The sequence below is a fragment of the Rhizobium lentis genome, assembly GCF_014200175.1.
Classification (GTDB): Bacteria; Pseudomonadota; Alphaproteobacteria; order Rhizobiales; family Rhizobiaceae; genus Rhizobium; species Rhizobium mulingense.
On the sequence record NZ_JACHBD010000003.1, the window covers coordinates 338943 to 395357 of the forward strand.

Below are 56415 nucleotides of genomic sequence, written 5' to 3' on the forward strand. Positions count from 1 at the left end.
GCCATTGCATCAAATGCCTGTGCTTCTATCATCCCGACGACCCGGCCGAATTGAAGAGCGAGCAGCAAGAGAAGCTGCGCACGCTGTTCGAAGCCGCACGCAAGGTCGGCCGCGAGCTGCTGGTCGAGATCATCGCCGGCAAGAACGGACCGCTTACCGACGATACGATCGCGACCGCGCTGGAAGAACTTTATGCGCTCGGCATCAAGCCGGACTGGTGGAAGCTGGAGCCGCAAGCCTCCGGCGAAGCCTGGAAGAAGATCGACGCGGTGATTGCCAAAAATGATCCATGGTGCCGCGGTATCGTGCTCCTGGGCCTCGAGGCGCCCGCCGAGGAACTGATCTCCTGCTTCGAGGCGACGCTGGCGGCTCCTTCGGTGAAGGGCTTCGCCGTCGGCCGGACGATCTTTGCCGATGCGGCGCGCGCCTGGCTTTCGGGCGCCATGAACGACGAGGAGGCGATTGCCGACATGGCCGGCCGCTTCCGGCAACTGACAGAGGCGTGGCTGAAGACACGCGGGCTTCAGTAGCAATAGAATTAAACCCCTCCCCAACCCCTCCCCACAAGGGGAGGGACTTAACTTGAGGCGCCGCCTCACGCCATCATCGAACATCCTTTGGATGAAACGTTGCGGCGGGAACGCAGAGAGGCGAACAGGTTAGCCCCTCCCCTTGTGGGGAGGGGTTGGGGAGGGAAAAAGATAAAGAGTTAAAACTCCGGGAGACCCCGATGGGCAAGACGATTCGGTTGACGATGGCGCAGGCCGTCGCGCATTTCCTTAAAAAGCAGATGACGGTTGTCGACGGCAAAAAGGTGCCGATCTTTGGCGGCGTCTGGGCGATCTTCGGTCACGGCAACGTCGCCGGCATAGGCGAGGCGCTTTATCAGGTGCGCGGGGAATTGACGACCTATCGCGCCCACAACGAACAGGGCATGGCGCATGCCGCGATCGCCTATGCCAAGGCGAATTTCCGCACGCGCTTCATGGCCTGCACGACCTCGATCGGTCCCGGCGCGCTGAACATGGTGACGGCCGCCGGTGTCGCACATGTCAACCGCATTCCCGTTCTTTTCCTGCCGGGCGACGTTTTCGCCAACCGCGCGCCGGATCCGGTGCTGCAGCAGATCGAGGATTTCGGTGACGGCACTGTTTCGGCCAATGACGCCTTCCGCCCGGTTTCGCGCTATTTCGACCGCATCACCCGGCCGGAGCAGATCATCTCGGCGCTGAAGCGTGCCATGCAGGTGCTGACCGATCCACTGGATTGCGGTCCGGTGACCTTGTCGCTCTGCCAGGATGTTCAGGCCGAAGCCTTCGATTATCCGGAAAGCCTGTTTGAGGAAAAGGTCTGGACGACCCGCCGGCCGCAACCGGATGCAGACGAGCTCACCAATGCCATCGCGCTGATCAAGGCATCGCAGAAGCCTGTGATCGTCGCAGGCGGCGGCGTGCTCTATTCACAGGCGACGAAGGAGCTTGCCGCCTTTGCCGAGGCCCATGCCATTCCCGTCGTCGTCACCCAGGCCGGCAAATCCTCGATCGACGAAACTCTGCCGCTGGCGCTCGGCTCGGTCGGCGTCACCGGCACATCGGCAGCGAATGCGATCGCCGAAGAGACGGACCTCGTCATCGCCGTCGGCACACGCTGCCAGGATTTCACCACCGGCTCCTGGGCGTTGTTCAAGAACGACAGCCTCAAGATGATCGGGCTCAATATCGCCGCCTACGACGCGGTGAAACATGACAGCCATCCTGTCGTCGCCGATGCCCGCGAAGGGCTGAAGGCGCTTTCGGCGGGCCTTTCCGGCTGGAAGGCGCCGGCGGCGCTGACCGAGAAGGCGGCTGCGGAAAAGAGAGTCTGGATGGAAGCTGCGGCGAAGGCCATGGCGACGACCAATGCCGCCCTGCCCTCCGATGCGCAGGTGATCGGCGCAGTGGTGCGCACGATCGGCGGCGACAATACGACGCTGCTTTGCGCCGCCGGCGGCTTGCCCGGCGAATTGCACAAGCTCTGGCCGGCGACGGCACCCGGCAGCTATCACATGGAATACGGCTTTTCCTGCATGGGTTACGAGATCGCCGGCGGCCTCGGCGCCAAGATGGCGCGTCCCGAACGGGATGTCGTCGTCATGGTCGGCGACGGCTCCTACATGATGATGAATTCCGAGATCGCAACCTCGGTGATGCTCGGCCTCAAGCTCAACATCGTCGTGCTCGACAATCGCGGCTATGGCTGCATCAACCGGCTGCAGATGGGAACCGGCGGCGCAAACTTCAACAATCTGCTCAAGGACTCCTATCACGAGGTGATGCCGGAGATTGATTTCCGCGCGCATGCCGAAAGCATGGGGGCCATCGCCGTCAAGGTCGGCTCGATCGCGGAGCTGGAGCAGGCGATTGCCAGTTCGAAGAAGAACGACCGTACCTCGGTCTTCGTCATCGACACCGATCCCTTGATCACTACTGAGGCCGGCGGCCACTGGTGGGATGTCGCGGTGCCCGAGGTCAGCCCACGCGAAGAGGTCAACAAAGCGCGCAAGGGCTATATCGAGGCACGCGCCGCCCAGCGCATCGGCTAAATCATTGCTGTCATTTTTCGGAGGAGCGGAACCGCTCCTCCGCATTATCTTTAAGGAGAATGTTGATGAAGGCCAAACTCGGCATGTCGCCCATCGCTTGGTGGAACGACGACCTTCCAGAACTCAGCGACGATGTGTCCCTGGAGGAATGCCTGCGGCAGTCGCGCAGCGCCGGCTTTACTGGCATGGAGCAAGGGCGCCGTTTCCCGAGCAACCCGGAAGAAATGCTGCCGATCCTGCGCGCCGCCGACGTGACGCTGTGCGGCGGCTGGTTCTCCGGCACGCTGGTCAATGAGGAGCTTGCGGTCAACAAAGACCGCATCGCGCCGATGATCGAACTGTTCAAGGCAGTCAACGCGCCCTGCATCGTTTACGGCGAAGTCGGACGCTCCATCCAGGGCGACCGCTCAAAACCGCTCGCGACCAAGCCGCGCCTCGCCGACGACGAGATGAAGGCCTATGCGCGCCGCGTCACAGAATTCGGCGAATGGTGCGCCGAGCAGGGCATGCCCCTCTCGTACCACCACCACATGGCGGCCGTCGTCGAAACCGAGCCGGAGCTCGATGCCTTCATGCGCAATTCGGGCGAAGGCATTCCGCTGCTGCTCGATGCCGGTCATCTGGCTTTTGCCGGCGGCGACGTGCTGCGCGCCATCGACAATCACCATGCCCGCATCAATCATGTCCACGTCAAGGACATTCGCCAATCCGTGGTCGATGGGCTCGACCGCAGCCGGCAGTCCTTCCTCGACGCAGTAGCGCTCGGCGCCTTCACTGTCCCGGGCGACGGTTCGCTCGATTTCGGCGCCATCGTCCAGCGGTTCGCCGACCACGGCTACGAGGGCTGGTTCGTCGTCGAGGCCGAACAGGATCCGCGCAAAGCGCCGCCGCAGAAGATGGCCGAGATCGGCCATGCGGAATTGATGCGGGTGATGGCGGCGGCTGGCTATACGGTGGAAACGGAAGGTTTTCCCAAGGGATAACGGAAAAGAAAACCCCTCCCCAACCCCTCCCCACAAGGGGGAGGGACTTACTTGAGGCACCGCCCTGCTCCAGACAGCGCCACCTTGCAAAAGGAACGTCGCAACATGAGCGAGACAGCGCCGCAGATTAAGGCCCTCCCCCCTTGTGGGGAGGGGTTTGGGGCGGGGATTTTGTAGCGTACGAGGAGAAACACCAATGCCAAACCTCAAGGTGAAACCGTCCGGCACGCATGGCCGCGTCACGCATGTCACCCCTGAAAATGCCGGCTGGACCTATGTCGGCTTCGATCTGCATCGCTTGAAGCCGGGCGAGACGGTTTCAGGAGAGACCGGCGATCGGGAAATCTGCCTCGTCTGGGTCACCGGCAAGGGCAAGGCATCGGCCGGCACCAGGGATTTCGGCACGCTCGGCGGCCGCATGAGCCCGTTCGAAGGCGCGCCGCATGCACTTTACATCCCGATGGAATCGACGTGGTCGGTGACGGCGGAGACCGATCTCGAGCTCGCCGTCTGCTCGGCGCCCGGCGGCGGCACCTACCAGGCGAAGGAAATTCCGCCCGGCACGCATCCACAGGTGACGCGCGGCAAGGGCACGAATGTGCGCTACGTTAACAATATCATGCCGGAGGACGACAGCTCGGCGCATTCGCTGCTCGTCGTCGAGGTGATCACGCCCGGCGGCCACACCTCCTCCTATCCGCCGCACAAGCACGACCAGGACGACCTGCCGAACGAGAGTTTTCTGGAAGAGACCTATTACCATCGCCTCAACCCGCCGCAGGGCTTCGGTTTCCAGCGCGTCTATACCGACGATCGTTCACTGGACGAAGCGATGGCGATCGAGGACGGCGACGTGACGCTGGTGCCGAAGGGCTACCATCCTTGCGCGGCAACGCACGGCTACGATCTCTACTACCTCAACGTCATGGCCGGACCGAAGCGCATCTGGAAATTCCACAATGCCGCCGAGCACGAATGGCTGCTGAAAGCATAAGCGCGCCTCCGATCGCTAAATAATCTGACAGCGGCAAGCCGCCGCTGATGGTTCACTGCCTCCATTCAACAAGAATGGAGGATCATCATGCACAGCTCGAATATCACCATAGCAGGCCGCAGCGTCCGTTCTTCGCATCACGGGCGCGGCCTGTTGCCTGCGGCAATTACGGCTGTCCGCTGGCTGGCACGCAAGGTCGGCGAAAGGCGCAACCGCAATGCGCTGATGGAACTTTCCGACGATCAGTTGAAGGATATCGGCCTTTCCCGGGGGCAGACGGAAAGCGACGTTCACGTCTATAGCCGCTACTGAACACAGGCATCAGTCGTGATACTGTCCACGGGTCGCCTTGTCGGCGGCCTGTCCGGCTGGGAATATAGGATGTCGCAGTTTTCAACAACATTGCTCCTGGAAACAAAGACCGTCACCATTCGTGACATCGTCTGCAATGGCGAATGCCGGCATAAGAGCGACGAGGAATGCGCCCACAAGACAAGCCTCGTCTACCCCTATCGCGGCATCTTCATGCGGCATGTCGGCCGCGCCGATACGGTGGCTGAGGCCAATCAGATGCTGTTCTTCAATGCCGGCCAGAGCTATCGGATCAGCCACCCGATCGAAGGCGGCGATGCCTGCATCGATCTGGCGGTTGACGAATCCATGCTCGAAGAGCTCGCGCCGAAGGACCAGGTGCAGCTGGGTGCGGCCTTTTCATTCCGCCGCCAGCGCCGCCGGATCGATCCGCGCGCGCAGGCGCTGGTCGCTCTGCTGCGTCACGGTCTCCGCCGCAACATCGCCGAAACGCTGGAGGCGGAAACATTGGCGCTGACGCTGGTGCGCCGTTCGCTCGGCGATCGCACATCGCATACGGCGGGCGCCAGCGCCGGCCGGCAGAAACTCGTCGACCGGGCAAAGCTGGTGCTTTCCTCCGATCTCGCGCGGCGCTGGACACTTTCGGAAATCGCCTCCGAGGTTGGCGTCTCGCCCGTTTATCTCACCCAGGTCTTCCAGCAGGTCGAGGCGACGCCACTTTACCGCTATCAGCTGCGGCTCAGGCTTGCCCGCGCACTCGATCTGCTCGGCCAGTGCGAGGATCTGACCGCGCTTCGCCTCGATCTCGGCTTTTCCAGCCACAGCCATTTCAGCGCGTCCTTCAAGCAGTCCTTCGGGCAGACGCCGGCCGAATTCCAGCGCTCGGCGCAATTGCGGCGCAGGTAAGTTCGACATCGATCGCTAAAGATTTCGACAGCGGCGATGCGGTCTTTGATGATCTTATGAAGACTGTCCCGATCCGGGACGATCAACCGGAGGATCATCCAATGAAGAAGTCGACCTGCGCTGCCTGCGACTGCGAACTCGGCACGGAGACGATTACCGTCAAGCTCGGCGGCAAGACCGTCGAGGTCTGCTGCCAGGAATGCGCCGCGGCGCTGAACGAAGCGGAAGCCGCGACATCGGCCGCTTCGGCAGACACGGAATAGAATATCCGGCAAGGCCGCGCACCGGCGCAGCTTTGCCATCTCAGGCAGGCAGAAGCCCGTAGCGCCAGCCGTGACGTTTCGCGTTTTGCGACAGAACCAGCACGGCCAGAACGACCATGCCGACTTCGGCGAAGACCGGCACCATCCAGATCCCCTGCTCGCCGAAAACGAAGGGCAGCAGGAAGGTAAGCGGCAAGGTGAAGAGATACGGCCGCGACAGCCCAAAGATCGCCGCGCGCGGCGCATCGCCGATCGACTGGAAATAGGACGACAGGATCAGCATCTGCCCGAAGAGAAAATAGGCGCCGATCGTCCAGGGCAGAATACGCCTAACCTCGGCGACAATGGCAGGATCGGCGACGAAGACGGCGCCGAGGCGGCCAGCCAAAAGTTCGACCGCGATCTCCACCAGGCTGCAATAGACGAGCGCCGAAAGCATGGCGATCTGCAAGCTGCGGCCGACGCGACGCCCGAGGCCGGCACCGTGATTGTTGCCGGCAATCGTCTGCAGGGCGACGCTGAGGCCAAGCAGCGGCAGATAGGTGAAGGTCATGATCCGCGTGATGATGCCGTAAGCGGCGACCGTCGCGACATAATCTGCCACGCTCCAGAGCGAGATATTGACGAGAATGGCGGCGGATGCCAGCGATATGCCGATGAAGCCGAGGCTCATCGGCGCGCCGAAGGCGGCGATGCCGCGCCACTCGGCAAGGGCCAATCCTCGAGAAGGTCTGAGTGCCGCCGCCCGGCGCCAGCGATAGGCAAGCACGGCAGCGAGACAGACGAATTGCGAGGCGATGGAGCCGGCGGCCGAACCGAGCACACCCCAATGCATAACGGCCATGAACAGCCAGTTGGCGAGGATGTTGAGCAGCGAGGCCGACAGCGTCACCAGCGTCATGAAACCGATCTTGCCTTCGCAGCGCAATCCGTCGAGATGCAGCGACAGAAAGAAGCTCACCGGCGCAAAGGCAATCATCGTGCCCATGAACAGCATGGCGCCATTGGCCACGGCGGGCGTGCCGGCACCGGTATCGATGATCTGGCGGCCGAGGGTCCAGTAGAGCATATTGAGGACCAGGGTGACGGCCAGCGCCAGCGTATGGGCGCCGGCAAATACCCTGCCCGCGCTCTGGCGATCGCCGGCCCCGAGCCGGCGAGCGAGGATGCTCGCCATGCCGTTCGAAACGAGCGATTGCAGGGCGATCAGCAGCATCAGGCCCGGGAAAATCAGGCTGACGGCGGAGAGCGCATCAGGGCCGACATAGGCGCCGAGGAAATAGGCGTCGACGACGGTGAAGAGGCCGTTGAGCGTGGTGATCGCGACGATCGGCACCGCCGTCCTGATGAAGACGCCCGGCAACCAGCCGGTGAGAAAAGCATTGCCCTGGGAAAGATCGGTCATGGAGAAATCCGTACAATATGGCGAGCTCCGATCCGGGGTGACATCATCCGGATTCAGATGGCCTCAAGAATCAAAAGTGATTTAGAGATCGAGCACCAAATGCGGCACGCCGTTCGAGGTTTTCCTCGGCGAGACGCCGTCGGCATCGATCTGCGCGCTCACACGCCGGCGAAAGGCTGAAAAGCTCTCGAAGGTCACGACATCGACCGCTTCGTCGAAATGGATGGTGATCCTGTGGAGTTCGCCTCCCGGCAGGGCCGACAGCGCCAGAACCTCGCCGGTGAACGGCTGATTGAGATAACGGCCGCGGATGTGCGCCCCGACAAAAAGGGGTGTCTTCGCAGCCGCATTGGGTTTCGCCGCCAGCGCCGCCAGCGTGTTCCAGTCGCGCGCGCCGTACTGGCGGGCGATCATTTCGAGCGCCGCACTGTGGGTCAGCGCGGTGCGGCGATCGTTCATCGCCTGGCGCAGGCGTTTGGCCTGGGCCTTCAATTCGTCAATGCCGGGATAGGTCGTCGTCATGGAGTGGGCCTTTGCAAAAGGCATGCTCTTCGACTGTGGATGGGAGCTCGCATTGCCGTCAGTCAGCATGCACCAAGGGGCCGTGACCATGATCGCGAAGACTTCACCATGGATTTTCATCCGCGAGCGGCCGGTGCCTCGAACCGGGAGTTTGTATGCGCGAATGCCGCCGACATGTCAAGGATGGCCGATATGCACCGGGAATGAACAAATTTGGAGCAACACTGCCAGAAATCGATGCGATTTTCCGGCAATCTCCCAAGAAGACTTCAAACTTAACGATGTTCTTCAGCAGCTATCAGTAATCTCGTGTTAATTTTCTCATATGATAGCGGAGGCTAAAAGGGCCTTTCAGATGCACCTCGACACAGAACACCCCAAGCCGGAACGTGCTTACAGGGAATTCAACCTCGGCAGGCCCGGCAACATCATCTTCGTCGGCCATCACCTCAGCACCGGAACGCAGGTGCGGTGCCTGATTCGGACGATCACGCTGGCCGGCGCGGTACTCGAGGTCAGCCCGGGCCTGGAGATGCCGAGCCATTTCTTTCTTGAAATCCTCGGCATTCACGACGAGATCGGCGCCACCATGGTCAAGCGCGAAGGCGAATTGGTGACGGTCAGCTTCAACATGCTGCTCAATCCGGAATTCCTGCACCACGTGCTGCGACTGAGCTTCGAAACCTGAAGCTTCTTTCAATCCGTGCCTTATCGCGGCGTGGCCTCGTCTCGCCTCTTCTTGAGGAGAGATACGCGATGATCGGGATGATCCAGAGAAGTCCGCGCCATTCCGGGCCATCGAGCGGATCGGCCATGGGATCGCGGCGCATGCGGCGTTTGCGAGTTTCGACTTCCTCGAAGAGAACGACCCAGTTGAGAAGCATTGCCTATCCTCCATCTATTGCTGGAGCACTTGAGCTAGGCCTTCACGCGCTGGCTATGTAGAGGCGCCGGGGAAAGGGGGTTTTCATCCATGAAAGATGCGAGCTGGGACGATCTGCAACTCTTCTTCCATGTTGCGACCGGCGGCGGGCTTTCGGCGGCGGCAACACGCACCGGCCTCAGCGCGCCGACGATCGGCCGGCGCATGCTGGCGCTCGAACGGGTGACCGGGCGGTCGCTGTTCAGCCGTGGGCCCACCGGTTACCTTCTGGCCAAGGACGGTCAGGAGCTCCTCGATCGCGTCCGGCGAATGCAGGATGCGGCGCAGGCGATCTCAGACTGGCGCGACGAGGTGCTGATGCTGCCGATCGTCTCGACGGCCGCCGACAGCTGGACCCTGCGCTTCATTGCCGACCATCTGGCCGGCGTCTGGACGCCGAAGGACAGTTTCCGCATGTGCTACAAGACGTGTGATGCGAGCGTCGACTTCACCTATCGCGAGGCGCATATCGCCATTCGCCATAGCCGGCCGGACAGCGGCAACGTCGCGATCCGCCGTTCGGTCAAAGTCGCCCATGCCGCTTACCAGGCGGCCGACTTTGCGCAGACCAATTGCAACTGGATTTCGCTTGGCACCGACACCGCGATTACCCCGGCGGACAAATGGACGTTCGAACAGCCGGATTATTGGATCACCAGCTGGACGAACACGCCGCATATGCTCTTTTACCTGATCCGGGGCGGAGCCGGCCGCGGCGTACTGCCCTGTTTCATCGGCGATCAGGAGCGCAAGCTCGTGCGCGCCGGGCCTGTCATCGACGATCTGACCTACGACATGTGGATCGTCGCGCATGACGATGAGCGGCAACGGCCGGAGGTCAGGATCGTCATCGACCGCCTGGGAGCCCTGTTTGCCGACCATGAAGATCTGTTTGCCGGGCAGAGGCCGTCGGAGTGAGGGGAACAAGAAGTGCGCGCCAGCCAGTCCGCGCTCTCTTAATGCCTTTGATCAGGCGGCGAGATGTCGCTCGATCTCGTCGATCGGCAGATTGGTATAGTCTTTCGCCAATTCCGCCGAAATCGCCGCCTGCGTCTCGGCGCTGAGCGCCGGCCGCAAGGTGCCGAGCGCCTTCGGCGGCGCAATGAGGACGATGCGGTGTGCATCCTTTGCCTGGGTCAGCTCGTCCATTCGTTCCGCCACATGTCTCAGGAATTGAGCTTCGGCCTGCTCCTGCCAGCTGGTCTCTTCGACAGCGCTGCGGCTGAACCCATCGGCGGCATGGCTGCGACCAGGCTTGTCGGCGCCGATCTCGCGATCGGGCTCGTTCGGCTGCGTCAGGGTTTCCAACACCTTGAGGTTCACCAGTTGGGCATCGCCGGCATTCTGCATGATCAGGGCCTTGGCTCCATTGCAGACTACGACCCATGTTTTCCCAGGAATTCTGAAGTCGGTCATCTTCAACTCCTCGCTGTCCTCATCGAAGCGCGCTGTGCTTCATCGATCAAGACAGAACGTCCGGCCGTTGAAAGAGTTCGAGAAATGGCGCCGGAAATCGATTGGAGCGGCGGTCCGGTTTCCAGGCCTCGCTGTTTTCTCGTCTTTCGCCGCCGCGGCGATTTGTGCAGGCGATGTTGTCCGGCAGCTGCGGCGCCGACCGCTGGCCGACGCATATCTCGCCCTCAGAAATCTCGGATGAAACGGGTGTCGGGCTGACGGCCCCGTCCCGATTGTGAACATCGGGGCGTCCCGCTTGGGAACAAAATTGAAAGTCGTTAAAATTGTCCCTTTATATTTGACGAATGCGCAAAACATTCATGTGACCTTGGCCGGAGCAAGATCAGCTTGCACCAGAGCAAGAACCCCAACTGTGCCCTGCCTGACGGAGAATGCAAGATGACTATGCTCCGCGCCACACACCTTGCCACGGTCAAATCCGCCATCTACGACCTGCGCTGGGAAGAATTCCACGTCAAGCGCCCCGCCCGTATCGTCGCCGTCCGGCCGTGCCTCACCGGCGTATCGATGCGAAGCGCCGAGATCATCGATATCTCGCAAGGCGGCGCCACTTTCATCGTGTCGACCACCGCCGGTCTGCCGAAACATTATTATCTCAACATTCTCGGCCTCGCCTATCGGATCGGCTGTGCCGAGGTCTACCGTCGCAAGGAACGCATCGGCGTGCGGTTCATCAACCTGATGGATCCCGAGGTTCTGCGCCGCGTGGTGCGCACCGACTTCCTTGTCGGCAACATGGAAGCGCTCGATGCACGGCGTGCGCCGATGTTCCACCCGCAGGCGTCGCCCATCGGTCAGCTGTTGAAATAATCTGGCTTGCCTTGGCCGTACCCCGGCCTATTGTTGCGTCAACCGTCAACATGTCCGGGAACTAGCCTTCGCATGTCCGCCTTTTCGCGCTTTACGCCCCTCATCAGCGCCCTGCCCTCCACGGTTCCCTTCGTGGGCCCCGAGGCCATCGAGCGCCAGCGCGGACGTGCCGTCTTGGCACGCATCGGCGCCAACGAGAACGGCTTCGGCCCGGCCCCTTCCGTGCTTGCGGCGATAAGCGAGGAGGCGGGCAATATCTGGAAATACAATGACCCGGAAAATTTCACGCTGAGGGAAGCGCTCGGCGCTCATCTCGGCACCTCCTCCGCCAATATCGCCATCGGCGGCGGCATCGACGAGTTGCTTGGCCAGATCGTCCGGCTGGTGATCGAAACCGGCGCGACGGTTGTCACCTCGCTCGGCGCCTATCCGACGTTCAATTTCCATGTCGCCGGCTTCGGCGGCCGGCTGGTGACCGTGCCCTATGTCGATGACCGCGAGGATCTCGACGGGCTGCTCGAGGCCGTCAGGCGCGAGAATGCGCCGCTCGTCTATTTCGCCAATCCCGACAATCCGATGGGAAGCTGGTGGGACGCCGACAGCATCGTCGCTTTCGCCCGGGCACTGCCCGAGACGACGCTGATGGTGCTCGACGAGGCCTATAGCGAGACGGGACCGGCAAATTCGCTGCCGTCGATCGCTTCGCTGATCGATCTGCCGAACATCGTGCGCACCCGCACCTTCTCCAAGGCCTATGGCCTTGCCGGCTCCCGCACCGGGTACGTTATCTCGACGCCCGGCACGGCGCAGGCCTTCGATAAGATCCGTAATCATTTCGGCATGAACCGGCTGGCGACGGCAGCCGCGCTCGCCGCCCTCGAGGACCAGGCCTATCTCACCGAGGTGGTCCGCAGGATCCATGCGGCGCGGGAGCGCATCGGCCGCATCGCCCGGGCAAACGGCCTTGAGCCGCTGCCCTCGGCGACGAATTTCGTGGCGATCGACGCCGGCCGCGACGGCGCTTATGCGCGGGCGATCGTCGACGGGCTGATGGAGCATGGCGTCTTCATCCGCATGCCCGGTGTGGCGCCGCTCAATCGCTGCATCCGCGTCAGCGTCGGGCCGGAGACCGACATGGCGCTGTTCGAGGAAGCGCTGCCGCAGGTGCTGAAGGCGATCGGCTGATCAAGCATGATGCTGAAACATGTGAGCGGTTTTCGTTCGACATCATGCTGATAATTAAACGAAGAACCGCGGCCGGTATCCGGCCGCGGTGCTCTTCTCCCGGCATCGGCGTTTCAAACGCCCCGCCCGCCCCTCTTTCGAGGTTGTTATTTCTGTCGAAGCGCCAGCAGGAGACGGTTTCAGTGAACCGTCATCCATTCGCGGGCAGCGCGCAACGCTTCCACGAGCTGCATCTTGTTCATGGTGGCGGCCACGTCGGCGCGAAGCTCGGCGGCGCGGTCGTTACCCTTGATCGCGGCAATGTTCAGCCATTTGTGGGCAGCGACGAGATCGACGGCGCAGCCGCGGCCGGTCGCATACATCAGACCCATTTCGCAGAAGACATCGGCGCTGTTGTCGCCACCCATGGTGGCCGTTTCAGCATTGTGCATTTCAAAGCGTGCCATCGGTTTTATCCCTGTTAGCCTGTTTATGACTTACCCTGTTTTACCTCCGGACCTTGCCGTCTATTGCGGCTTGCAGCCCTTCAGTTTCGGCGGGTTTGCCCCGCTCGTTTGATGGCTTCACTATGCCGAACCGCCTTCAAAAAACGCCTAAAATCCATGATTAATTTGAGACAAACAAAGTGCAAACACTTGGTAAAATTGGGTTTTTATTAAACATCGGATGCCTTGGAGCTTAAGGGTTTTCGTTCGAATTTTACGAAAGATTCAGATTCGAAAATAAACCGATCGTTCATCATGAAATCAGCAGACGACAGATTTAAGAGCCTCGACCTTTCGCTTTTTTCCAGCTTTCGGCGATCTCCGGCGATAGCGATCACCCTGTATTTACCTTTACGTTCGCGTCAGTTATTTTCGCGGCCGGTCAAAGGACATCAGGGAGGAAAAGATGATCCGCAGCTTCATTCTCGCCGGCGCCATCGCCGTGATCGCGGGTACCGCGCATGCCGAAGAGCCGATCGTTGGCAATTGGAAAACCGCCTCGGGCGAAACGGCGGTGATCGCGGCCTGCGGCGGCAGCTACTGCGTGACGCTAAAAACCGGCAAATACAGCGGTCGGAAGATCGGCAGGCTTGCCGGTACCGGCGGCAGCTACGCCGGCGAGATCACCGATCCGGCCGCCGACAAGACCTATAGCGGCTCGGGCAAGGTTTCCGGCAATTCGCTGCGGATGCAGGGCTGTGTCTTGAAAGTCCTCTGCAAGTCGCAGACCTGGACGCGGCTCTGATGCGATAAGGCCAGCACAGCAAATATCCAAAGCGGCCTAATCATGCCGGCCGAAATGCCGGCATGCCTCGGAGCTTTCTCAGCTCGCCAATCGTCACGACAATTCTTCAACCCTGCCCCGCAAGCTGAACGGTGGATGAACCGGCATCTCAGCACTCGTTCAGCCGTCTCATGGCAAAACTCATGTCATGGTTAGGTTGCGCATCGGGGCATGAGATGAACCTCTACATTCTGGCAAGACGTTTCAGCATCATCACGCTGTTCGCAGCAATCTTCGCGATCACATTTTCGGCGGTCGTTGTGCATGAGGGCGGCGGCGGCACGCAGTCGCATTTCGGTGCGAGCTATACCTGCCTGGAGAGAAACGGGACCTTCTGCGCGCCGACGGTGCGGTGAACGGTACAGACACGGAAGAAGATAAAAAATCGATTTCCGTCGGCGCACGTCGTTTGCTTGTCAAAAACAACTCTCTATAATGCGTCATGAACAAACGAATCTCCCCTTTGTCGCCCCTCGACATTTCCTCTCCGCCCCCTTTCCAGCCGCAGAGCTTCGATGATCCCGCCAAGGCCGTCGACACGCTGACCGAACTCTACGAGCGCAATACGGCCTTCCTGATCGAGAGCTTCACCGAGCTTGCCCAAGGCGCTCCGATCGCCTCGCGCTACCGCGCTTTCTATCCGCAGGTGAGCATCGAGACGACCAGCTTCGGGCATGTCGATTCGCGCCTCTCCTACGGCCACGTCACGGCGCCCGGCATCTACACGACGACGGTCACGCGGCCGAAGCTCTTCAAGCATTACCTGAAGGAGCAGCTGTCGCTGCTGATGAAGAGCCACAATGTTCCAGTGATCGTCTCGGAATCGACGACGCCGATTCCGCTGCACTTCGCCTTTGGCGAGGGCGCGCATGTGGAAGCAGCGACCTCCGCCTTCGTCGACGTCCCGATGCGCGATATCTTCGACACGCCGGACCTCAACACCACCGACGACGAGATCGCCAACGGCGAATATATCCCGCCGCCGGGCGAGCCCTCACCGCTTGCTCCGTTCACCGCCCAGCGTATCGATTATTCGCTCGCCCGGCTGTCGCATTATACGGCGACGCATGCCGAGCATTTCCAGAATTTCGTGCTATTCACGAACTACCAGTTCTATATTGACGAATTCTGCAGCTGGGCGCGCAAGCTGATGGCCGAGGGCGGCGACGGTTATACCGCCTTCGTCGAGCCCGGCAATATCGTCACCCTGCCCGGTTCGAGCGTGCCGGATACGGATGCGACACTTGCCCGCCTGCCGCAGATGCCGGCCTACCATCTGAAAAAGAAGGGCCATGCCGGGATCACCATGATCAATATCGGCGTCGGTCCCTCCAACGCCAAGACGATCACCGACCATGTCGCCGTGTTGCGCCCGCATGCCTGGTTGATGCTCGGCCACTGCGCCGGCCTGCGCAACAGTCAGCGGCTCGGCGATTATGTGCTTGCCCATGCCTATATGCGCGAGGACCATGTGCTCGACGACGACCTGCCGGTCTGGGTGCCGATCCCGGCGCTCGCCGAAGTGCAGGTGGCGCTGGAGGCGGCCGTCGCCGAAATCACCGGCTACGAGGGTTTCGAGTTGAAGCGCATCATGCGCACCGGCACCGTCGGCACGATCGACAACCGCAACTGGGAACTGCGCGACCAACGCGGGCCGGTGCAGCGGCTGTCGCAGGCACGCGCCATAGCGCTCGACATGGAATCGGCAACGATCGCCGCCAACGGGTTCCGCTTCCGCGTGCCTTACGGAACGCTGCTCTGCGTCTCCGACAAGCCGCTGCACGGCGAATTGAAGCTGCCGGGCATGGCTACCGCCTTCTACCGCACGCAGGTCAACCAGCATCTGCAGATCGGCATCCGCGCCGTGCAGAAACTGGCCGCCATGCCGAAGGAAGCCCTGCATTCGCGCAAGCTGCGCAGCTTCTTCGAGACAGCCTTCCAATAGAGATTTCCGTTTCTTCGACGGAAATCTCTTTGTCTTCACGCAATTCCGGCAAAAGCGCTTCGCGCTTTGCCTGGCAAAACCCACCGCGCATTTTTACCGGAATTGCTGTAGGCCGTTTCCTCATCGGCCTGCGACGACAGGCGCTGGGTGCTGCGCAACCACCTGCGGTCGGCCGGCAGCAAGATTCAGCCCTGCTATCAGCAGGGTGAAGGCGACGAAGGTGAAAGCGGTGCGCAGCAGAATCTTCAGCCCATCGCCTTCGTCGAACGCCTGGGGACGCTTGTCATGGCGGCGGGCCCAGATTTGGCTTGCGAGCGCGATTTCAAGAATACTCATTGCCGTTCTCCTCGACAGGTTTCGATGAAGCCTTGTCGAGTGCTGCCTTGCGATTTCGACAGCCGGCGGCGACAAAGATTTTTTCTGCCGCTGTCGAAATGTGTGAAGCTCGATCGTCCAGAGTCATTGAAACATCCCAAGGAGGCTGTCTGCGATGAAATATCTCTGTCAGGTCTGGTTCGACGGCGCGGTGCTCGACGCGATGACGAAAGAGGAGAAGGCCGAGTTCGACGCGAATTCCTTGAACTACGACAAGGACCTTGCCGAAAGCGGCCACATGATCGTCGCCCAGGCGCTGCAGCCGCCGACATCGGCGGTGACCGTGCGGGTGCGCAGCGGTGAAACATCGGTGACGGACGGTCCTTTCGCCGAGACGAAGGAGGCGCTCGGCGGTTTCATCCTGATCGAGGCCAAGGATCTCAACGAAGCGATCCGCATCGCCGCCGGCATCCCGCTTGCGAAGCTCGGTGCGATCGAGGTGCGGCCCATTCATTCCTTCGGAAAAGACGCGTGAGGAGACGGCGATGAAATATCTGTGCCAGGTCTGGTTCGAAACCGCGAAGATCAACGCAATTTCCGCCGAGGAAGGCGAAAAGCTGACGAAGGATTCGATCATCAACGATGATCGGCTGCGCGACAGTGGCCACCTGCTCGTCGCATTGGCGCTGCGCGAGCCGGCCACAGCCGTGACGGTCAGGGTTCGCAGCAACGAAGTGACGGCGACGGACGGCCCTTTCGCCGAGATCAAGGAACATCTCGGCGGCTTCGTGCTGATCGAGGCCAAGGATATGCAGGAAGCAACCGCGATCGCCGCGACCTTTCCCGTGGCGCGTTATGGCGCGATCGAGGTGCGACCGGCCTATTCGATCAAGGAGGAGTGCTGAGCGATGCGCTACATCTGCCTGATCTATAACAGCGCCGACACCGACGGCAGACTGACAGCTGACGAAGGCGTCGACCTCATCAAAGCGCATTTCGCCTTCGACGAGGAACTGCAACGCGACGGCTTCATGATCCATTCGGATGCGCTCGAAATGCCTGACCAGGCGAGCGTGCTGCGGGTTCGAAACAATAGGCTCTCCGTCACCGACGGCCCCTATGTCGAAACGAAGGAGCATCTGGCCGGCTTCTACGTCATCGAGGCGCCTGACATAGCGAAGGCGAAGGAGATCGCCGGGCGAATTCCGTCGGCCCGCTATGGCGCGGTCGAACTGAGACCGGTGCGAACGCTCACCCTCCCGAACTGAGGTGCCCCTTGGAAAGCGTCATCGAGGAGATCTACCGAAGCCAGTCTCGCCGGGTGCTGGCGACGCTGATCCGATTGCTCGGCGATTTCGACCGTGCGGAGGAAGCGCTGCACGATGCCTTTGCAGCGGCCGCACGAACATGGCCGGTCGACGGCATTCCCGACAACCCCTCCGGCTGGCTGGTGTCGACCGGCCGCTTCAAGGCGATTGACGCAATCCGCCGGCGAGCGCGTTTCGATGCCGCGCAGCAGCACATCGAGGACAGCCTCTACAGCGTCGACGCAACGGAGATGGGCGAGATGGAAGCGATCGAGGACGACATGCTGCGGCTGATCTTCACCTGCTGCCACCCTGCGATCCCGGCGGATGCGCAAACGGCGCTGGCGCTGCGGGAAATCTGCGGACTGACCACCGAAGAGATCGCCCATGCCTTCCTCATCCCGGCGCCGACGGTCGCCCAGCGGATCGTGCGCGCCAAAGGCAGGATACGGACCGCGAACATCCCTTATGAAGTGCCGGGCCGCGAGGCGCTACCCGAGCGGCTCGACCGGGTGCTGCATGTCATCTATCTCGTCTTCAACGAAGGCTATTCCGCCTCTTCAGGAGACGCGGTCGTTCGTGCCGACCTGACCGGAGAAGCAATCCGGCTGGCGCGGCTGCTGCTGGCGCTGCTGCCGCATCCTGATGTTTGCGGACTTCTGGCGCTGATGCTGCTGCAGGATTCCCGCCGCAGCGCGCGCAGCAGCGAGGAGGAAGCGCTGGTGCTGCTTGCCGATCAGAACCGCTCGCTCTGGGACCGCGCCAAGATCTTGGAAGGCCTGGCACTCCTGGCCAAGGCAATGCGGACAGACGAGATCAGCACCTATACGGTACAGGCGGCGATCGCCGCCGAACATGCGAAGGTGGCGACCGCCGAGCAAACCGACTGGCCGCGGATTGCCTTCTACTACGACCTGCTTCTGGCGGCCCAGCCCTCGCCGGTCGTCGAGCTCAACCGCGCCGTGGCGATTTCGATGGCCGAGGGGCCGGCAAAGGGGCTGGATCTGATCGATGCCATTCTGGGACGCCAGGAACTGCAGGCCTATCATCTTGCCCATTCGGCCCGTGCCGATTTCCTGCGGCGGCTCGGCCGGAGGGAGGAGGCGATTGCAGCCTACCAGACGGCCTTGTCGCTCTGCCGGCAGGAGCCGGAGCAGGCGTTTCTCCGAAAGCGGATTTCAGCGCTTGCCGCGGCGTCCGAGCGGCAGTGAGATCGCTGTGCCCGTCAGCGCCGAAACGATGATCAGCAGATGGGCATTGACGCTCGCCTGTGCCAGCACGGCGAGTGCCGCCCGCTCGCTCGACGCTCCGAGCGCAATGGCGCCGGCGGTGATGCCGGCCGGATAGGTGCCGACCCCGCCCGGCGCATGCACCGGCAGGACGGAGGAGAGTTCGCCGCCAAGCGCGCCGCCAAAGCTGGCCGCCATGGGAAACACGCCCATCAGGCCGAGCGCCCATGCGAGCACGATCACCTTCACCAGCCAGTTGACGATGGTCATCGCCCAGGCGCGCGCAAAGGCTGCGGCATCGAGCGGCAAGCCGTTTTCGATCTCGACGACCAATCTCTGCGCCTTTGCAGGCAGAAGCCTGGCGGCGACGCGCAACAGCGGCTTGCGCGCGGCGAAGGCTGCGACCGGCAGCAGCAGGAAGGCCGCCCAAAGCGACCATGCGACGAGAGCATCGGCTGCGGCGAGCGCAAAGCCAATGCCGGCGGCCGCCAGCAGAGCATGCAGGTCGAGCAGCCGCATGACTAGGAGTGCCGAGGTCCCGCGCGTCAGCGGAATGCCGAATTCAGTGCGCATCAACAGAGGAAAACTGGTCTCGCCGGTCCGGAAGGGTAGCATGATGTTCAGGAGATTGTGGATCTGCGTGACCCGGAACAGGGTCGCAAACCGGCCCGCGGTCTCCGTCGGAAAATAGTCGTAGATGCGCCAGGTCCGCAGGAAATAGGTACCCGTCAGAGCCACGAGCGCGCCGATCACGGGACCTGCCCCGACATCGGCCCATTGGCTGATGATGACGGGCCACCCCCAGAACCACTGCACGAAGAGCGCATAGGCTGCGACAATTACGACCGTCAGCGCCGTCATGCGATTGCGCATAAACCAGGACTGCTGGCTTTCAACGATCGAACTCTTCATGTAGTAGGCATTCCTCGCTTGGCGTCGGCATGGGCCTCGGTTCCGTCCCCGGCGTTTTAGGAGAAATGAAGGTTGCGCACAACGGCGGAGTTGATGACGGTGACGGGATCGCCTCAAGCCGGCGATCCGCGCGGCGGACCGACAGATGGCGAGGCCTTGCCGGCTTGACTTGGAGATCGATGTTGGAGCGCATTACCAAAAGCATCAAGAGCGCCAGCATTTTTCTGGCAGTCTATTTCCTGCTGAACATCCTGCTCCGCATCTCATTGCCTCATACGCTCGATCTCGACGAGGCAGAGCAATCATTCTACTCGCAATATCTTCTGGCCGGCTACGGCCCACAGCCGCCCTTTTATAACTGGATCCAGTACGCCATTGTCTCGGTGACCGGCATCACGATGTGGGCGCTCTCGGTTCCCAAAAACATCATCCTGTTCGGCTGCTATCTTTTCTACGGTCTGGCTGCCCGCGAGGTGCTGAAGAGCCGTTTGCTCCCGCCCATCGCCATGCTGAGCCTGATCACCCTGCCGCAGGTCGGCCTGATGGCGCAGCGCGAGCTCACCCATACCGTTGCCCTGCTGTTTGCGACCTCGCTCTTCCTCTTCGGCTTTTTCCGGACGCTGCGCCAGCCGACGACCGGCAGTTATCTCATCATCGGCATTGCCACCGGCATCGGTCTCATCTCCAAGTATAATTTCGCCATCCTGCCGTTTGCCGCCTTCGTCGCCGTGCTGCCGGACTGGAAGTGGCGCAACCGCCTGTTCGACTGGCGCCTGCTGCCGGCGGCCGTCATCGCCATTCTGATCGTTCTGCCGCATGCGCTCTGGCTGCCCGATAACCTCGTCAGCGCTTCGGCCCCGACGTTGGAGCGGATGACTGCCGAGCATGAGGCTGCAGCCGGCCTCCCCCGCATCGGACAGGGGCTGTTGTCCCTCGTCATCGCAGTGCTCGGCTTCATCGCGTTGCCGATCGTTCTCATCGCGGCTGCCTTCAGGCGGGATTTCTTCCGTGCGCTCTCTTCGTCCAGTCCGATGATCCGGGTGATCGAGCGGATGATGGTTGTCAGCCTGCTCGCCTTCGCCGGCATCGTCGTCTTTGCCGGCGCGAGCGACATCCATGAACGCTGGCTCGACCCGTGCCTGCTCGTCCTGCTGATCTATCTGTTCCTGAAACTGGAGACAGCAGGTTTCGATCTCTCCGCCGGCCTTGCACGCTTCCGGCCGGTGGTGCCGGTTTTCATGATCGTCATCCTGTCGATCCTGCTGCTACGGATCGTCGCCATTCAATATATCGGCACCTATACGAGAACGAACGTCCCCTTCGCGAACTTCGTGACCGAACTGACCGCGACCCGGAAACCGGTTCTGATCGTGGCGGGGACCAAGTTCGTGGCGGGCAATATGAAGCTGGAGTTTCCCGACGTTCCCGTCGTGATCCCGTTCTTCCCCGGCCCCGGGGTTCCCGAATATGCGGCTGCGAAGGGGCCGGTGCTGGTTGTCTGGCGCGGCGAAACGGCAAACGACCCTACCATTTCCCCCGGCTTCGCCAACGATCTCGTGAAATCGGGTATTCATCTGAAAGAGATAAATACCCTGACGCTGCCCTATCTTTTCGGTGACGGCAAACATACCTTCTCCATAGGCTACTCCTGGGTGAAGGGCGGCGCGCAATAGCGTTGCGGCAGCTGGAGCGAGGGAAACCGGCATTGCCCGCTGGCAACGGGCGGACACTTCATGTAGTAGGCTTCCGCATACGCGCGGTGGCGGCAGTAAGGACTGTCAGGCCGCCGGCCTTTTGGAGATGAAAGTTGCAGACAACGGTAGAGCCCATTCGCGGCACGAATGATCCGGTACAATCGCTCGAGCTGTCGCTGGTCGTGCCCGTTTTCAACGAAGAGGAAAGCGTCGGCCCTCTGGTCGAACGTATCCTTGCAGCGATGTCCCAATATCCTCATCGCTGGGAACTGATCCTCGTCGACGATGGCAGCACGGATGCGACGCTCGTCAACGCCCGCAAATACGTCGGGCGCGAGGGGCTGGCGCTGAGGATCGTAGAGCTGCAGCGCAATTTCGGCCAGACCGCCGCCATGCAGGCCGGCATCGATACCGCCCAGGGCCGGCTGATCGCGACGATGGACGGCGACCTGCAGAATGATCCGAAGGACATTCCTGCGATGGTCTCGGAGCTCGAGCGGCGAGAACTCGACCTCCTGGTCGGCTGGCGCAAGAACCGCAAGGACGGTCTGTTCCTGCGCAAGATACCCTCCTGGTGCGCCAACTACCTGATCGGCCGTATCACCGGCGTCAAGCTGCACGATTACGGCTGCAGCCTGAAGATCTACCGTGCCTCGATCATCAAGCAGGTGAAGCTGATGGGCGAAATGCACCGCTTCATCCCGGCCTGGGTGGCCGGTGTCGTGCCGAGCTCGCGCATCGGCGAAATGGCCGTCACCCACCATGCCCGCGAGCACGGCGTTTCGAAATACGGGATTTCGCGTACCTTCCGCGTCATCCTCGACCTGCTGTCGGTGATGTTCTTCATGCGCTACAAGGCGAGGCCGGGGCATTTCTTCGGCTCGCTGGGTCTCGGTCTCGGCGCCGTCGCCATGCTGATCCTGCTTTACCTTGGCTTCGACAAGTTCATCATGGGCAATGATATCGGCACGCGACCGATGCTGATGGTCGGCGTCGTGCTGCTGCTGTCGTCGGTGCAGATGATCACCACCGGCATTCTGGCGGAAATGATCGCGCGCACTTATTATCGTGACGACGCCTCTCCGAATTATATCGTGCGGCAGATCTTCGACGATCAAAGCCAAGCCTAAGCCGGCAGCACGATGCTGGAACGCGCGACCAGGACGATCGGAATCGCGGGTCTGCTGCTCGCAGCCTATTTCGTGCTGAACGTCGGGCTGCGACTTGCGCTTCCGCATTCGCTGGAGCTGGATGAAGCCGAGCAGTCCTTCTTCTCGCAATATCTGCTGGCGGGCTACGGCCCGCAGCCGCCCTTCTATAACTGGATGCAATATGCCGTCGTTTCGGTGACGGGCATGTCGATCGGCGCGTTGATCGTGCCGAAGAATATCCTGCTCTTCCTATGTTACCTCTTTTATGGCCTTGCCGGGCGCGAAGCACTGAAGGACCAGGCGCTCGCCGCCGTCGGCATGCTGGCGCTGATCACCCTGCCCCAGGTCTCCTACATGGCCCAGCAGGATCTGACCCACACGACGGCGCTGCTCTTCGCCAGTTCCCTGTTCCTCTATGGCTTCTTCCGCACGCTCGACCGGCCAGGCATCGGCAGCTACCTTCTGCTCGGCCTTGCAACGGGCATCGGGCTGATCTCGAAGTACAATTTTGCGCTGATGCCGGCGGTCGCGCTGATTGCCATCCTGCCTGACGCCGAATGGCGGCGCAGGGCGCTCGACTGGCGCATGCTTATCGCAATCGCCGTTGCGCTCATCATCGTCCTGCCGCACGCGATCTGGCTGCAGGGCAATCTCGAATTCGCCTCCTCCGACACTCTGGTCAAGATGGCCGCCGGCAACGAACCCGCCGGCATCGTGCGGATCGGCAAAGGCATTCTCGCCTTTGTCGTCGCCATCCTCGCCTTTGCAGCACTGCCGATCGCAATTTTCGCCGCCGCCTTCCGCCGGGATTTTGTCCTGATGCTTTCATCCGGAAACCGCTGGACCGGGATGATGGAGCGGATGATGCTTGCTAGCCTCGCCGGAATCCTTCTGATCGTGCTGTTCACGGGTTCCACTACGGTGCGCGAGCGCTGGCTCGATCCGTTCCTGCTGGTGCTGCCGATCTACTTTCTGGCAAAGATGAAGGCGGCCGGGCTCGATCTTTCCGCCGGGCTGCGCCGCTTCCGGCCGGTCGTGCCGGTGCTGATGGCCTGTGTGCTGGTCGCGCTCGGCTTCCGTGTGGTCGGCGCCGGGCTGATCGGCACCTATAGCCGACCGAATGTGCCGATGGCCGATCTCGCCCGCGAAATGACCCGGCAGGCCGAACCCGCGCTGGTGATTGCCTCGGATACCTATGTCGCCGGGAATATGCGTCTGCAGCTTCCCCATGTGCCCGTCGTCATCCCCGATTTTCCCGTTGCCGGCATTCCGGCCTACACGACAGCAGGCGGACCGGTGCTGATCGTCTGGCGCGGCAAGAAGACGGCGACGGCGGCGGATGCCGTCATGCCGGAGAGGTTTTCATCGGCGCTGACGGCGGCGGGCATCGCGCCGCAGGAGATCGGCGCCTTGTCGCTTCCCTATTATTTCGGCCGCCAGGGCGATAATTTCGCACTCGGCTATGCCTGGGTTCGGCCGGGGGCCAGATAGAATGATCAAGACCGGTCTTCGCGACGTGCGCTGGATTTTCGTGCTGCTGGCCGTCTATTTCACGCTTCAGGTCGGTGTGCGGCTCGCAACCTCGCATTCACTCGATCTCGACGAGGCCGAACAGGTTTTCCGCTCGCAATGGCTCGCCGCCGGTTACGGACCGCAGCCGCCGTTCTACAACTGGCTGCAATATGCCGTCTTCCGGTTTGCCGGTGTTTCGCTTGTCGCGCTTTCGGTCGTGAAGAATCTCCTGCTGTTCAGCGCCTACCTGCTGTACGGCCTGACCGCACATCTCATTTTGCGCGACAAGGCGCTGGTGGCGATCGCGACGCTCGGATTGCTGACCATCCCGCAAATGGCTTTCGAGATGCAGCGAGACCTGACGCACACGGTCGCGGTGTTCTTCTCGGCCAGCATCTTCTTCTACGGCTTCATCCGCAGCCTGAAGCAGCCGAGCCTTGGCTCCTATCTGATAACAGGCATCGGCATCGGCTTCGGCCTGCTGGCCAAATATAATTTCGCGATCTTGCCGGCGGCAGGGCTGATTGCCGCGCTGGCGGATGCGCGCCTGCGGCCGCGGATCTTCGACCGGCGGCTGGTGCTGACCGCTGTCGTGGCGCTTATCATCGTCCTGCCCCATCTCTTCTGGCTGAAGGACAATCTCGATTTCGCCACCGCCCGCACGCTGGAGAAAATGACCGCGAGCGGCGATGCGAGCTATCTCATGCAGGTCACCATGGGTGTCAGTTCGCTTGTTCTCGCCACCTTAAGCTTCGCCGGATTGACGGTGGCGGTCTTCGCCATCGTCTTCGGCAAGAGCCTTCGTCCGGCGCTCACCGCCGGCTCGGAATGGACGCGGCTCATCGAGCGGATGCTGCTCGTCTTCCTCATCGGCATCCTGCTGTTGATCGTCTTCGGCGGTGCTGCCGGCATCAAGGATCGCTGGCTGGTGCCGATGCTCTTCATCCTGCCGCTCTATTTCTGCCTGAAGATCGACGCAGGCGGCGTCGTGACCGACAAGGCGTTCCGGCGTTTCATGGCCGTCGTCGCCGTCATCATGATCGCCGTTCCGGCCGCCCTTTACGGCAGCGTCGCCGCCGCACGCTTCACCGGCCATTACGAACGGCTGAGCAGGCCCTATGCCACGATGCTGGAAAGCTTGCGCAAACAGGCCGAACCAGCGGCGATCCTTGCCGGCGACAGCCTGCTCGCCGGCAATCTCAGGCAGGATATTCCCGGTGTGCCGGTCCTCTCCGTGGATTATCCCGGTTTCCGTCCGGATCTTAGCGGCCGGCAACCGTTGCTTCTCGTGTGGCTGATCCCGCCGAAGGGAGCAAGCGAGGGGCTTCCGCGGACCATGGCTGACTGGCTCCAGGCAAATCTCGGCGTGTCCGCGCCTGAGACATCAGTGATCGACGTGCCCTATTTTTATCAGCGCGGCGACGACCACTACCGATTCGGGTATGCTTGGCTCCACCGGTCGGCTGAGTGAAATCAGAAATACGGCGGTCGCATCAACCGAATGGCCGGAATAAGTGTAGCCTTGATTAAAGTGGCCGACCTCGTTGATCTGCACATGGGCTATCATCCGCCTCGTCACCGGTTTAGGCCGTGACTGGACATTGTCTGGTTTCCCTGGCGGGTGCTGACACGGGCGTCTGCGCTGTGAATGCTTTGCCGTGCCTACCTCATCATGCATCAGCAGCAGCGGCATGGATCGCAGGCTCAAGGGTCTGGGACGACGGAGAGTGGGGTTGGCGTTCTCGCCAAACTCGCCGCGGCGTACAGAGACACACTACAACCGGTGCTTCAGTAGGCCAGCCTTACCACGTCCGCCTCACCTGTGTTTCAGGCGGCGGCGTCAATGGTGCATACGGCCGGAAGTGCGGGCATTGCGAGCGCCTGCTTATCGCCGCATTCGCAATGGACCCAGCCGGCTGGGCGACATCAGGATCTCAGTTCCTTCCAGGTCGCATCCAGCGCCAGCTTGGTAATCCTGGCCATCTCGTCCACTTCCGCGTGGCTGATGACGAGTGGCGGCGAAGCCAGCATGCGGTCGCCGGTGGCGCGCAGCACGAGGCCGTTCGCCAGCGCGTGATTGCGCACCAGCGCGCCGACCGGATCGGGCCGCTCATAACGGCTGCGCGTGCTCTTATCGGCGGCAAGCTGCAGGCCGCCCATCAGGCCGATGCTGACGGCCTCGCCGACCAGATCATGGTCCACGAGCGCTTCCCAGTCCCTGCCGAAATAGGGGCCGATATCGTCACGCACGCGTTCGACCAGCCCTTCCGCCTCGATGATGCGCAGATTTTCGAGTGCGGCGGCAGCACAGACCGGGTGGCCGGAATAGGTGAAGCCGTGATTGAACTCGCCGACCTCGTTGATCAGCGCGTCGGCAATCCTATCACTGACGAGTACGCCGCCGATCGGCAGGTAACCGGAGGAAAGCCCTTTGGCTATCGGCGCGAGATCCGGCTCGACGCCGAAATGCTGGTGGCCGAACCAGGCGCCCAACCGGCCGAAACCGCAGATCACCTCGTCGGTCACCAGCAGGATATTGCGCGCCTTGCAGATGCGGTCGATCTCCGGCCAATAGGTTTCCGGCGGGATGATGACGCCGGCAGCTCCCTGCACCGGCTCGGCGACGAAGGCGGCGACGTTCTCCTCGCCCAGTTCATCGATCTTCGCTTCGAGTTCGCGGGCGACCTTCAGCCCGAATTCATCAGGCGAGAGATCGCCGCCCTCGCCGTACCAATAGGGCTGGCCGATATGAACGATTCCAGGGATCGGCAGGTCGCCCTGCTCGTGCATGTATTTCATGCCGCCGAGACTGGCGCCGGCGACGGTCGAACCGTGATAACCGTTCTTTCTCGCGATGACGATCTTCTTCGACGGCTTGCCGACGGCGCTCCAATAGACGCGAGCCATGCGGAACCAGGTGTCGTTCGCCTCCGAACCGGAACCGGTGAAAAAGATATGGTTGAAACGCGCGCCGGCGTGCGACGTCACCTTCTGCGCCAGCAGCGCCGTCGGCGTCGAGGTCGTGCCGAAAAAGGTGTTGTAATAAGGCAGCTCGTTCATCTGCCTTGCGACGGCCTCAGCGATCTCGCCGCGGCCATAGCCTATATTGACGCACCAGAGGCCGGCGAAGCCATCGAGATATTTCCGGCCGCGATCATCGAAGATGTAAACGCCCTCACCGCGCTGGATGACGCGGGCGCCATCGGCGTTCAGCTTCTTCATGTCGGTGAAGGGGTGCAGATGATGGGCTGCGTCGATCGCGGCAAGGTTCGAGGGAGGGTAAGTATCGGGCATGGCTAGAGCCTTTCCTGGTTAGATTGAAGCATTCTGTTGGCTCAAACGGAGTCGGATGGTCGACCGGCCGGCGCGCGTCGTAGCCCGGCTCTACCGCCAAGCCGGCCGGTCGATCAGACGGCCCGTTTCAGCCAACCCTCCCGCAGATTTGCCTGGCAAATCTGCAAGACTTGGGAAGCGCCGGACGCACTTATCGCTTCGCCATAGCGAAGCGGTGCGGCCGGTGGGCCGGGCATCTTTCCGCCAGCATCAGAGGCGATCGGCTCGGACGTACCTTGAGGTATGCCCGTCGCCAATCGCCTCTGCCCTGACGGAAACCTGCTCCGGCAGAATGCTTCAATCTAACCAGGAAAGGCTCTAGTGAAAGACCCTCGCGGATTGAAAGGCTGCTATCGATGGGATAGGAGCTTGGCCTTGTCCCGGAGGATTTTCAAGGTCATGGCGAGCGACAGGATGGACGGCAAGGCCGGTGGCGACCCGCGTTTCGAGATCCTGATCGTCGGCATGAACGGTGAGCTGCGCGGCAAGCAGCTTCCATCAGGCGCCGAAGGCAAGGTCTGGGCCGGTGAGATCCGCCTGCCGACGTCAACGCAGTCGCTCGATATCTGGGGCGACGACAATGACGACATTACCGGCCTGTCGCTGACGATCGGCGATCCCGACGGCATGGTCGTCGCCGACCGGCGCAGCCTTGCGCCGATGCCCTGGGCGCCCGAGGGCTCGATGCAGGTGCTCGCCACCATGTGTGAATTCGACGGCAGCCCGAGCTTCATGGATCCGCGCGCCATCCTCGCTTCGGTGGTCGAGCGCTATCGCAACCGCGGGCTGACGCCTGTCGTCGCCACCGAGCTGGAATTCTACGTGATGTCAGCGGACTGGCGCGATACCGGGCGACCCTCGCCGCCTGAAAGCCTTACCTATCGCGGCGAACCGAACGGCTTTCAGCTCTACGACATGAGCGCCGTCGATGCACTCGAGGACTATCTGCAGACGCTCAAGGCCTACGCCAAGGCGCAGGCACTACCGGCGGATGCAACGACGGCGGAATTCGGCCCGGGCCAGTTCGAGATCAATCTCATGCATCGCGCCGATGCGCTGGCCGCCGCCGACGATTGCCTCTATCTCAAGCGTATCGCCGAACAGGCGGCGCGCCGCCATGGGCTGAAATCAACCTGCATGGCCAAGCCCTATTCCGAGCATGCCGGTTCCGGTCTGCATGTGCATGCCAGCGTCATCGACAGCCAGGGCCGCAACATCCTCGATGCCAAGGGCGGCGAGCCGAAGCTGTTGAAATCGGTGACGGCCGGCCTGCTCGACAGCATGCGCGCTGCGCAGTTGATCTTCGCGCCCTTCGCCAATTCCTACCGCCGCTTCCAGCCGGGCTCCTTCGCGCCGGTCGATCTGACCTGGGGCAGCGGTCACCGCGGCACGGCGGTCCGCATCCCTGACAAGGACGGGCCGGCCGCGCGTATCGAGCACCGCGTCGCCGGTGCCGATGCCAATCCCTATCTGCTGCTCGCGGCGATCCTCGGCGGCATGCTGAATGGGCTCGACCGAGAACTCGACCCCGGCGAGGAGACAATGCCTTCATACGCGCCCGCGAACACGACCCGGCTGACCCATGATTTCCTCAGCGCGGTGGAGACGTTCCGCACCTCGCCCTTCATCGCCGACATCTTCGGCGCACGCTACCAGGCACTCTACGGCGACACAAAGCGCAAGGAAGCGCTGGCGCATCTCAGCACCGTGTCGGATTTCGACTACCGCACTTATCTGGCCCGGCTCTGAAGCTTATGCCGCAGCCGACTACGCAGCGGGCTCGCGGCGTTCGTCCTCGTCCACCTGGGCTGCGAGGCCTTGCTTGACCAGGACCTTCAACTCGCCGGGATGCAGCCTGATCGAGACGTCACGCTCAAGCGGCAGCAACTCGCCGTCCATGACGCAATTGGCCTTGCGGCGCAGTTTCGGGAAATGCAGGTGCACCTCCGCCGGGTGCATCACCATGACGTCGGCATTCTCACGGACTTTGCCGCGCAGCATGTCGACGGCGAGGCGGGCGACACCGAGCGGCTTCAGTGGGTTTGCCGTATAGAAGCCGAGTTCGCCGCTTGTGAGATTATCGGCATAGAGCAACGCATTTTCGCCGAAAGGATTGTTGGAAACCGAGATTGCCGAGACCCTGCGGCGTTCTCGCATGCCGGCGGCTTCGAATTCGACCTCAAACTCAGGTGGATTGAAGATCACGCCGAGAGCTGCCTTGGTGCTTGCCCGTATTTTGCCGAGCCGCGAACGATAGCTGTAGGCATTGCGGTAGCGTACCATCCGGGCATGCAGGCCGGCGGAAAACTGGTGGATGAAAGGCCTTCCGTTGGCGCTGGCAATATCGACATTGTCGATCTCGCCGGAGGCAAGCACATCGAGGGCCTGCCAGATATCGAGCGGTACGCGTAGCGAGCGGGCAAAAAGGTTCATCGTACCGGCCGGTACGACGCCGAGCGCGATGCCGTTTTTCCAGGCGATCGACGCCGCCGCCGAAATCGTCCCGTCGCCACCGCCGGCGACGATACCATCGATATCGTCGCGCTTGGCCGCCCTTTCCATGGCGGGAATGATTTCATTGCCGGAGAAAACGATGGCATCGAAGTCGTGCCCGGCATCCCGAAAGGCCGCCTCCGCCCTCTTCTCGTAGGCCAGCATATCGGTGGTCCTGAAGGTGCCGCCGTCGCGATTGAAAAAGCCTACAAGCTTCATGAGGCCTCCCTTCTCTGGCGCGGAACTGCTCCTGCCTTGCTCCTCAGATGGTTGCGGTATCGGCGATTTCAAGCGCCGCCGCTTTTCCCCACAAGCTCCGGAAGTGCAAAAATTGCAATAGACGTATGCACATAACAGGACGCTGCACTGCAAAAAATGCACTCGACGCGGGCGGGGATCTCACGGATAGATAGAGGTTCCCAATACCTCTCCACGTCCTGCCAATCAAACGATCGGCCCGCCTCCGTGCCAGGCCCTTTGCCAAGCAGAGAACCGCCTCAAGGAGCTCTCGTGAGCCAGATCGCGATCAATGAATCCGTCGAAATCGAGCCGGATGCCGAGCTGCCGTCGGCGACCACTGTTGCCTTGGTTCAACTGGCGCTTGCCTGCGGCGGCTTTGGCATCGGTACCGGCGAATTCGCCATCATGGGACTGCTGCCCAATGTCGCCGAAACCTTCTCGGTGACGACGCCGCAGGCCGGCTATGTTATCAGCGCCTATGCGCTCGGCGTCGTCATCGGCGCGCCGGTCATCGCCGTGCTCGCCGCCAAGATGGCGCGCCGCACACTGCTGTTGACGCTGATGCTGGTCTTTGCCGCCGGCAACATTCTCAGCGCCGTCGCCCCGACCTTCGAGACCTTCACTTTGCTGCGCTTCGTCAGCGGCCTGCCGCATGGCGCCTATTTCGGCGTTGCGGCCCTGGTCGCCGCCTCGATGGTGCCGGTACATCGGCGGGCACGCGCGGTCGGGCGCGTCATGCTCGGATTGACGGTGGCCACCCTTCTCGGCACGCCGGCCACAACGCTCTTCGGCCAATCGCTCGACTGGCAGGTGGCATTTCTGACGGTCGGCGTCGTCGGCCTGCTGACGGTGGCACTGATCTGGTTCTACGTTCCGAAGGACAGGGTTTCAGAAGAAGCGAGCTTCCTGCGCGAACTCGGCGCCTTCCGCCGGCCGCAAGTCTGGCTGACGCTCGGCATCGCCGCCGTCGGCTATGGCGGGATGTTCGCCATGTTCAGCTATATCGCCTCGACGACGACCGAGGTGGCGATGCTGCCGGAAACCGCGGTTCCGATCATGCTGGTGCTGTTCGGCGTCGGCATGAACGCCGGCAATTTCATCGGCTCGTGGCTCGCCGACAAGTCGCTGCTCGGTTCGATCGGCGGATCGCTGGTCTATAATATCGTCGTGCTGACCACCTTCTCGCTGACCGCCGCCAACCCCTACATGCTCGGCCTCTCGGTCTTCCTCGTCGGCTGCGGTTTCGCCGCCGGCCCGGCACTGCAGACGCGGCTGATGGATGTCGCAGCCGATGCGCAGACGCTTGCGGCCGCCTCCAATCATTCCGCTTTCAACATCGCCAATGCGCTCGGCGCCTGGCTGGGTGGTCTCGTCATCGCCTGGGGCTACGGTTTTGCGGCAACCGGTTATGTCGGCGCGGCGCTGTCCTTCCTCGGTCTTTTCGTCTTTGCAGCCTCGCTACGACTGGAGCGCCGTAGCGCAAGCTTCGAAGCCCTCTGACGCGGCCTCCGGGCTGCAGAAGACGTGTTCCTCTCCCCATGCGGCCAGCGCAAGGATGACAGGCTTCAGCGTCGTGCCAAGCGGCGTCATCTTATATTCGACGCGTGGCGGCACGACCGGGTAGACGGTGCGCGACACCAGGCCTGACTCTTCCAGTTCCCGTAACTGCTTGGTCAGCATACGTTGTGTCACGGCCGGCAGCTTTCGGCGCAATTCGTTGAACCGCAACGTGCCCTGCATCAGGTGAAACAGAATCACGCCTTTCCATTTGCCGTCCAGAAAACTCAGCGTTGCCTCAACCGGACAGCCCGGGAAATTCTTGACAAGCTTGGCGCGGGGCAGCGACATCGACAGTATCCTTTTTGGTACTACGTACAGAATTTGTGCATTCTTGCGTTGCCTGAGCGTAATGCGCATCTAGCTTCCGTGCAATGAACACAGGAGCTTCCGATGCGCGCCGTTGCTTACAAGACGCCCCAACCGATAACCTCGGAGACCTCGTTGATCGATGTCGATCTGCCGATGCCCGAGGCCAGCGGCCACGATCTGCTCGTCGAAATCCGGGCGGTCTCCGTCAATCCGGTCGATGTAAAGGTGCGCGCCCATTCCGCACCGCCGGCCGGCCAGCTCAAAGTGCTCGGGTGGGATGCCGCCGGCACAGTCAGGGCCGTCGGCGCCGATGTCACCTTGTTCAGGCCGGGCGACGAAGTCTTTTATTCCGGTGTGATCAGCCGCCCGGGCAGCAATGCCGAATTCCATCTTGTCGACGAGCGCATCGTCGGCAGGAAACCCACGAGCCTCGATTTCGCGGCGGCAGCCGCCCTGCCGCTGACCTCGATTACCGCTTATGAGGCGCTTTTCGACCGGCTGAAAGTAATGGACCCGGTGGCGGGCGCGCCGCGCACGATTCTCATTATCGGCGGCGCCGGCGGCGTCGGCTCGATCGCCATCCAGATCGCCCGCGCGCTCACTGATCTGACCGTTATCGCCACGGCGTCACGGCCGGAAACACAGGGCTGGGTGAAGGAACTCGGGGCGCATCACGTGGTCGATCACTCCAAGCCGATCGCCTCACAGGTGGCAGCGCTCGGCCTCGGCGCACCAGGCTTCATCTTTTCGACGACCAATACCGACAGCCATATCGGCGACATCATCGAAGCGATCGCACCGCAGGGCCGTTTTGCGCTGATCGATGATCCGAAGACGCTCGATATCGTGCCCTTCAAGCGCAAGGCTGTTTCCATCCATTGGGAGTTGATGTTCACCCGCCCGCTTTTCGCCACGCCTGACATGATCGAGCAGCACAAGCTGTTGAACAAGGTTTCCGAGCTCGTCGACGCCGGCAAAATCCGCACGACGCTTTCCGAGGTCGTCGGTCCGATCAACGCGGAGAACCTGAAGAAGGCGCATATGATGGTCGAAAGCGGCCGGATGAAGGGCAAGGCGGTGCTTGCCGGATTTTGACGGACGCCTAACGTCTCGTACGGGGCTGCAAGACGCCATCAAGGAACATTGGGTGTCGCATCACAGGGTGCGACATTCTGGCGTTAAGCATTTCTCCCGCTTGACTTATTCCGCGTTCGGGACCACTAGCATGACACGTGGATGACACCTGTCTTCCACGGATTTCAACGGAGCCATCACTCAGATGCCAAGCGACAGTAGCAGTCGATTGCCTTTGCCGTACGCGGCCCTCGTGCGCTGACCGACTCCTGTCGGCTCGCCCGTCGGGACGCTACGGCGGATCGATGGAAAGGCGAGCCTCAATGAATATCAATCGCTTCCCTCTTCGGGCAGGCCATGCCGCCCGTGCCTTCATCAACAACAGCCGCGGTGCAACGATCGCCGAGCGCGTCGACGCGTTGAACGCACTCACCGTCCAGGATGCCGGCCGCGTTCTGACCGGCATGCCGCTCGACTATGCCGTCAACATCCTCGACCGGCCGGAGCTTCGCAACGCCGCACAGATCCTGGCGCTGCTGAGCGCCGAGGATGCCGCACGGCTGCTGCACGGCATGTCCAACGACCGCGTCGCCGACGTGCTGCTCGAACTTGACGCAGAGACCCGCGCCCGGCTGTTTGCCAGCCTCGACGAGCCGGTGCGCATCGCCATCCAGCACCTGATGGGCTATCCGCCGCGAACCGCCGGCGGCATCATGACGACGGAGTTCGTCAGCGTTCCTGACAGCTGGACCGTTGGCCAGACGCTCGACCATGTGCGCCAGGTCGAACGTTCGCGCGAGACCGTCTACGCCATTTATGTGCTCGACGAGGCAAGCCATGCGCTGATGCATGTGGTGACGCTGCGCCGCCTGATCACCGGCGAGCCGGATGCTTCCATTCTTACGGTGGCGCAGAAGGGCGTTCCGGTTGCGGCCGATCCGTTGATGAAGCAGGAGGATGTCGCCCGGCTGATCCGCAAGCACGATCTGCTCGCTTTGCCTGTGACCGACGACCATGGACGGATGCTCGGCATCGTCACCGTCGACGACGTGATCGATACGATGATCGCCGATACGACGGAAGCAGCTCAGAAGTTCGGCGGCATGGAGGCGCTCGGCCAGCCCTATATGAAGATCGGCTTTGCCGGCATGATCCGCAAGCGCGCCGGTTGGCTCGCCGCGCTCTTCCTCGGCGAGATGCTGACGGCAAGCGCCATGCAGCATTTCGAGGGCGAACTGGAAAAGGCCGTGGTGCTGACGCTGTTCATCCCGCTGATCATGAGCTCGGGCGGCAATTCCGGGTCACAGGCAACATCGCTGATCATCCGGGCCTTGGCGCTCGGCGAGCTGAAGCTTTCGGACTGGTGGAAGGTGCTGGTCCGCGAACTCCCGACCGGCATCGTGCTCGGTGCGATCCTCGGTCTCGTCGGCTTCATCCGCATCGTCTTCTGGCAGACCGCCGGGCTCTACGACTACGGCCCCCACTGGCAGATGGTCGCCATCACGGTGTTTGCCGCCCTGATCGGGATCGTCACCTTCGGCTCGATCTGCGGTTCGATGCTGCCCTTCGTGCTGCAGAAGCTTCGGCTCGATCCGGCCAGCGCCTCGGCACCCTTCGTCGCCACACTGGTCGACGTCACCGGGCTCGTCATCTACTTCTCGGTGGCGCTGCTCATCCTCAGCGGGACGCTGCTTTAATTCATGTCGCAGCATGCCGGGGGAACTTACTTTCCCTCGGGCAGCTTCAACGGCCCATGCGTCTTGATACTGCGGATGGCGAAGTTCGAGCGGATATCGCTGACATTGGGAAGGGTCAGCAGCGTCTCGGTCAGGAGCCGCTCATAGGCGGCGAGATCCTCCACCACCACTTCGGCGAGGAAATCGGCCGTTCCCGAGATCAGGAAGCAGGAGACGATCTCGGGGATGGCGAGCAGCGCCTTCTGCTGCGCCTCGGAATTCTCGCGGCTGTGGTGGACGACCTTGAATTCGACGAAGACCGTCAGGCCGAGACCGACTTCCTTGCGGTCGATATCGGCGGTGTAACCGCGGATGATGCCGGAACGTTCGAGATTGCGGATGCGGCGCAGGCAGGGCGACGGGGAGAGATTCACCTTCTCGGCAATCTCGACATTGGTGGCGCGCGCATCTTCCTGCAGGCATTTCAGGATGGCGAGATCGAATTTATCGAGATTTGGCATTTTCGTAATGTCCGTCGGCATGATTTGGCAGAAGATTGCGTTTAGCACGATTTTGTTGCCACAGATAGCAAGGACATGCCCCGGCATCTGGCGCTAATCTTCACTTCAACCGGACAGGATCCGGACGGAGGAAAGGATTAGGACGATGAGTACGATCGCATTTTCAAACGACAAATCGCCTTCACAGTCCCTCGGTTATGCCGCCGGCGCGATTACCGTGCTGATCTGGGCGACCTGGTTTCTAGCGACCCGCCACAGCGCCGCAAACTCGCTCGGCCCAATCGATATCGGCCTCATCCGCTTCGGCATTCCGGCCCTCGTGCTTTCGCCCGTCTGGCTTCGGATCGGCCTGCTGCCGAAGGGGCTGCCGCTGCATGTGCTGGCAATCATGGTCGCCGGCTGCGGCGCAGTCTTCTTCCTGGTGACGACGCTTGCCATTCACTCCACACCGGCCGCCTCTTCGGGCATCCTGCTCGGCGGCTCGATGCCGCTTGCCACGGCATTGATCGGCGTTCTGCTGTTTCGGGAGCGGCCCGACGTCACGCGCATCGCCGGGCTGCTGGCAATCGTCGGCGGTGTTCTCATTCTGCTCGCCCGCAGCCTTGGCGATGCCTCCCTGCCCTGGACGAGCCTTGTCCTGCTGCCGGCAGGCGCCGTACTCTGGGCAAGCTACACGCATGCCTTCCGCCGCTCGGGCCTGACCGCCATTCAGGCCAGCGCGTTGATTGCCGCCTGGTCTTTCCTGATCATGGCTGTGCTGGCCCTCGTCTTCGGCATCTCGCTGCCGCAAGCGCCGCTTCCGGAAATTGGTCTTCAGGTGCTGAGCCAGGGCATTCTTTCCGGTCTCGTCGCCATGGTCGCCTATGGCACGGCCGTCCGCACCCTCGGCGGAACGCAGGCCGCCGCCTTCACGGCGCTGACGCCTGTTCTGGCGACGCTCGGGGGCGGCTTCGTGCTCGGCGAAACGATCGGCACAGCCGAAATCAGCGCCGCCGTCATCACCGGCATCGGCGTGGCGCTCTCGACGGGGATTGCCGCACGCCGCCGCTGACGCGCCAACTTTGGCGCCAAGCCAAAAGCCGCCGGCAGGCCGGGCTGCGGCGGCTTTTTTGATGGGTCCGTTTTAGCCGCTCAAGCCTGGATGACCACAACCCTGGCGCCGACTTCGACGCGGCTATAGAGGTCGATCACGTCATGATTCATCATGCGGATACAGCCGCTCGACATGGCCAGGCCGATCGATTCCGGCTGGTTGGTGCCATGGATGCGGAAATGAGTATCGTTGCCGCCGCGATAGAGATACATCGCCCGCGCGCCGAGCGGGTTGTTCGGGCCGCCCGGCATGCCGCCGGCAAGCCTGCGGTAGCGCTCTTCGCGGCGCTGCATGTTTTCCGTGGGGGTCCAGCTCGGCCATTCGGCCTTGCGGCCGATATAGGCATTGCCGGCAAATGCCAGCCCTTCGCGGCCGACACCGACGCCATAGCGCATCGCCCTGTTGTCACCGAGAACGTAGTAGGCGCGACGCGCGGGTGTGTCGATGACGATCGTGCCCGGCGCGTGAGAACTTTCATAAGCCACCTCCTGGCGGCGCAGCTCGGGCTTGATCTTGTCGATCGGCACCTGCTTCAGCGGAAATTTTTCATCCGGAAGAGCGGCGTAGTTCGTCTGGCTGTTGAGGCCGGTCGAAGAGCAGCCGGCAACAAAGAGCGGCAGAGCGATCAGAAAGCCGCGACGGGAGATCGTCATGAATGTGTCCTTAGTGCGTCAACACGATGTCGCAAGCTAAGGAAATTATGGTTAATGAATCGCTAAGGACGGCCGCGGGATATGATCACGTAGGCGTCAGCGGGTGAAATTGCCGGCCGCAGCCGGCAATCGCCCTTACATATTCGGATAGACCGGTCCCTCGCCGCCCTGCGGCGGTACCCAGTTGATGTTTTGGTTCGGGTCCTTGATGTCGCAGGTCTTGCAGTGCACGCAGTTCTGGGCGTTGATGACGAAGCTCTTGTCGCCATCCTTCTCCACCCATTCATAGACGCCGGCCGGACAGTAACGCGTCGACGGGCCGGCATAGATGCCGAGCTCGGAGCTCTTCTGCAGGCCCATGTCCTTGACTTGCAGATGCACCGGCTGGTCTTCCTCGTGATTGGTGTTCGACAGGAACACCGAGGACAGCCGGTCGAAGGTCAGCACACCATCCGGTTTCGGATAGGCGATCGGCTTGTGCTGCGCGGCCGGCTCCAGGCTTTCCGCATCGCTCTTGCCGTGTTTGAGCGTGCCGAAGAAGGAAAAGCCGAACAGCGTATTGGTCCACATGTCGAGGCCGCCGAGCGCCACACCGAGGGCGGTGCCGAACTTCGACCACAGCGGCTTGACGTTGCGGACCCGCTTGAGATCGCGGCCGATGTCGCCCTGGCGCCAATCGTTCTCGATCTCGACGACCTCGTCATGGCTGCGGCCTGATACAATCGCCGCCGCCAGCTTCTCGGCCGCCAGCATGCCCGACAGCACCGCATTGTGGCTGCCCTTGATGCGCGGCACGTTGACGAGACCGGCCGAACAGCCGATCAGCGCCCCGCCGGGGAAGGACAGCTTCGGCACCGACTGGTAGCCGCCCTCGGTGATGGCGCGCGCGCCATAGGAAAGCCGCTTGCCGCCCTCGAAAGTGCCGCGGATCGCCGGATGCGTCTTGAAGCGCTGGAACTCCTCGAAGGGGTAGAGATAGGGGTTCTTGTAATTCAGGTGGACGACGAAGCCGACCGCCACCAGATTGTCTTCCAGATGATAGAGGAAGGAGCCGCCGCCGGTCTTCATGCCGAGCGGCCAGCCGAAGGAGTGCTGCACCAGACCCTGTTTGTGGTGCTCCGGCTTGACCTGCCAGAGCTCCTTGATGCCGATGCCGAATTTCTGCGGCTCGCGGTCCTTCTGCAGATCGAACTTGGCGATCAGCTGCTTGGCGAGCGAACCGCGCACGCCCTCGCCGATCAGCGTGTATTTGCCGCGAAGCTCCATGCCGCGGGTGTAGTTCGGGCCCGGCTCGCCGTTCTTCTCGATGCCCATATCGCCGGTGGCAACCCCGATCACCGCGCCCTTGTCGTCGTAGAGCACCTCGGTTGCGGCAAAACCCGGATAGATCTCGACGCCGAGCTCTTCGGCCTTGCCCGCCAGCCAGCGACAGACAAGCCCAAGCGAGACGATGTAGTTGCCGTGATTGTTCATCAGCGGCGGCATCATGAAATTCGGCAGGCGGATCGACCCGGCCGGGCCGAGCAGCAGAAACTGGTCGTCTGTCACCTCGGTTTTGAAGGGATGATCGGCCTCATCGCGCCAGCCGGGCAGCAGCCGGTCGATACCAACAGGGTCGACGACGGCGCCCGAGAGAATATGGGCGCCGACCTCGGCCCCCTTCTCCAGCACGACGACCGACAATTCGGGATTGACCTGCTTCAGCCGGATCGCCGCCGCAAGCCCGGCAGGGCCTGCTCCGACGATCACAACGTCGAATTCCATGCTCTCGCGCTCGGGCAGCTCAGTCGTCTCGGTCATTCATTCGTCTCCGCTTGGCCGCCTGTGGCCATCATCCCATGGTCCCTGTCTTGTCAAAACGACGTAGCATTGTCGAGCCGGGATGCGACAGCCAATCCTCAATTCGCACAATGATGTTCAGCCGATCGAAGATTTATAATAACGCTTACGTCAACGTCAATTGAGAAACCCCGATCGCGTTACCGCCCTCCCTTTCCTTTTTCGTCGCCTGCGGCTTATACATCGCTCGAAGACATAGGAGGATATCATGGATCTCGGCATCAAGGGCAAAAGGGCACTCGTTCTCGCCTCCTCACGCGGGCTCGGCCTCGGCATTGGCGCGGCGCTGGCGCGGGAGGGCGCAAACGTGCTGCTCTGCGGGCGCAGCGGCGAGCAGCTCGAGGCCAATTGCAAGGCAATCAACAGCGAAGGCAATGGCCGGGCTGACTGGATCTGGGCCGACCTCACGGACGAGCGCTTCGTCGAGACGGCGACGACGGCCGTGAAGGACAAGTTCGGCGGCCTCGATATCCTCGTCAACAATACCGGCGGACCGACGCCCGGCACGACCGAGGAGATGACGCCCGAAAAGCTCGAAACCTACTTCCTCTCCATGGTCGCCCGCGTGATCACCCTCACCAATGCACTGCTGCCTGGTATGAAGGCGCAGGGCTGGGGCCGCATCCTGACGGTCGCCTCATCGGGCGTGATTGAGCCGATCGCCAACCTGGCGCTGTCGAATACGTTGCGCCCGGCGCTTGCCGGCTGGAGCAAGACGCTTGCCGCCGAAGTGGCGAGCTTCGGCATCACCACCAACCTGCTCCTGCCGGGCAGCATTCTGACGGCGCGGCTCGACGATCTCGATGGCGCCGCAGCAAAGCGCACGGGCAAAAGCCTCGAGGAGATCCGCGCCGACAAGGAGGCGCGCATTCCCGTCGGCCGCTACGGCCGGGTGGAGGAGTTTGCCGCAACGGCCGCCTTCCTCTGCAGCCAGCCGGCAAGCTACATCACCGGCTCGCTCATCCGCTGCGACGGCGGCGCGGCACGATCCGTCTAGTCTAGAGGCTGCTCAGGCGGCGCGGGCCGCCGCGGCGGCCCAGCTCGCCGCGCTGCGGATCATCTGCTCGACATTGCCCGGATCGTCAGCAAATTCGGCGAGTTCGGAAAGCCGGTGGAAGCCGGTCATGATCGCGATGCGCCGCCGGTCGAGCCGGCGCCCGGTCAGGATCTCATAGGCTGAGATGATGCGCGCGGTCAGATCGGGCGAGATGAAGTTCGAATAGATGAACTCCTGGTGCAACGGCCCGAAACCGGAATCGGCGAAATCGTAAAGGCCGTTGAGCCTGCCCTGCCGAAAGTCGAAGGCCATGTTCCATCCGTGGCCGTCGAAAAAGCCGTAGACCTTGCCGTAGGGATCCGGCGGCAGCAATTCGAAATCCGAGACGACGACCTCGGCAAAGCGCTGGATGTCGGCCGGCAGCAGCGGCAAAGCCTTCTTTCTCACCACGTCCGGCGATTGCCACGGCTGGATCGCCGTTGCGCCGGCCGCACGCAGGCGGTCGGCGTCGAGCGCATGCAGCTCGGCGTAAAAACGCGCGAGATCATCCGCCAGACGCTGACGGTCGCCCTCCCCGAGCGCATCGTAATCTTCGGCAATGAGGTGTTCGCCCTCCAGCTTGGCGTGGCTGGAGAAGATCGGCGGGCCGTCGTGTATGCGCATATCGGGAACCGCAATCGACAACGCCGGCCTGATGATGTCGAGCAGGGCCGCTTCCCTCACCAGCGCCCTTTCGGCGCCGAGATGGCGGGGAAACTTGAAGATCAGCGTGTCATCGACGTCGACCGCCATCGAATCCCAGCCCTTCGCCGCCAGCTTGAAGACTGAGGCCGTCAGTTGGGGAAACACGCTTATGATGAGAGAGCGAAATTCGCTGGCGTCCAACTCAGTCATGACGACCTGCCTCCTCTGTTTTTCCGCCGTTCTCGCGTGCAGCGCTCCGCGTGCGGGAACGGCATCAGCCTGCGCCGCGGACCGCCGGCAATGCCGCCACGGAACCGCGTCAAACGCACCCCTATATATTAGTATAGTTTGAATATTACGGAATATTCATTACAAAATTTTAAGCCGTTATAACCACTTAGTGATCGCGGCCGGGGAATTATGTCTTTTTTGCGCCGCAATATAAGCGGCTCAATCGGAGCATAAAATTCGCAACCCTTGCTCAACCCGGTTCTGCCCCATGAAGAAATTTTGGATCACCGTCAGTATTATCGCCGTTGCTGCCGTCGGTCTCTGGCAATTCGGCAATCTAATCCCCTATGCCTCGCATATTCCCTACCTGTCGGAGCTGATCCGGCAGCCGGCCGGCGGCAATGGCGGTGGTCAGCAGGCCGACCAGGCCCAGGACGGTGGACAGCATCAGGGCGGCGGGCGCAGACGCGGGGGTGGCGGCCCGACCGTCGTCAAAACAGTCGCAGCCGTCAAAACGACGCTGCCGATGGATGTGACGGCGTCCGGCTGGGCCGACGCGGATGACAACACCACGATCGCCGCCCAGGAGCAGGGGCTGATCGTCAGTATCGCTGCGCAGGACGGGGCGACCGTCAAGGCCGGCGACCTGATCGCCAAGCTCGACGACCGGACGGCCAAGGCCGCCGTCGACAAGGACAATGCTATGATCGTGCGCGACACGGCGACGCTTTCGGAGGCCGAGACCGCGCTGGTGCGTGCCCAGGATCTGTTCGACCAGAAGGCCGGCACCCAGCAGAGCCTCGATCAGGCGAGAGCCGCGCGCGATACCGCCGCCGCGACGGTCGATGCTGATAAGGCAACACTTGCCTCCGATCAGATACTGCTCGAGCATACCGATATCCGGGCACCGTTCGACGGCCGGCTCGGCGATATCGCCGTCAGCAAGGGCGCCTTCCTCAATGCCGGCGCGGCGATCGTCACCATCGCCAAATACGATCCGATCTATGTGAAATTCCACCTGCAGGAACGTTATCTGCGCGAGCTGAAGAAGGCACTCGCAGCCGGTCCGGTCGAGGTCAGCACGGCGCCCAATTCCACCAAGGGGCAGGTCCGCAAGGGCGAGATCAGCTTCTACGACAACACGGTCGATACGGCCTCGGGCACGATCCTCGCCAAGGCGAAATTCGAGAACGCCTCCGGCGCGCTCTGGCCTGGCCAGTCGGTCAATATCGTGGTGCATTTTAACAGCAAGGAACAGCAGGTCGTGGTGCCGACCGTTGCCGTCAGCCCCGGCCCGGATGGTTTCTTCGCCTTCGTCGCCAAGGACGGAAAATCGCATCTGACGCCGGTCACCGTCGCCCGCGCGAATGGCGGCTTCACCGCCATCGAATCCGGACTTTCCGAAGGCGACCATGTCGTGGTCGAGGGTCAGGGCCAGCTCAGCGATCAGCAGGCGATCCACGAAGAGTTCGACGAAAAGGCGCTCGATGTCGCCTCCGCCGACGCGCCTCGGCAGCCGCTGCAGTCCGAGACGATCGGCGTGGGAGCGCAGCAATGATCCCGAATTTCTGCATCCAGCGCCCCGTCGCGACGACACTGCTTGCCATCGGCGTCATTCTGGCCGGCCTTGCCGGTTACCGGCTCGTGCCGGTCGCCGCCCTGCCGCAGGTGGATTTTCCGACGATCAACGTTTCGGCGCAGCTGAGCGGCGCCTCACCGCAGACGATGGCGACATCGGTCGCCACGCCGCTGATCAAACAGTTCGAGACCATTCCCGGCATCAGCGAGATCAGCGCCTCGAGCTCGCTCGGCAGCACCAGCATCGTGCTGCAGTTCGACCTCAACCGTGATATCGACGCGGCCGCGGCCGACGTGCAGGCGGCAATCTCGCATGCGACCCGGCAGCTGCCCGACAATCTGACGACACCGCCGAGCTATCGCAAGACCAACCCGGCCGATGCGCCGGTCATGCTGCTCTCGGTGCAGAGCAACACCATGCCGCGCAGCAAGCTCGACGAGATCGCCGAAGACATCATCTCGCCGTCGCTTTCCACCCTCCCCGGCGTGGCCCAGGTCAGCGTCTATGGTGCCCAGACCTATGCGGTGAGGGTCGAGGTCGATCCCAACAAGCTGCTCACCCGCGGCATCGGCATCGATACCGTCAACAAGGCGCTTTCTGCCGCCAACAGCCAGCAGCCCGTGGGCACGCTGCAGAACAATGCGCAGAGCATGACCATCACGGCGAATACGCAGCGCACCAATGCCGAACAATTCCGGTCGCTGGTCATCGCCAATCCGAATGGCGCGCCGATCCATCTCGGCGATGTCGCCGATGTGCAGGACGGCGTCGAGAACCAGTATACCGGCAGCTGGTATGATGGGCAGCGCGGCATCATTCTTGCCATCCAGCGCCAGCCGGATGCCAATACGGTCGACGTCGTCGACGCCATCAACGCCAAGCTGCCGCAGCTTCACGCCGAAATCCCCGCTTCGGTCACGACTGTTGTCATGAACGACGCCGCAAAACCCATCCGTGCGGCCATCGCCGACGTGAAATTCACGCTGTTCCTGACGATCGGCCTCGTCGTTCTGGTTATTTACCTCTTCACCGGCCATGCGACTGCGACGATCATTCCCGGGCTTGCCGTTCCGCTGTCACTGATCTCGACCTTCGGCATGATGTATGTGCTCGGGTACAGCATCGACAACATATCGCTGCTGGGGCTGACGCTCGCGGTGGGGCTGGTGGTGGACGATGCCATCGTTATGCTCGAAAACATTCTGCGCCATGTCGAGGAAGGCATGCCGGTGCGCGAAGCGGCGATCAAGGGTGCCGGCGAAGTCAGTTACACCATCATCTCCATGTCGGTTTCGCTGATCGCGGTCTTCATCCCGATCCTGCTGATGGGCGGCGTCGTCGGCCGCGTCTTCAACGAGTTCGGCATGGTGGTCGCCATCGCCATCATCTCGTCGGCCATCGTCTCGCTGACCGTGACGCCGATGCTCGGCTCGCGCCTCTCCAACAATCACAGTCGGCCGCCGCTCCTGATCCGACTCTTCGATGCCGGCTTCGAGCGGACGCTCAGCGGCTACGACAGAGCGGTCGGCTGGTGCCTTCGCCATCGCTTCACGATCCTCGGTCTGTTCCTCGGCTCGGTGGCGCTGACGATCTATTTCTTCATGACGCTGCCGACGAGCTTCTTCCCACAGGAAGACATCGGCCGCCTGACGATCAGCACCCAGGCCCGCCAGGACATTTCCTACTCGGCCATGGAGGCGCTGCAGCAGCAGGCGGCAGCCGCCGTCAAGGCGAACCCGGCGGTGAACCACGTAATGTCGACGATCGGAGGCAACCCGAACAAGCCGCAGAACAACGGTTCGATGTTCGTCGAACTCAAGGACAAGAAGGAGCGTCCGCCGCTCGACCAGACGCTGCGCGAGTTGCGCACGGCGATCAACAAGATCCCCGGATTGCAAGCCTTCGTGACGCCGAACCAGAGCCTGCGCTTCGGTGGCCGCCAGACTGCAAGCCAGTATCAGCTGGTGGTGCAGGCGCTGAGCGCCGACCAGACCAACCTCTGGGCCGGCAAGATCCAGGCGGCGATGCGCAAGGACCGGCTGTTCACCGACGTCACCTCGGACGCCCAGAACAACGCCCTGCAGGCCAATATCGTCATCGATACCGAGCGGGCGGCCGCTTACGGGATCGACAACGACACCCTGCGCACGACGCTGCAGGAATCCTTCAGCGGATATGCGGCGGCGGAGATCCAGTCAACCGGCGACAGCTACGATGTCATCGTCGAATATGACACGAGCAAACCCTGGGACGACCAGAAACTGGCGGAAATACGCGTCGCTTCGTCAAATGGCAGCCTGGTGCCGCTGTCGAACTTCGCCCACGTGCAACGCACCACCGGCCCCGTGACTATCAACCAGACGGGCCAGCTCGTCTCGACCACGGTTTCCTTCAACCTGCCGGAAGGCGTTTCTCTCAGCGACGCGACCGCGGCGATCGATCAGATCAAGAAGGAGATCAGCCTGCCGGCCGACGTCTTCACCTCCTATGGCGGCACGGCGGAGATCTTCCAGCAGTCTCAGGGCAATACGCCCTACCTGATCCTGGCGGCGATCCTGACCATCTATGTCGTGCTCGGCGTGCTCTACGAAAGCTTCATTCACCCGCTGACCATTCTCTCCGGCCTGCCGGCGGCGGCCTTCGGTGCACTGCTGGCCTTGAAGATCATGGGCTTCGACCTGTCGATCATCGCCCTCATCGGCCTGCTGATGTTGATCGGTATCGTCAAGAAGAACGCGATCATGATGATCGACGTGGCGGTGGAGACCATGCGCACAACCGGCGAGAAGGCGACGGCGGCGATCCATGAGGCCTGCGTGCGTCGCTTCCGGCCGATCATGATGACGACCTTCTGCGCCCTGCTCGGCGCTCTGCCGATCGCGCTTGGCACCGGCGCGAGCTCGGAGCTGCGACAGCCGCTCGGCATCGCCGTCGTCGGCGGCCTCGTCGTCTCACAGCTGCTGACGCTGTTCATCACCCCGGTCATCTTCGTCGAGATGGACCGCTTCGGAAACTTCCTGGGCCGGTTGATGGGCCAGAAGAAGATCGAGGCCCCGGTGATGCAGGAGACAAGGGCAATGGCTGCCGAATGATGATGGCCCTCTGACTTCCGCCGCCATCAGCCCTTGGGGCGCACGTCTTCCCCAGGAAGAATACGTGCGCCCTTGATCACATCAACTTTCGATCCTCTTGAATGTGTCACGCCTCTGTGGCATCACCCGCCCTCCTGAATCCGGGCGTCCTCTCGCCCTTCACGGAGCGATGCTCCGTCCCCAATGACAATCGGCATGAAGAGGTGCGGGCATGGCTCAGGCGCTGGGTTTCGACTTCGGCACGACGAATACGGTTCTCGCCATGGCGGATGGCGGGGCGACACGTTCGATGGCGTTCACAAGCACGGCGGGAACGGCCGATAGCATGCGGACGGCACTCTCCTTCATGAAGGATGCCCAGCTCGGCGCTTCGGCGCTGAAGGTGGAGGCGGGCCATGCGGCAATCCGGCAATTCATCGACAATCCCGGCGAATGCCGCTTCCTGCAATCGATCAAGACCTTTGCCGCAAGCGCGCTGTTCCAGGGCACGCTGATCTTCGCCAAGCGCCATAATTTCGAAGATCTGATGGAGATCTTCGTGCGGCGCCTGCGCAACTATGCCGGTGACAGCTGGCCTTCCGATGTCAGCCGTATCGTCACCGGCCGTCCGGTGCATTTCGCCGGCGCCAGCCCCGATCCTGATCTGGCGACCGAACGCTACAACGAGGCGCTGTCGCGCTTCGGTTTTCCCGAAATCCACTATGTCTACGAGCCGGTCGCCGCCGCCTTCTATTTCGCGCAGAACCTGAAGCAGGACGCGACGGTGCTGGTTGCGGATTTCGGTGGCGGCACGACCGACTATTCGCTGATCCGCTTTGAAACCGTCGCCGGCAGGCTGACGGCAACGCCGATCGGCCATTCCGGCGTCGGCGTCGCTGGCGATCATTTCGACTATCGGATGATCGACAACATCGTCGCGCCGCTGATCGGCAAGGGTAGCCATTTCAAGAGCTTCGACAAGATTCTCGAAGTGCCGTCCAACTACTATTCCAGCTTCGGCCGCTGGAACCAGCTGTCGATCTTCAAGACCACGCGCGAATTCGAGGATCTGAAGAAGCTGGTACGAACCAGTCTGGAGCCGGAAAAGCTCGAGATCTTCATCGATCTCATCGACCATGACGAAGGCTACCCACTCTACCAGGCGGTCTCGGCGACGAAGATGGCGCTTTCGGCCGCCGAGGAGGCGCCTTTCGATTTCGCGCCGCTTGGCCGCGGCGGACACCGCAGCATCAAGCGCAGCGATTTCGAAGGCTGGATCGCCGAGGATCTCGCCCGCATCGAAGGCGCGCTCGACGAGGTGCTCGACAAGACCGAGACGAAGCCGGCGGAGATCGACAAGGTGTTCCTCACCGGCGGCACCTCCTTCGTGCCGGCCGTGCGCCGCATCTTCACCGAGCGCTTCGAGCGCGACCGGATCGAAAGCGGCGGCGAACTGCTGTCGATCGCCCATGGCCTGGCGCTGATCGGCGAGCGCGACGACATCACGCAATGGACTGTGCAATAAAGCCGGCGGGAGCGGCCAATGTGCCGCCCGCTCTTTCAATGCCCATTTCTCTCCGTTAAGCTTGCCGCATGATCTCCGCCAACGACCTTTCCCCCGCCGAGCTGGCAGCGCTTCTGCATTTTCATGCGGATGCCGGCGTGGAGTGGCTGCTGGAGGAAGAGGCGGTCGACCGCTTCGCCGAGTTCGAGGCGATGAAGGCGGCGCGCCGTCCGGCGTCGACGCAGCAGGAACGTCCCGCGGCCGGTGAACGCCCAAGCATCGGAGAACGTCAGACATCGCCGCGCCCGACGGCGGCAGCACGTCCGGCCCCTGTCTCCGGCCCGCAACCCGCGATTCCCGACGGCGAGGCTGTGCAGCAGGCACGTTTCGTCGCCGAAGCCGCGCGATCACTCGGCGAACTGAAGACCGCAATCGAAGCGTTCAACGGCTGCAACCTCAAACTCAGCGCCCGCTCGACGATCTTTGCCAGCGGCGATGCCGAAAGCGGCATCATGGTGATCGGCTCGGCGCCGAGCGCCGAAGACGATCGGGAGGGCCTGCCCTTCTCGGGCAAGTCCGGCCAGTTGTTCGACAAGATGCTGGCGGCGATCGGGCTGAACCGCTCGAGCGTTCTGTTGACGCAGGTCATTCCCTGGCGCCCGCCCGGCAACCGGGCGGCATCGGCGGCCGAGATCGACATCTGCCGGCCCTTCATTGAGCGCCAGATCGCGCTCGCCGAACCGCAGGCGATTCTGTTGCTCGGCAATTTCGCGGCACGGTTCTTCCTCGGGGAAAACGATACGATTCACGGCCTGCGCGGCGTCTGGAAGGACATCGTCATCGCCGATCGCGCCATTCCGGCCATCGCCAGCTTGCATCCCCAGGATCTGTTAACCGCACCCGTCAACAAGCGCCTGGCCTGGAACGATCTTCTCGCCTTTCAGGCAAAACTCAAATCCCTCTCTCTGCTCAGAAATTAGCCGAAGTTGAATAATTTATGAAGCGCGCCATGCATTTTTCGCATGGCTGCATCGCGCCAGCATGCATTGTAGAATCTATGTTGCACTGCAATATAAGCCTGTGTCTTGGGAGGAATCACAGGAACCAAGGCCATGCACAAGAGATTTCGTCCTATTCATTCCGGGTTTGAAACCCTTCGCCTTGCAGGCGACCAGCTTCGCTCCACTCATGGCTACAGCCGCTTCGGCTTCGCCACGAACGAACAGATGATCGCCCGCGGCACCGGCATCAACAGCCGCACGGCGCGCCCTAACGCGATCTTCTCGGATTTCCAGCAATACTGAGCGGGGTCGCTACGGCACCGCGCATCTCTCCGGACGTGCAAATGATGCTGTAGCGTTTTTTGCTGCCTTTCCATGTCAGAGTAACCACCATGTCGACGATCCTGCTTTCGCTACTGCGCAACATCGAAACCTTGGAGCATATCCGCGCCGCGGTCTGCGCCGCGCGCGAATATGAGCGCGAGCTGTCGGTAAAGCCGGCCAGTGCTGCCCCCGGCTCAGCAGCGATCGTGTTGTAATCACACCGTCAGCGCGTCGATCCGGGCCGTAGCCCACTCGAAGGCTTCGTCGACATAGGCGAACTTCACCGCCTGCCAGGCGCAGTATTCCTCGACGAAATGCCGCGATAGCCAAAGATGCGCCTTGCGCGGCTCATCATACCAGCCGACGCAGCCACGCTGTGCCGCCTTTGCCAGAAGCCGCTGCAGGTGCGTACGCGACATCATGAAATCGGCGGCGAGCGCACGGGTTTCGACGCGCCCGACGAGAAACTTGCCCGCCTCGGCGTCTTCCGTATCCATCCTGGCGATGAAGTTGTCGACGACCAGACCGCCGGCTTCCGTCCAGAGAAACAACGCCACCTGCGCCGGCGGCTCCCGCCAGGCGGCATCCTCCAGGCAGTGGCGGGCAATGCGCGGCTGAATGAGCTTCATCAATGCTGGATTTGCCTGGAAAACAGCCGCCCTTTCACCGCCGTCGAGCAGGTCGAGCGCGGCGAGATTGGCATGGATCCAGGCGGACATCGCCTGGAGGCTGACATTGGCGGGCTCGAAATGGCGCGGCCGGCGCCGCTCGTCGCCGGGCGTATGGGTGATGAAGCGGTAGGTATAGAGTTCTTCGATGAAGGCGAGAACGGTGTTGCGGCTCGCCACCTTGTGGGCGGTGATGCGGCCGGTCAGGCGAACGGCGGTAAGACCCGAGGTCGGGTCGCGCGGATCATATTCCAGGTGAAGAGCATAGGCGGTCTGGGTCAGCAGCCAGCGCTGGTGAGAGGCGAGCAATCGCGCCAGACGCGGGCCGGCGTCGAACATGCCGCGCGTCTGCCCGGCCAGTAAGCGAATACTCGTCAGAAAGGAGCAGTTCCCCGCCAATTGCTCCGCCGTGAATGCCATTACGCTTTTCTCCACCTCCGCTCGCAGGCCAGCGTTCGGAGCAGTAATATCGAAAGCCGCGGTGGCATCGGCTCGTCAGCCGTGCACAGCGTTGAATAAATGATAGTTTCTCATGTTCAACAATCATATTCCGCAAGTCGACGCCATCCTAAGAATTGACCATTCCTGCCTTGGACCTTAGGCCTGCGGCGTCGTCGCCTTGCGCGCTTCCCGCTGTTCGATGCCCAGTTGATGCTCGCGATAGATGATGAAGATACCGGCGGCAACGACGATGACGGTGCCGATCAGCATGGTGACGCTCGGCACGTCGCCGAAGATGAAGTAGCCGACGATGCCGCCAAGCAGGATCGACGTATATTCGAACGGCGCGATGGTGGAGACGTCGGCATGGCGGTAGCTTTCGGTCAGCAGGATCTGGGCGACGCCACCGCAAAAGCCGGCAGCGATCAGATAAAGCGCCGACGGCCATGGCAGGACGAGCCAGCCGAAAGGGAGGGAAGCCAGCGAGAAGACCGATGCGGTGAGCGAAAAATACAGCACGATCGTCGCCGTCTTCTCCTCTTCGACGAGGCGACGCACCTGGATCATCGCCATGCCGCCGAGAACCGCTGAAAACAGCACGCAAAGCGCGCCGACGGCCTGTTCGGCTTCCATGCCGCCTTCGCGAAACAGCGTGAGTTTCGGCCAGGAGATGATGACAACTCCGGCCATGCCGACCAGAACGGCGCTCCAACGGTAGATGCGCACCGTCTCGCCGAGAAAAACCGCGGCGAAAATCACGGCGACGAGCGGCAATGCGTAGCCGAGCGCAATCGCCTCCGGGAGCGGCAAGTGCAGGAGGCCGTAAAAACCGAAAGCCATTGACAGGATGCCGATCGTGCCGCGCTTCAGGTGGCCGACCGGATTGGCGGTGTAGAAGGCGGCGCGCAGCTGTCCGATATAGGCGAGATAGGCCATGATCGGGAAGAGCGCGAAGAAGGACCTGCAGAAGGTGACCTGACCCGGCGGAATATCCGGGCCGGCCAGCTTGATGAACGTCTGCATGGCCAGGAAGACCACGACCGACGAGACTTTCAGCGCAATGCCTCTCATCGGGCTTCTGAGAACCGAGTGCATGATCCTGGCTCTAATGCTGATTTGAACAAACGGGGAGACGCGTTCGACTCGAGAACGCAACAGGTGACGCCGCCATCGTAGCGAAAGAGAATCCCGCTGTATAATCCTTAAATCGGAATCGACTTCAGGACAAATTGCGCAGGAGCTCAAAGTTTTACGGCATGCTTTGCGCGTCTGAAGAGGTGCGTTGTCATCGGCAAATCCTCAAGCAAAACCGGCAAATCAGGGCAAAAGGCAGCTATTGCGACAATAACGGCTCGATCGTCGCCTTCGCGCGCACAGCAGACCAAAGCGACGCGACGATCAAGGCCGCGCTCAATCCGAAATAGCGGTCTTTCTCCCGGGCGCCGCCTTCATCCGTTTCGAGCAGGATATTTTGCCCGCGAAACTTCGTGTTCACGGGCAATTTGCTTTAACTTTAGTTCAGACTTTAATGTAATCATGCCCGGCAAATTATCGCAGAGTGCGCCCGCCTCTGTGTCCGCGGTTGTCAAATAACGGTCTTCAGGAAACACCATGCGAACAGATACCGGCCAGGTCATTCATCTGGCAGATTACCGTCCCACCGACTTCGTGCTGGAACGCGTGGACCTGACCTTCGAACTCGATCCGACGGAGACCAAAGTCGAAGCCCGCCTCATCTTTCATCGTCGCCCCGGCGCCGACATTACCGCCCCGATCGTGCTCGACGGCGACGAGCTGACGCTGGCGGGGCTGCTGTTCGATCAGGTGGAGCTCGATCCCTCGCGTTATGAGGCAACCCCGGAAAGCCTGACGGTGCGCGACCTGCCGGAAAGCGCCCCCTTCGAACTGACGATCACCACGATCATCAATCCCGAGGCCAATACCCAGCTGATGGGCCTCTATCGCACCGGCGGCATCTATTGCACGCAGTGCGAGGCGGAGGGCTTCCGACGCATCACCTATTTCCCCGACCGGCCCGACGTGCTTGCGCCGTTCACCGTCAACATCATCGCCGACAAGGAGGCCAATCCGCTACTCCTGTCGAATGGCAACTTTCTCGGCGGCGCCGGCTACGGCCCCGGCAAGCATTTCGCCGCCTGGTTCGACCCTCATCCGAAGCCGAGCTATCTCTTTGCCCTCGTTGCCGGCGATCTCGGCGTCGTCGAAGACACCTTCACCACGATGTCGGGTCGCGACGTGGTGCTGAAGATCTATGTCGAGCACGGCAAGGAGCCGCGGGCGGCCTATGCCATGGATGCGCTGAAGCGCTCCATGGCATGGGACGAAGAGAGGTTCGGGCGCGAATATGATCTCGACATCTTCATGATCGTCGCCGTCTCCGACTTCAACATGGGCGCGATGGAGAACAAGGGACTCAACGTCTTCAACGACAGATACATCCTTGCCGATCCGGAGACCGCGACCGATGCCGACTACGCCAATATCGAGACGGTCATCGCGCATGAATATTTCCACAACTGGACCGGCAACCGCATCACCTGCCGCGACTGGTTCCAGCTGTGCCTCAAGGAAGGCCTGACGGTCTTTCGCGACCAGGAATTTACCTCCGACCAGCGCTCACGCCCGGTCAAGCGCATCGCCGATGTGCGCCATCTGAAGTCCGAGCAGTTTCCAGAGGATGGCGGCCCGCTCGCCCATCCAGTTCGGCCGACGACATATCGCGAGATCAACAATTTCTACACGAGGACCGTTTACGAGAAGGGCAGCGAAGTCACGCGGATGATCGCGACGCTGCTCGGCAGAGACGGCTTCAAAAAGGGCATGGATCTCTATTTCGACCGCCATGATGGGCAGGCGGTGACGATCGAGGATTTCGTCAAATGCTTCGAGGATGCGAGCGGGCGCGACCTCACGCAATTCTCGCTCTGGTACCATCAGGCAGGCACGCCGCTCGTCACCGCATCCGGCAGCTATGATCCGGCAGCCGGCAGTTTCACCCTGTCGCTCGAACAGCTGACGCCTGCTACACCCGGCCAGTCGAGCAAGGAACCGATGCATATCCCGCTCAGCCTGGCACTCTTCGGCGAAAACGGCGGCAAGATCGCGCCGAGTTCGGTCGACGGCGCCGAATATGCCGGCGAGGTGCTGCACCTGACCGGCCGCACGCAGACGGCGGTGTTTCATGGCGTGGGCTCGCGCCCGGTCGTTTCGATCAACCGCAGCTTCTCGGCGCCGATCAACCTGCATTTCGATCAAAGCCCGGCCGATCTCGCCCATCTCGCCCGCCATGAGACGGATCATTTCGCCCGCTGGCAGGCGCTGACCGATCTGGCGCTGCCGAACCTTCTGAAGGCTGCCCGCGACGCGCGCGAGGGCAAGCCAGTCGTCTGCGAGCCGACCTTCGTCGAGACGCTGATTGCGGCGGCCGCCGACGAAAGCCTCGAGCCGGCCTTCCGCGCCCAGGCGCTGGCGCTGCCGAGCGAATCCGATATTGCCCGCGAACTCGGCGGCAACAACGATCCCGACGCCATCCATACCGGCCGGCAGGCGATCCTCAAACAGATCGCCGATGCCGGAAAGGATGTCTTTGCCGACCTCTACGCGGCGATGGCGACATCTGGCGGCTTCAGCCCTGATGCCAAGAGCGCCGGCCTGCGGGCGCTGCGCAACAGCGCGCTGACCTATCTCTCGCACGCCGAACAGACACCTGCGCGCGCCAAGGCAGCCTTCGAAGCAGCCGACAACATGACCGACCTCAGCCATGCGCTGACGATCCTCGCGCATCGTTTCGCCGACAGTGCGGAGACAGGCGAGGCGCTGGCCGCCTTCCGCGACCGCTTTGCAGACAACGCGCTCGTCATCGACAAATGGTTCACGATCCAGGCCGGCATTCCGGGCGCCACGGCGCTGGACCGAGTGCGCCGCCTGATGGAGAACCCGCTTTTCAAGCGGACCAACCCGAACCGGATGCGGGCGCTGGTTGGAACCTTCGCCTTTGCCAACCCGACCGGTTTCGGCCGCGCCGACGGCGAAGGCTATCGCTTCCTCGCCGGTCAGATTCTGGAGATCGACGGCCGCAACCCGCAGCTTGCAGCCCGCATTCTCACCTCGATGCGTTCCTGGCGCTCGCTGGAACCGACACGCGCCGATCACGCCCGCTCTGCGCTGATCGAGATCGAGCGGGCGCCCGACCTTTCCACCGATGTGCGCGATATCGTCGAGCGCACACTTAAAGGGTGATTTGCCTGGGTGGTCCGTCGCGCATCACGCGGCGGCCGATCGCCCGGCGATACGAATCACCCAAAAAATACGGAAATATAAATAGTTAACGGAATTTTACCTTTGCCTCTGGACAAGGCGAATCACCCATGATTCTCTAGGTCAGGTTCGAGCGAGCGGCGCGCGAATCACACGAGGGACAAGGCGAAGAGATGATGGACGTGCGGCGGGCAACCGTGGCCGGAGGACGGCTGCGTGTCGATTTTGACGGGCTGAAAGCCTGGCGAGACAGCCTATCCGGTCACTCGACATCGGAGCCGCTCCTGCGTCATCTGCCGAAGGCGGAGCTGATCTTGAAGCGCGCCATTCCGGCCTTGATCATCGCCTTCCTCTCCGTCGTCGCCGCCTCGCATTTCTTCGGCATGATGAGCGAATATAGCCGGCTGGAGGCTTCCGCCCGCCATGCCACCGCGCTTTCGGCGGCAACAGCCACTGCCGTCTTTGCCGATGCAGTCGACATTTTTGACAGCGGCGATATCACCGAGGCACAGGCGCGGCTTGCCAGATACCTGCCGCAGGACCGGCTGGACAACGGCGCCTTCGTGCTGCTGGTGCAGGCCAGCGGCAAGGTTTTTGCCGCAACGACTGCCGGGCTTTCGCATGTCGGCAGCAATGTCGGCGATTTCTTCCCCGAAGTCTCGGCGATCCGGCGTTTCGGCGATCGGGCCGGCGTCATCGAAACGACGATCGGCGGCGTGCCGCACTATGCCGAGATCACACTGATGGGCAATGCCGGCGGCTACGTCGTCGCCGCCACCTCGCTCGAGGAGGTCGGCCGGCTGTGGCGCGAGGAGCTGGCGCTCAACGTCACGCTGTTTGCCGGCATCTCCTCGATCTTGCTCGTCATCCTCTATGCCTATTACACGCAGGTGAAGCGGGCCCGCGACGCCGACGACATCTTCCTGGAATCCAACCTGCGCGTCGAGACGGCGCTGTCGCGCGGCCGCTGCGGCCTTTGGGATTTCGATTTCGAGAACCGGGAATTCTTCTGGTCGCGCTCGATGTACGACATGCTCGGCCTGCCGGGCTCCGACAAGACGATGGGCTTCGGCGAAGCCGCGCGGCTGATGCATCCCGATGATGGCGGGCTCTACGAGATCGCCCGCGCCATCGCCAAGGGCCATTCCGGTCAGGTCGACCAGATATTCCGCATGCGCCATGCCGGCGGCCACTATGTCTGGATGCGGGCACGCGCCCAGGTGATCCGCAGCAATTCCGGCCGCATGCACCTGATCGGTATCGCCATGGACGTGACCGAACAGCACCGGCTCGCCCAGCGCTATGCGGAAGCCGATCAGCGCTTGGCCGACGCCATCGAATGCACCTCGGAAGCCTTCGTGCTCTGGGACAAGAACGACCGGCTCGTCATGTGCAACACGCATTTCCAGCAGGCTTACGGGCTGCCGGACAGCGTGCTGGTGCCCGGCACCGAACGCTCGATTGTTAACGCCGCCGCCGCCCGCCCGGTCATCGAACGGCGGATCGCCGATGCCGACGGCTCCGGCTATTCGCGCACGACGGAGGTGCAGCTGGCCGACGAGCGCTGGCTGCAGATCAACGAGCGGCGCACCCGCGACGGCGGCAGGGTGTCGGTCGGAACCGACATCACGCTGATGAAGCGCCATCAGGAGCGGCTGCGTGAATCCGAACGCCGGCTGATGGCGACGATCGGCGATCTTTCCGCTTCGCGCCAGACGCTGGAGATCCAGAAGGCCGAGCTTTCGACTGCCAACGCAAACTACCAGGCGGAGAAGGAACGCGCAGAGGCCGCCAACAAGGCGAAGTCGGAATTCCTCGCCAACATGTCGCATGAGCTGCGCACGCCGCTGAACGCCATTCTCGGCTTTTCCGAAATCCTGCAGAATCAGATGTTCGGACCGCTCGGTTCGCTGAAATACGACGAATATGCCCGGGATATCCATGACAGCGGCAAACATCTGCTCAACGTCATCAATGATATCCTCGACATGTCGAAAATCGAGGCCGGCCATCTCAGGCTGCATTGCGAGCGCATCGACCTCGTGCCGCTGATCGAGGAAAGCCTGCGCTTCACCGCCATTCCGGCGGCCGAAAAGAACATCGTTATCGAGCAGCGCATCTCCTCCGGCCTGACGCTGACGGCCGACCGCCGGGCGATGAAACAGGTGCTGCTGAACCTGCTCTCCAACGCGGTCAAGTTCACCGACAATGGCGGCCGCATCGCGGTGCGCACACGCCGCGTCAACGGCGCCGTCACCGTCACCATCGCCGATACCGGCATCGGCATACCGCGCTCGGCGCTCTCGAAGATCGGCCAGCCTTTCGAACAGGTGCAGAGCCAATATGCCAAGAGCAAAGGCGGCTCCGGTCTCGGGCTTGCCATCTCCCGTTCGCTGACCGCGCTGCATGGCGGGCGCATGAAAATCCGCTCCCGCGAAGCAGTGGGCACGGTGATCTCGCTGCGCATTCCGGACAACGTTTAGGCTTTGACCAGAGCGAGAAATATCTTTCGAACCGTCTTCGAGAGCCGTTTCACTTCCCCCTCCAGCGTCCTGATATCGGGGCAGTCGCCGGCACGGCAGACGAGTTCGATGAGGCCGGCAGGCGCGTCGTTCGGATCGAACTCACCGTCGATGCAGAGACGAATCAATTGCGACAGGCTGGTATAGAGTGCGAAGGCTTCGAGGCAGGTGTCGAAATCGTCCGCGGCCAGCAGCTTGTCGCCGAGCAGCTTCAGAGCCTCGCCGGTGCTCTTGCCGCTGACGGCAACGCCGACGCCCCTGGTTGGCGCGATCAACACCAGATACTGAGCGATGAATTCGAGATCGATGACACCGCCGTGGATATGCTTCAGATCCCACGGGCCGGAAGGCGGCTTTTCCTTGTCGATCAACTCGCGCATCTCGGCGACGTCATGCGTCACCTTGGCGATGTCGCGGCCGGCCGACAGCACCTCGCGGATGACATGCTCCGCTTCCGCGATCAGGCTGTCATCGCCGGAGATCAACCGGGCGCGGCTCAGCGCCATATGCTCCCAGGTCCAGGCCTCCTCGCGCTGGTACTTGCCGAAGGCATTGATGCGGGTGGCGACCGGCCCCTTGTTGCCGGAGGGGCGCAGCCGCATGTCGACCTCATAGAGCACGCCCTCGGCGG

The 56415-nt window shown here is 62.1% G+C and carries 55 protein-coding genes (2 of these 55 running past the window's edge); 36 read left to right on the plus strand and 19 right to left on the minus strand.

Annotated elements, in window-relative coordinates; translation table 11 throughout:
- The 7 genes from iolC to GGI60_RS09815 all read left to right on the plus strand — a co-directional run.
- Window positions 1-530: the 3' end of a bifunctional 5-dehydro-2-deoxygluconokinase/5-dehydro-2-deoxyphosphogluconate aldolase gene (gene iolC / locus GGI60_RS09785; RefSeq protein WP_183915177.1), read on the plus strand. Its footprint begins 1405 nt before the window's first position; the window shows 530 of its 1935 coding nt (coding positions 1406-1935); the start codon falls outside the window, past its left edge; its stop codon occupies window positions 528-530.
- A 200-nt stretch (window positions 531-730) separates the two neighbouring features.
- Window positions 731-2581 carry a 3D-(3,5/4)-trihydroxycyclohexane-1,2-dione acylhydrolase (decyclizing) gene (gene iolD / locus GGI60_RS09790; RefSeq protein WP_183915179.1) on the plus strand — a complete coding sequence of 617 codons (1851 nt, stop codon included), beginning with the start codon at window positions 731-733 and terminating at the stop codon, window positions 2579-2581.
- A 65-nt stretch (window positions 2582-2646) separates the two neighbouring features.
- Entirely contained in the window at window positions 2647-3564 is a 918-nt protein-coding gene (gene iolE / locus GGI60_RS09795; protein WP_183915181.1) for a myo-inosose-2 dehydratase, read from the plus strand.
- Window positions 3565-3760: 196 nt separating this feature from the next.
- Window positions 3761-4558 (plus strand): 5-deoxy-glucuronate isomerase, encoded by a 798-nt coding sequence (iolB, locus tag GGI60_RS09800; RefSeq protein ID WP_183915182.1) that lies wholly within the window; start codon window positions 3761-3763, stop codon window positions 4556-4558.
- Window positions 4559-4645: 87 nt separating this feature from the next.
- The gene (locus GGI60_RS09805) at window positions 4646-4870 is read left to right on the plus strand and encodes a DUF1127 domain-containing protein (protein WP_183915184.1); all 225 of its coding nucleotides are present in this window, start codon (window positions 4646-4648) and stop codon (window positions 4868-4870) included.
- Window positions 4871-4939: 69 nt separating this feature from the next.
- Window positions 4940-5776 carry a helix-turn-helix transcriptional regulator gene (locus tag GGI60_RS09810; RefSeq protein ID WP_183915186.1) on the plus strand — a complete coding sequence of 279 codons (837 nt, stop codon included), beginning with the start codon at window positions 4940-4942 and terminating at the stop codon, window positions 5774-5776.
- Between the two features lie 101 nt (window positions 5777-5877).
- A complete protein-coding gene (locus tag GGI60_RS09815; protein WP_183915188.1) occupies window positions 5878-6039 on the plus strand; it encodes a hypothetical protein in 162 nt (53 codons plus the stop codon).
- A 40-nt stretch (window positions 6040-6079) separates the two neighbouring features.
- Here the strand turns inward: GGI60_RS09815 and GGI60_RS09820 are convergent, their stop codons facing one another.
- Both GGI60_RS09820 and GGI60_RS09825 read right to left on the minus strand, forming a co-directional pair.
- Window positions 6080-7444 carry an MATE family efflux transporter gene (locus GGI60_RS09820; protein ID WP_183915190.1) on the minus strand — a complete coding sequence of 455 codons (1365 nt, stop codon included), beginning with the start codon at window positions 7442-7444 and terminating at the stop codon, window positions 6080-6082.
- An 81-nt stretch (window positions 7445-7525) separates the two neighbouring features.
- A complete protein-coding gene (locus GGI60_RS09825) occupies window positions 7526-7966 on the minus strand; it encodes a glyoxalase superfamily protein (RefSeq protein ID WP_183915192.1) in 441 nt (146 codons plus the stop codon).
- A gap of 355 nt (window positions 7967-8321) precedes the next feature.
- Between GGI60_RS09825 and GGI60_RS09830 the strand changes: the two genes are divergently transcribed.
- Entirely contained in the window at window positions 8322-8654 is a 333-nt protein-coding gene (locus tag GGI60_RS09830; RefSeq protein WP_183915194.1) for a hypothetical protein, read from the plus strand.
- On the opposite strand, the gene GGI60_RS31925 is transcribed toward GGI60_RS09830, so the two are convergent.
- Entirely contained in the window at window positions 8605-8850 is a 246-nt protein-coding gene (locus tag GGI60_RS31925; protein ID WP_246720352.1) for a hypothetical protein, read from the minus strand. The two genes, GGI60_RS09830 and GGI60_RS31925, sit on opposite strands and share 50 nt — an antisense overlap.
- Before the next feature lie 89 nt (window positions 8851-8939).
- On the opposite strand from GGI60_RS31925, the gene GGI60_RS09835 reads away from it, so the two are divergent.
- Entirely contained in the window at window positions 8940-9806 is an 867-nt protein-coding gene (locus GGI60_RS09835) for a LysR family transcriptional regulator (RefSeq protein ID WP_183915196.1), read from the plus strand.
- A gap of 51 nt (window positions 9807-9857) precedes the next feature.
- Here the strand turns inward: GGI60_RS09835 and GGI60_RS09840 are convergent, their stop codons facing one another.
- Entirely contained in the window at window positions 9858-10304 is a 447-nt protein-coding gene (locus GGI60_RS09840) for a host attachment protein (protein ID WP_183915198.1), read from the minus strand.
- 438 nt (window positions 10305-10742) lie between these two features.
- Between GGI60_RS09840 and GGI60_RS09845 the strand changes: the two genes are divergently transcribed.
- Entirely contained in the window at window positions 10743-11174 is a 432-nt protein-coding gene (locus tag GGI60_RS09845) for a PilZ domain-containing protein (RefSeq protein ID WP_183915200.1), read from the plus strand.
- A 72-nt stretch (window positions 11175-11246) separates the two neighbouring features.
- Window positions 11247-12359: a pyridoxal phosphate-dependent aminotransferase gene (locus GGI60_RS09850; RefSeq protein ID WP_183915202.1), complete on the plus strand. Its 1113-nt coding sequence runs from the start codon at window positions 11247-11249 to the stop codon at window positions 12357-12359.
- 179 nt (window positions 12360-12538) lie between these two features.
- Here GGI60_RS09850 and GGI60_RS09855 read toward each other — a convergent pair whose 3' ends face one another.
- On the minus strand, window positions 12539-12805 hold the full coding sequence (locus GGI60_RS09855; protein ID WP_038687885.1) for an SEL1-like repeat protein: 267 nt from the start codon (window positions 12803-12805) through the stop codon (window positions 12539-12541).
- A 445-nt stretch (window positions 12806-13250) separates the two neighbouring features.
- Here GGI60_RS09855 and GGI60_RS09860 point away from each other — a divergent pair, with 445 nt between their 5' ends.
- The 3 genes from GGI60_RS09860 to GGI60_RS09870 all read left to right on the plus strand — a co-directional run bounded on the left by GGI60_RS09860 (window position 13251) and on the right by GGI60_RS09870 (window position 15573).
- Window positions 13251-13589 (plus strand): DUF2147 domain-containing protein, encoded by a 339-nt coding sequence (locus GGI60_RS09860; RefSeq protein WP_183915204.1) that lies wholly within the window; start codon window positions 13251-13253, stop codon window positions 13587-13589.
- A 215-nt stretch (window positions 13590-13804) separates the two neighbouring features.
- A complete protein-coding gene (locus tag GGI60_RS09865) occupies window positions 13805-13984 on the plus strand; it encodes a hypothetical protein (protein ID WP_183915206.1) in 180 nt (59 codons plus the stop codon).
- A gap of 86 nt (window positions 13985-14070) precedes the next feature.
- A complete protein-coding gene (locus tag GGI60_RS09870) occupies window positions 14071-15573 on the plus strand; it encodes an AMP nucleosidase (protein WP_183915208.1) in 1503 nt (500 codons plus the stop codon).
- A 120-nt stretch (window positions 15574-15693) separates the two neighbouring features.
- Here GGI60_RS09870 and GGI60_RS09875 read toward each other — a convergent pair whose 3' ends face one another.
- A complete protein-coding gene (locus GGI60_RS09875; protein WP_183915210.1) occupies window positions 15694-15909 on the minus strand; it encodes a hypothetical protein in 216 nt (71 codons plus the stop codon).
- Window positions 15896-16036, minus strand: a complete 141-nt coding sequence (locus tag GGI60_RS09880; RefSeq protein WP_170964980.1) for a hypothetical protein — start codon at window positions 16034-16036, stop codon at window positions 15896-15898. The genes GGI60_RS09875 and GGI60_RS09880 overlap by 14 nt, the downstream gene beginning before the upstream one ends.
- 27 nt (window positions 16037-16063) lie before the next feature.
- Between GGI60_RS09880 and GGI60_RS09885 the strand changes: the two genes are divergently transcribed.
- From GGI60_RS09885 to GGI60_RS09900, 4 genes are read left to right on the plus strand one after another with little or no spacing between them, the layout of a single operon-like run.
- A complete protein-coding gene (locus GGI60_RS09885) occupies window positions 16064-16423 on the plus strand; it encodes a YciI family protein (protein ID WP_183915212.1) in 360 nt (119 codons plus the stop codon).
- Between the two features lie 10 nt (window positions 16424-16433).
- The gene (locus tag GGI60_RS09890) at window positions 16434-16793 is read left to right on the plus strand and encodes a YciI family protein (protein ID WP_183915214.1); all 360 of its coding nucleotides are present in this window, start codon (window positions 16434-16436) and stop codon (window positions 16791-16793) included.
- A 3-nt stretch (window positions 16794-16796) separates the two neighbouring features.
- Window positions 16797-17156 carry a YciI family protein gene (locus tag GGI60_RS09895; RefSeq protein ID WP_183915216.1) on the plus strand — a complete coding sequence of 120 codons (360 nt, stop codon included), beginning with the start codon at window positions 16797-16799 and terminating at the stop codon, window positions 17154-17156.
- Window positions 17157-17164: 8 nt separating this feature from the next.
- Complete coding sequence (locus GGI60_RS09900) at window positions 17165-18406, plus strand: RNA polymerase sigma factor (protein WP_183915218.1); 1242 nt, start codon at window positions 17165-17167, stop codon at window positions 18404-18406.
- On the opposite strand, the gene GGI60_RS09905 is transcribed toward GGI60_RS09900, so the two are convergent.
- The gene (locus tag GGI60_RS09905; protein WP_183915220.1) at window positions 18374-19336 is read right to left on the minus strand and encodes a lysylphosphatidylglycerol synthase domain-containing protein; all 963 of its coding nucleotides are present in this window, start codon (window positions 19334-19336) and stop codon (window positions 18374-18376) included. The genes GGI60_RS09900 and GGI60_RS09905 overlap by 33 nt on opposite strands.
- Before the next feature lie 179 nt (window positions 19337-19515).
- On the opposite strand from GGI60_RS09905, the gene GGI60_RS09910 reads away from it, so the two are divergent.
- The 4 genes from GGI60_RS09910 to GGI60_RS09925 all read left to right on the plus strand — a co-directional run bounded on the left by GGI60_RS09910 (window position 19516) and on the right by GGI60_RS09925 (window position 25164).
- Window positions 19516-21009 carry a glycosyltransferase family 39 protein gene (locus GGI60_RS09910; protein ID WP_183915222.1) on the plus strand — a complete coding sequence of 498 codons (1494 nt, stop codon included), beginning with the start codon at window positions 19516-19518 and terminating at the stop codon, window positions 21007-21009.
- A 134-nt stretch (window positions 21010-21143) separates the two neighbouring features.
- Complete coding sequence (locus tag GGI60_RS09915) at window positions 21144-22160, plus strand: glycosyltransferase family 2 protein (RefSeq protein ID WP_183915224.1); 1017 nt, start codon at window positions 21144-21146, stop codon at window positions 22158-22160.
- A gap of 12 nt (window positions 22161-22172) precedes the next feature.
- Window positions 22173-23672 carry a glycosyltransferase family 39 protein gene (locus tag GGI60_RS09920; RefSeq protein WP_183915226.1) on the plus strand — a complete coding sequence of 500 codons (1500 nt, stop codon included), beginning with the start codon at window positions 22173-22175 and terminating at the stop codon, window positions 23670-23672.
- 1 nt (window position 23673) lies between these two features.
- Entirely contained in the window at window positions 23674-25164 is a 1491-nt protein-coding gene (locus tag GGI60_RS09925) for a glycosyltransferase family 39 protein (RefSeq protein ID WP_183915229.1), read from the plus strand.
- A gap of 455 nt (window positions 25165-25619) precedes the next feature.
- Here the strand turns inward: GGI60_RS09925 and GGI60_RS09930 are convergent, their stop codons facing one another.
- Complete coding sequence (locus GGI60_RS09930) at window positions 25620-26987, minus strand: aspartate aminotransferase family protein (RefSeq protein ID WP_183915231.1); 1368 nt, start codon at window positions 26985-26987, stop codon at window positions 25620-25622.
- A gap of 438 nt (window positions 26988-27425) precedes the next feature.
- On the opposite strand from GGI60_RS09930, the gene GGI60_RS09935 reads away from it, so the two are divergent.
- Complete coding sequence (locus GGI60_RS09935; protein ID WP_183915480.1) at window positions 27426-28775, plus strand: glutamine synthetase family protein; 1350 nt, start codon at window positions 27426-27428, stop codon at window positions 28773-28775.
- A gap of 18 nt (window positions 28776-28793) precedes the next feature.
- On the opposite strand, the gene GGI60_RS09940 is transcribed toward GGI60_RS09935, so the two are convergent.
- On the minus strand, window positions 28794-29738 hold the full coding sequence (locus tag GGI60_RS09940) for a diacylglycerol kinase family protein (RefSeq protein ID WP_183915233.1): 945 nt from the start codon (window positions 29736-29738) through the stop codon (window positions 28794-28796).
- 291 nt (window positions 29739-30029) lie between these two features.
- Between GGI60_RS09940 and GGI60_RS09945 the strand changes: the two genes are divergently transcribed.
- On the plus strand, window positions 30030-31259 hold the full coding sequence (locus GGI60_RS09945) for an MFS transporter (RefSeq protein WP_183915236.1): 1230 nt from the start codon (window positions 30030-30032) through the stop codon (window positions 31257-31259).
- Here GGI60_RS09945 and GGI60_RS09950 read toward each other — a convergent pair.
- Window positions 31218-31607, minus strand: a complete 390-nt coding sequence (locus GGI60_RS09950) for a helix-turn-helix domain-containing protein (RefSeq protein WP_183915482.1) — start codon at window positions 31605-31607, stop codon at window positions 31218-31220. The genes GGI60_RS09945 and GGI60_RS09950 overlap by 42 nt on opposite strands.
- 102 nt (window positions 31608-31709) lie before the next feature.
- Here GGI60_RS09950 and GGI60_RS09955 point away from each other — a divergent pair, with 102 nt between their 5' ends.
- Window positions 31710-32723 (plus strand): zinc-binding alcohol dehydrogenase family protein, encoded by a 1014-nt coding sequence (locus GGI60_RS09955; RefSeq protein ID WP_183915238.1) that lies wholly within the window; start codon window positions 31710-31712, stop codon window positions 32721-32723.
- A gap of 302 nt (window positions 32724-33025) precedes the next feature.
- A complete protein-coding gene (gene mgtE, locus GGI60_RS09960; protein ID WP_183915240.1) occupies window positions 33026-34399 on the plus strand; it encodes a magnesium transporter in 1374 nt (457 codons plus the stop codon).
- Window positions 34400-34425: 26 nt separating this feature from the next.
- Here the strand turns inward: mgtE and GGI60_RS09965 are convergent, their stop codons facing one another.
- Window positions 34426-34899: an Lrp/AsnC family transcriptional regulator gene (locus tag GGI60_RS09965; RefSeq protein ID WP_183915242.1), complete on the minus strand. Its 474-nt coding sequence runs from the start codon at window positions 34897-34899 to the stop codon at window positions 34426-34428.
- Window positions 34900-35044: 145 nt separating this feature from the next.
- Between GGI60_RS09965 and GGI60_RS09970 the strand changes: the two genes are divergently transcribed.
- Window positions 35045-35950, plus strand: coding sequence for a DMT family transporter (locus tag GGI60_RS09970; protein WP_183915244.1), 906 nt, complete (start codon window positions 35045-35047; stop codon window positions 35948-35950).
- Window positions 35951-36030: 80 nt separating this feature from the next.
- Here GGI60_RS09970 and GGI60_RS09975 read toward each other — a convergent pair whose 3' ends face one another.
- Window positions 36031-36645, minus strand: coding sequence for a L,D-transpeptidase (locus GGI60_RS09975; protein ID WP_064682023.1), 615 nt, complete (start codon window positions 36643-36645; stop codon window positions 36031-36033).
- Window positions 36646-36780: 135 nt separating this feature from the next.
- The gene (locus GGI60_RS09980) at window positions 36781-38445 is read right to left on the minus strand and encodes an electron transfer flavoprotein-ubiquinone oxidoreductase (RefSeq protein ID WP_183915246.1); all 1665 of its coding nucleotides are present in this window, start codon (window positions 38443-38445) and stop codon (window positions 36781-36783) included.
- Window positions 38446-38692: 247 nt separating this feature from the next.
- On the opposite strand from GGI60_RS09980, the gene GGI60_RS09985 reads away from it, so the two are divergent.
- Complete coding sequence (locus GGI60_RS09985) at window positions 38693-39481, plus strand: SDR family oxidoreductase (RefSeq protein ID WP_183915248.1); 789 nt, start codon at window positions 38693-38695, stop codon at window positions 39479-39481.
- 12 nt (window positions 39482-39493) lie between these two features.
- On the opposite strand, the gene GGI60_RS09990 is transcribed toward GGI60_RS09985, so the two are convergent.
- Window positions 39494-40375, minus strand: a complete 882-nt coding sequence (locus GGI60_RS09990) for a phosphotransferase family protein (RefSeq protein WP_183915250.1) — start codon at window positions 40373-40375, stop codon at window positions 39494-39496.
- 289 nt (window positions 40376-40664) lie between these two features.
- Here GGI60_RS09990 and GGI60_RS09995 point away from each other — a divergent pair, with 289 nt between their 5' ends.
- The 6 genes from GGI60_RS09995 to GGI60_RS10020 all read left to right on the plus strand — a co-directional run bounded on the left by GGI60_RS09995 (window position 40665) and on the right by GGI60_RS10020 (window position 48090).
- On the plus strand, window positions 40665-41954 hold the full coding sequence (locus GGI60_RS09995) for an efflux RND transporter periplasmic adaptor subunit (protein WP_183915252.1): 1290 nt from the start codon (window positions 40665-40667) through the stop codon (window positions 41952-41954).
- Complete coding sequence (locus GGI60_RS10000; protein WP_183915254.1) at window positions 41951-45067, plus strand: efflux RND transporter permease subunit; 3117 nt, start codon at window positions 41951-41953, stop codon at window positions 45065-45067. Before GGI60_RS09995 ends, GGI60_RS10000 begins: the two co-directional genes overlap by 4 nt.
- Before the next feature lie 211 nt (window positions 45068-45278).
- Window positions 45279-46571 carry an Hsp70 family protein gene (locus GGI60_RS10005; RefSeq protein WP_183915255.1) on the plus strand — a complete coding sequence of 431 codons (1293 nt, stop codon included), beginning with the start codon at window positions 45279-45281 and terminating at the stop codon, window positions 46569-46571.
- Between the two features lie 68 nt (window positions 46572-46639).
- Window positions 46640-47530 carry a uracil-DNA glycosylase family protein gene (locus GGI60_RS10010; protein ID WP_183915257.1) on the plus strand — a complete coding sequence of 297 codons (891 nt, stop codon included), beginning with the start codon at window positions 46640-46642 and terminating at the stop codon, window positions 47528-47530.
- A 132-nt stretch (window positions 47531-47662) separates the two neighbouring features.
- Complete coding sequence (locus GGI60_RS10015; RefSeq protein ID WP_096764249.1) at window positions 47663-47854, plus strand: hypothetical protein; 192 nt, start codon at window positions 47663-47665, stop codon at window positions 47852-47854.
- A gap of 89 nt (window positions 47855-47943) precedes the next feature.
- On the plus strand, window positions 47944-48090 hold the full coding sequence (locus GGI60_RS10020) for a hypothetical protein (protein WP_183915259.1): 147 nt from the start codon (window positions 47944-47946) through the stop codon (window positions 48088-48090).
- On the opposite strand, the gene GGI60_RS10025 is transcribed toward GGI60_RS10020, so the two are convergent.
- The 3 genes from GGI60_RS10025 to GGI60_RS10035 form a co-directional block, all read right to left on the minus strand.
- On the minus strand, window positions 48091-48963 hold the full coding sequence (locus GGI60_RS10025; RefSeq protein WP_183915261.1) for a hypothetical protein: 873 nt from the start codon (window positions 48961-48963) through the stop codon (window positions 48091-48093). It lies immediately after the preceding gene.
- 177 nt (window positions 48964-49140) lie between these two features.
- Complete coding sequence (locus GGI60_RS10030) at window positions 49141-50079, minus strand: DMT family transporter (protein ID WP_183915264.1); 939 nt, start codon at window positions 50077-50079, stop codon at window positions 49141-49143.
- Window positions 50080-50317: 238 nt separating this feature from the next.
- Window positions 50318-50479 carry a hypothetical protein gene (locus GGI60_RS10035; RefSeq protein ID WP_183915266.1) on the minus strand — a complete coding sequence of 54 codons (162 nt, stop codon included), beginning with the start codon at window positions 50477-50479 and terminating at the stop codon, window positions 50318-50320.
- A gap of 116 nt (window positions 50480-50595) precedes the next feature.
- Between GGI60_RS10035 and pepN the strand changes: the two genes are divergently transcribed.
- Window positions 50596-53244, plus strand: a complete 2649-nt coding sequence (gene pepN, locus GGI60_RS10040) for an aminopeptidase N (protein WP_183915268.1) — start codon at window positions 50596-50598, stop codon at window positions 53242-53244.
- Between the two features lie 191 nt (window positions 53245-53435).
- Window positions 53436-55745 (plus strand): PAS domain-containing sensor histidine kinase, encoded by a 2310-nt coding sequence (locus GGI60_RS10045; protein WP_183934457.1) that lies wholly within the window; start codon window positions 53436-53438, stop codon window positions 55743-55745.
- Here the strand turns inward: GGI60_RS10045 and GGI60_RS10050 are convergent.
- Window positions 55742-56415, minus strand: the final stretch of a protein-coding gene (locus tag GGI60_RS10050) for a bifunctional [glutamine synthetase] adenylyltransferase/[glutamine synthetase]-adenylyl-L-tyrosine phosphorylase (RefSeq protein WP_183915272.1). It continues 2284 nt past the right edge of the window; 674 of the gene's 2958 nt are visible here — the last part of the coding sequence; its start codon lies beyond the right edge, outside the window; its stop codon occupies window positions 55742-55744. The two genes, GGI60_RS10045 and GGI60_RS10050, sit on opposite strands and share 4 nt — an antisense overlap.

Coding starts and splice junctions, on each gene's coding strand:
- GGI60_RS09835 (WP_183915196.1), top strand. CDS start 8,940: ATGAAAGATGCGAGCTGGGACGATCTGCAACTCTTCTTCCATGTTGCG.
- GGI60_RS09975 (WP_064682023.1), bottom strand. CDS start 36,645: ATGACGATCTCCCGTCGCGGCTTTCTGATCGCTCTGCCGCTCTTTGTT.
- GGI60_RS09985 (WP_183915248.1), top strand. CDS start 38,693: ATGGATCTCGGCATCAAGGGCAAAAGGGCACTCGTTCTCGCCTCCTCA.
- GGI60_RS10010 (WP_183915257.1), top strand. CDS start 46,640: ATGATCTCCGCCAACGACCTTTCCCCCGCCGAGCTGGCAGCGCTTCTG.
- GGI60_RS09935 (WP_183915480.1), top strand. CDS start 27,426: ATGGCGAGCGACAGGATGGACGGCAAGGCCGGTGGCGACCCGCGTTTC.
- GGI60_RS09925 (WP_183915229.1), top strand. CDS start 23,674: ATGATCAAGACCGGTCTTCGCGACGTGCGCTGGATTTTCGTGCTGCTG.
- GGI60_RS09995 (WP_183915252.1), top strand. CDS start 40,665: ATGAAGAAATTTTGGATCACCGTCAGTATTATCGCCGTTGCTGCCGTC.
- GGI60_RS09990 (WP_183915250.1), bottom strand. CDS start 40,375: ATGACTGAGTTGGACGCCAGCGAATTTCGCTCTCTCATCATAAGCGTG.
- mgtE (WP_183915240.1), top strand. CDS start 33,026: ATGAATATCAATCGCTTCCCTCTTCGGGCAGGCCATGCCGCCCGTGCC.
- GGI60_RS09805 (WP_183915184.1), top strand. CDS start 4,646: ATGCACAGCTCGAATATCACCATAGCAGGCCGCAGCGTCCGTTCTTCG.
- GGI60_RS10005 (WP_183915255.1), top strand. CDS start 45,279: ATGGCTCAGGCGCTGGGTTTCGACTTCGGCACGACGAATACGGTTCTC.
- GGI60_RS10025 (WP_183915261.1), bottom strand. CDS start 48,963: ATGGCATTCACGGCGGAGCAATTGGCGGGGAACTGCTCCTTTCTGACG.
- iolE (WP_183915181.1), top strand. CDS start 2,647: ATGAAGGCCAAACTCGGCATGTCGCCCATCGCTTGGTGGAACGACGAC.
- GGI60_RS31925 (WP_246720352.1), bottom strand. CDS start 8,850: ATGCTTCTCAACTGGGTCGTTCTCTTCGAGGAAGTCGAAACTCGCAAA.
- GGI60_RS10030 (WP_183915264.1), bottom strand. CDS start 50,079: ATGCACTCGGTTCTCAGAAGCCCGATGAGAGGCATTGCGCTGAAAGTC.
- GGI60_RS09855 (WP_038687885.1), bottom strand. CDS start 12,805: ATGGCACGCTTTGAAATGCACAATGCTGAAACGGCCACCATGGGTGGC.
- GGI60_RS09885 (WP_183915212.1), top strand. CDS start 16,064: ATGAAATATCTCTGTCAGGTCTGGTTCGACGGCGCGGTGCTCGACGCG.
- GGI60_RS09845 (WP_183915200.1), top strand. CDS start 10,743: ATGACTATGCTCCGCGCCACACACCTTGCCACGGTCAAATCCGCCATC.
- GGI60_RS09825 (WP_183915192.1), bottom strand. CDS start 7,966: ATGACGACGACCTATCCCGGCATTGACGAATTGAAGGCCCAGGCCAAA.
- GGI60_RS09970 (WP_183915244.1), top strand. CDS start 35,045: ATGAGTACGATCGCATTTTCAAACGACAAATCGCCTTCACAGTCCCTC.
- GGI60_RS09830 (WP_183915194.1), top strand. CDS start 8,322: ATGCACCTCGACACAGAACACCCCAAGCCGGAACGTGCTTACAGGGAA.
- pepN (WP_183915268.1), top strand. CDS start 50,596: ATGCGAACAGATACCGGCCAGGTCATTCATCTGGCAGATTACCGTCCC.
- GGI60_RS09965 (WP_183915242.1), bottom strand. CDS start 34,899: ATGCCAAATCTCGATAAATTCGATCTCGCCATCCTGAAATGCCTGCAG.
- GGI60_RS09880 (WP_170964980.1), bottom strand. CDS start 16,036: ATGACTCTGGACGATCGAGCTTCACACATTTCGACAGCGGCAGAAAAA.
- GGI60_RS09820 (WP_183915190.1), bottom strand. CDS start 7,444: ATGACCGATCTTTCCCAGGGCAATGCTTTTCTCACCGGCTGGTTGCCG.
- GGI60_RS10020 (WP_183915259.1), top strand. CDS start 47,944: ATGTCGACGATCCTGCTTTCGCTACTGCGCAACATCGAAACCTTGGAG.
- GGI60_RS09840 (WP_183915198.1), bottom strand. CDS start 10,304: ATGACCGACTTCAGAATTCCTGGGAAAACATGGGTCGTAGTCTGCAAT.
- GGI60_RS09950 (WP_183915482.1), bottom strand. CDS start 31,607: ATGTCGCTGCCCCGCGCCAAGCTTGTCAAGAATTTCCCGGGCTGTCCG.
- GGI60_RS09910 (WP_183915222.1), top strand. CDS start 19,516: ATGTTGGAGCGCATTACCAAAAGCATCAAGAGCGCCAGCATTTTTCTG.
- GGI60_RS10045 (WP_183934457.1), top strand. CDS start 53,436: ATGATGGACGTGCGGCGGGCAACCGTGGCCGGAGGACGGCTGCGTGTC.
- GGI60_RS10000 (WP_183915254.1), top strand. CDS start 41,951: ATGATCCCGAATTTCTGCATCCAGCGCCCCGTCGCGACGACACTGCTT.
- GGI60_RS09890 (WP_183915214.1), top strand. CDS start 16,434: ATGAAATATCTGTGCCAGGTCTGGTTCGAAACCGCGAAGATCAACGCA.
- GGI60_RS09860 (WP_183915204.1), top strand. CDS start 13,251: ATGATCCGCAGCTTCATTCTCGCCGGCGCCATCGCCGTGATCGCGGGT.
- GGI60_RS09895 (WP_183915216.1), top strand. CDS start 16,797: ATGCGCTACATCTGCCTGATCTATAACAGCGCCGACACCGACGGCAGA.
- GGI60_RS09940 (WP_183915233.1), bottom strand. CDS start 29,738: ATGAAGCTTGTAGGCTTTTTCAATCGCGACGGCGGCACCTTCAGGACC.
- iolD (WP_183915179.1), top strand. CDS start 731: ATGGGCAAGACGATTCGGTTGACGATGGCGCAGGCCGTCGCGCATTTC.
- GGI60_RS09980 (WP_183915246.1), bottom strand. CDS start 38,445: ATGACCGAGACGACTGAGCTGCCCGAGCGCGAGAGCATGGAATTCGAC.
- GGI60_RS09815 (WP_183915188.1), top strand. CDS start 5,878: ATGAAGAAGTCGACCTGCGCTGCCTGCGACTGCGAACTCGGCACGGAG.
- GGI60_RS10015 (WP_096764249.1), top strand. CDS start 47,663: ATGCACAAGAGATTTCGTCCTATTCATTCCGGGTTTGAAACCCTTCGC.
- GGI60_RS09870 (WP_183915208.1), top strand. CDS start 14,071: ATGAACAAACGAATCTCCCCTTTGTCGCCCCTCGACATTTCCTCTCCG.
- GGI60_RS09955 (WP_183915238.1), top strand. CDS start 31,710: ATGCGCGCCGTTGCTTACAAGACGCCCCAACCGATAACCTCGGAGACC.
- GGI60_RS09810 (WP_183915186.1), top strand. CDS start 4,940: ATGTCGCAGTTTTCAACAACATTGCTCCTGGAAACAAAGACCGTCACC.
- GGI60_RS09850 (WP_183915202.1), top strand. CDS start 11,247: ATGTCCGCCTTTTCGCGCTTTACGCCCCTCATCAGCGCCCTGCCCTCC.
- iolB (WP_183915182.1), top strand. CDS start 3,761: ATGCCAAACCTCAAGGTGAAACCGTCCGGCACGCATGGCCGCGTCACG.
- GGI60_RS09920 (WP_183915226.1), top strand. CDS start 22,173: ATGCTGGAACGCGCGACCAGGACGATCGGAATCGCGGGTCTGCTGCTC.
- GGI60_RS09865 (WP_183915206.1), top strand. CDS start 13,805: ATGAACCTCTACATTCTGGCAAGACGTTTCAGCATCATCACGCTGTTC.
- GGI60_RS09875 (WP_183915210.1), bottom strand. CDS start 15,909: ATGAGTATTCTTGAAATCGCGCTCGCAAGCCAAATCTGGGCCCGCCGC.
- GGI60_RS09930 (WP_183915231.1), bottom strand. CDS start 26,987: ATGCCCGATACTTACCCTCCCTCGAACCTTGCCGCGATCGACGCAGCC.
- GGI60_RS09905 (WP_183915220.1), bottom strand. CDS start 19,336: ATGAAGAGTTCGATCGTTGAAAGCCAGCAGTCCTGGTTTATGCGCAAT.